The organism is Photobacterium arenosum (assembly GCF_014841115.1).
Lineage (GTDB): Bacteria > Pseudomonadota > Gammaproteobacteria > Enterobacterales > Vibrionaceae > Photobacterium > Photobacterium arenosum.
In genome coordinates this window covers 288,358-346,028 of the sequence record NZ_JACYTP010000003.1, presented here as the reverse complement: position 1 = coordinate 346,028, position 57,671 = coordinate 288,358, and the positions used below count along the sequence as shown (strand labels likewise).

Annotated in this window: 54 protein-coding genes (1 of these 54 running past the window's edge); 25 read left to right on the top strand and 29 right to left on the bottom strand. The window is 49.3% G+C overall.

Going from position 1 to position 57,671, the window contains the following annotated elements; genetic code table 11:
- From IFO68_RS07515 to IFO68_RS07500, 4 genes are all read left to right on the top strand, one after another.
- A protein-coding gene (locus IFO68_RS07515) for an HAD family hydrolase (protein ID WP_225445107.1) crosses the window boundary here: on the top strand, positions 1-439 show its 3' portion. It extends 278 nt beyond the left edge of the window; the window shows 439 of its 717 coding nt (coding positions 279-717); its start codon lies beyond the left edge, outside the window; its stop codon occupies positions 437-439.
- A gap of 344 nt (positions 440-783) precedes the next feature.
- Positions 784-3,051: a class 1a ribonucleoside-diphosphate reductase subunit alpha gene (nrdA, locus tag IFO68_RS07510; RefSeq protein WP_192015314.1), complete on the top strand. Its 2,268-nt coding sequence runs from the start codon at positions 784-786 to the stop codon at positions 3,049-3,051.
- A 53-nt stretch (positions 3,052-3,104) separates the two neighbouring features.
- A complete protein-coding gene (nrdB, locus tag IFO68_RS07505) occupies positions 3,105-4,238 on the top strand; it encodes a class Ia ribonucleoside-diphosphate reductase subunit beta (protein WP_027253377.1) in 1,134 nt (377 codons plus the stop codon).
- Positions 4,235-4,522, top strand: a complete 288-nt coding sequence (locus IFO68_RS07500; protein ID WP_192015313.1) for a 2Fe-2S iron-sulfur cluster-binding protein — start codon at positions 4,235-4,237, stop codon at positions 4,520-4,522. Before nrdB ends, IFO68_RS07500 begins: the two co-directional genes overlap by 4 nt.
- Positions 4,523-4,618: 96 nt before the next feature.
- On the opposite strand, the gene IFO68_RS07495 is transcribed toward IFO68_RS07500, so the two are convergent.
- Positions 4,619-5,851 (bottom strand): CinA family nicotinamide mononucleotide deamidase-related protein, encoded by a 1,233-nt coding sequence (locus IFO68_RS07495; protein ID WP_192015312.1) that lies wholly within the window; start codon positions 5,849-5,851, stop codon positions 4,619-4,621.
- A gap of 456 nt (positions 5,852-6,307) precedes the next feature.
- On the opposite strand from IFO68_RS07495, the gene tyrP reads away from it, so the two are divergent.
- On the top strand, positions 6,308-7,513 hold the full coding sequence (gene tyrP, locus IFO68_RS07490; RefSeq protein WP_192015311.1) for a tyrosine transporter TyrP: 1,206 nt from the start codon (positions 6,308-6,310) through the stop codon (positions 7,511-7,513).
- 314 nt (positions 7,514-7,827) lie between these two features.
- Positions 7,828-9,792: a putative bifunctional diguanylate cyclase/phosphodiesterase gene (locus IFO68_RS07485; RefSeq protein WP_192015310.1), complete on the top strand. Its 1,965-nt coding sequence runs from the start codon at positions 7,828-7,830 to the stop codon at positions 9,790-9,792.
- Between the two features lie 55 nt (positions 9,793-9,847).
- On the opposite strand, the gene IFO68_RS07480 is transcribed toward IFO68_RS07485, so the two are convergent.
- From IFO68_RS07480 to cysB, 3 genes are all read right to left on the bottom strand, one after another.
- On the bottom strand, positions 9,848-10,576 hold the full coding sequence (locus tag IFO68_RS07480; protein WP_192015309.1) for a sulfite exporter TauE/SafE family protein: 729 nt from the start codon (positions 10,574-10,576) through the stop codon (positions 9,848-9,850).
- On the bottom strand, positions 10,576-11,778 hold the full coding sequence (locus IFO68_RS07475) for a methyltransferase (protein ID WP_192015308.1): 1,203 nt from the start codon (positions 11,776-11,778) through the stop codon (positions 10,576-10,578). The genes IFO68_RS07480 and IFO68_RS07475 overlap by 1 nt, the downstream gene beginning before the upstream one ends.
- 134 nt (positions 11,779-11,912) lie before the next feature.
- Entirely contained in the window at positions 11,913-12,887 is a 975-nt protein-coding gene (gene cysB, locus IFO68_RS07470; protein ID WP_192015307.1) for an HTH-type transcriptional regulator CysB, read from the bottom strand.
- 313 nt (positions 12,888-13,200) lie between these two features.
- Here cysB and IFO68_RS07465 point away from each other — a divergent pair, with 313 nt between their 5' ends.
- Entirely contained in the window at positions 13,201-13,962 is a 762-nt protein-coding gene (locus tag IFO68_RS07465; RefSeq protein WP_027253385.1) for a hypothetical protein, read from the top strand.
- A 103-nt stretch (positions 13,963-14,065) separates the two neighbouring features.
- Here the strand turns inward: IFO68_RS07465 and IFO68_RS07460 are convergent, their stop codons facing one another.
- Genes IFO68_RS07460 through IFO68_RS07450 form a run of 3 tightly spaced genes read right to left on the bottom strand, consistent with a single transcriptional unit; the run spans position 14,066 to position 17,266 of the window.
- Positions 14,066-15,301, bottom strand: a complete 1,236-nt coding sequence (locus tag IFO68_RS07460) for a quaternary amine ABC transporter ATP-binding protein (protein ID WP_192015306.1) — start codon at positions 15,299-15,301, stop codon at positions 14,066-14,068.
- Positions 15,294-16,193 carry an ABC transporter permease gene (locus tag IFO68_RS07455; RefSeq protein ID WP_192015305.1) on the bottom strand — a complete coding sequence of 300 codons (900 nt, stop codon included), beginning with the start codon at positions 16,191-16,193 and terminating at the stop codon, positions 15,294-15,296. The genes IFO68_RS07460 and IFO68_RS07455 overlap by 8 nt, the downstream gene beginning before the upstream one ends.
- Positions 16,194-16,252: 59 nt before the next feature.
- Positions 16,253-17,266: an ABC transporter substrate-binding protein gene (locus IFO68_RS07450; RefSeq protein WP_192015304.1), complete on the bottom strand. Its 1,014-nt coding sequence runs from the start codon at positions 17,264-17,266 to the stop codon at positions 16,253-16,255.
- Positions 17,267-17,526: 260 nt separating this feature from the next.
- Between IFO68_RS07450 and miaE the strand changes: the two genes are divergently transcribed.
- A complete protein-coding gene (gene miaE / locus IFO68_RS07445) occupies positions 17,527-18,318 on the top strand; it encodes a tRNA isopentenyl-2-thiomethyl-A-37 hydroxylase MiaE (protein ID WP_192015303.1) in 792 nt (263 codons plus the stop codon).
- Here miaE and IFO68_RS07440 read toward each other — a convergent pair.
- A complete protein-coding gene (locus tag IFO68_RS07440; protein ID WP_192015302.1) occupies positions 18,305-20,035 on the bottom strand; it encodes an SgrR family transcriptional regulator in 1,731 nt (576 codons plus the stop codon). The two genes, miaE and IFO68_RS07440, sit on opposite strands and share 14 nt — an antisense overlap.
- A 92-nt stretch (positions 20,036-20,127) precedes the next feature.
- On the opposite strand from IFO68_RS07440, the gene IFO68_RS07435 reads away from it, so the two are divergent.
- A complete protein-coding gene (locus tag IFO68_RS07435; protein WP_192015381.1) occupies positions 20,128-21,339 on the top strand; it encodes an MFS transporter in 1,212 nt (403 codons plus the stop codon).
- Between the two features lie 344 nt (positions 21,340-21,683).
- Positions 21,684-22,688 (top strand): DMT family transporter, encoded by a 1,005-nt coding sequence (locus IFO68_RS07430; RefSeq protein WP_192015301.1) that lies wholly within the window; start codon positions 21,684-21,686, stop codon positions 22,686-22,688.
- A gap of 26 nt (positions 22,689-22,714) precedes the next feature.
- Here the strand turns inward: IFO68_RS07430 and topA are convergent, their stop codons facing one another.
- Both topA and sohB read right to left on the bottom strand, forming a co-directional pair.
- The gene (topA, locus tag IFO68_RS07425; protein WP_192015300.1) at positions 22,715-25,351 is read right to left on the bottom strand and encodes a type I DNA topoisomerase; all 2,637 of its coding nucleotides are present in this window, start codon (positions 25,349-25,351) and stop codon (positions 22,715-22,717) included.
- 512 nt (positions 25,352-25,863) lie between these two features.
- Positions 25,864-26,925, bottom strand: coding sequence for a protease SohB (sohB, locus tag IFO68_RS07420; RefSeq protein WP_192015299.1), 1,062 nt, complete (start codon positions 26,923-26,925; stop codon positions 25,864-25,866).
- A 273-nt stretch (positions 26,926-27,198) separates the two neighbouring features.
- Between sohB and IFO68_RS07415 the strand changes: the two genes are divergently transcribed.
- A complete protein-coding gene (locus tag IFO68_RS07415; protein ID WP_192015298.1) occupies positions 27,199-27,939 on the top strand; it encodes a YciK family oxidoreductase in 741 nt (246 codons plus the stop codon).
- 105 nt (positions 27,940-28,044) lie between these two features.
- On the opposite strand, the gene rluB is transcribed toward IFO68_RS07415, so the two are convergent.
- The 3 genes from rluB to rnm form a co-directional block, all read right to left on the bottom strand.
- The gene (gene rluB / locus IFO68_RS07410; RefSeq protein ID WP_192015297.1) at positions 28,045-29,049 is read right to left on the bottom strand and encodes a 23S rRNA pseudouridine(2605) synthase RluB; all 1,005 of its coding nucleotides are present in this window, start codon (positions 29,047-29,049) and stop codon (positions 28,045-28,047) included.
- A 243-nt stretch (positions 29,050-29,292) separates the two neighbouring features.
- Positions 29,293-29,913 carry an L-threonylcarbamoyladenylate synthase gene (locus IFO68_RS07405; RefSeq protein ID WP_192015296.1) on the bottom strand — a complete coding sequence of 207 codons (621 nt, stop codon included), beginning with the start codon at positions 29,911-29,913 and terminating at the stop codon, positions 29,293-29,295.
- Positions 29,914-29,959: 46 nt separating this feature from the next.
- Positions 29,960-30,796, bottom strand: a complete 837-nt coding sequence (rnm, locus tag IFO68_RS07400; RefSeq protein ID WP_192015295.1) for an RNase RNM — start codon at positions 30,794-30,796, stop codon at positions 29,960-29,962.
- Between the two features lie 265 nt (positions 30,797-31,061).
- Between rnm and IFO68_RS07395 the strand changes: the two genes are divergently transcribed.
- The 11 genes from IFO68_RS07395 to gspS2 all read left to right on the top strand — a co-directional run bounded on the left by IFO68_RS07395 (position 31,062) and on the right by gspS2 (position 41,674).
- Entirely contained in the window at positions 31,062-32,075 is a 1,014-nt protein-coding gene (locus tag IFO68_RS07395) for a bifunctional 3-deoxy-7-phosphoheptulonate synthase/chorismate mutase (protein WP_192015294.1), read from the top strand.
- Positions 32,072-33,640 carry an anthranilate synthase component 1 gene (locus IFO68_RS07390; protein ID WP_192015293.1) on the top strand — a complete coding sequence of 523 codons (1,569 nt, stop codon included), beginning with the start codon at positions 32,072-32,074 and terminating at the stop codon, positions 33,638-33,640. The genes IFO68_RS07395 and IFO68_RS07390 overlap by 4 nt, the downstream gene beginning before the upstream one ends.
- A gap of 10 nt (positions 33,641-33,650) precedes the next feature.
- Positions 33,651-34,262 carry an aminodeoxychorismate/anthranilate synthase component II gene (locus tag IFO68_RS07385; protein ID WP_225445105.1) on the top strand — a complete coding sequence of 204 codons (612 nt, stop codon included), beginning with the start codon at positions 33,651-33,653 and terminating at the stop codon, positions 34,260-34,262.
- 18 nt (positions 34,263-34,280) lie between these two features.
- A complete protein-coding gene (gene trpD, locus IFO68_RS07380; RefSeq protein WP_225445104.1) occupies positions 34,281-35,291 on the top strand; it encodes an anthranilate phosphoribosyltransferase in 1,011 nt (336 codons plus the stop codon).
- A 2-nt stretch (positions 35,292-35,293) separates the two neighbouring features.
- Positions 35,294-36,664, top strand: coding sequence for a bifunctional indole-3-glycerol-phosphate synthase TrpC/phosphoribosylanthranilate isomerase TrpF (gene trpCF, locus IFO68_RS07375; RefSeq protein WP_192015291.1), 1,371 nt, complete (start codon positions 35,294-35,296; stop codon positions 36,662-36,664).
- Between the two features lie 66 nt (positions 36,665-36,730).
- The gene (trpB, locus tag IFO68_RS07370) at positions 36,731-37,921 is read left to right on the top strand and encodes a tryptophan synthase subunit beta (protein WP_192015290.1); all 1,191 of its coding nucleotides are present in this window, start codon (positions 36,731-36,733) and stop codon (positions 37,919-37,921) included.
- Positions 37,921-38,727 (top strand): tryptophan synthase subunit alpha, encoded by an 807-nt coding sequence (gene trpA / locus IFO68_RS07365; RefSeq protein ID WP_192015289.1) that lies wholly within the window; start codon positions 37,921-37,923, stop codon positions 38,725-38,727. The genes trpB and trpA overlap by 1 nt, the downstream gene beginning before the upstream one ends.
- 289 nt (positions 38,728-39,016) lie before the next feature.
- Positions 39,017-40,285 carry a dicarboxylate/amino acid:cation symporter gene (locus IFO68_RS07360; RefSeq protein ID WP_303453707.1) on the top strand — a complete coding sequence of 423 codons (1,269 nt, stop codon included), beginning with the start codon at positions 39,017-39,019 and terminating at the stop codon, positions 40,283-40,285.
- A 184-nt stretch (positions 40,286-40,469) separates the two neighbouring features.
- On the top strand, positions 40,470-40,868 hold the full coding sequence (yciA, locus tag IFO68_RS07355) for an acyl-CoA thioester hydrolase YciA (RefSeq protein WP_192015378.1): 399 nt from the start codon (positions 40,470-40,472) through the stop codon (positions 40,866-40,868).
- 87 nt (positions 40,869-40,955) lie between these two features.
- Entirely contained in the window at positions 40,956-41,258 is a 303-nt protein-coding gene (locus IFO68_RS07350) for a YciI family protein (protein WP_027253406.1), read from the top strand.
- Positions 41,259-41,263: 5 nt separating this feature from the next.
- On the top strand, positions 41,264-41,674 hold the full coding sequence (gene gspS2 / locus IFO68_RS07345) for a type II secretion system pilot lipoprotein GspS-beta (protein ID WP_192015288.1): 411 nt from the start codon (positions 41,264-41,266) through the stop codon (positions 41,672-41,674).
- A gap of 80 nt (positions 41,675-41,754) precedes the next feature.
- Here gspS2 and IFO68_RS07340 read toward each other — a convergent pair whose 3' ends face one another.
- The 3 genes from IFO68_RS07340 to IFO68_RS07330 form a co-directional block, all read right to left on the bottom strand.
- On the bottom strand, positions 41,755-42,690 hold the full coding sequence (locus IFO68_RS07340; RefSeq protein ID WP_192015287.1) for a class I SAM-dependent methyltransferase: 936 nt from the start codon (positions 42,688-42,690) through the stop codon (positions 41,755-41,757).
- Positions 42,691-42,755: 65 nt separating this feature from the next.
- Positions 42,756-43,460 (bottom strand): TIGR01621 family pseudouridine synthase, encoded by a 705-nt coding sequence (locus IFO68_RS07335; protein WP_192015377.1) that lies wholly within the window; start codon positions 43,458-43,460, stop codon positions 42,756-42,758.
- Between the two features lie 78 nt (positions 43,461-43,538).
- A complete protein-coding gene (locus IFO68_RS07330) occupies positions 43,539-44,870 on the bottom strand; it encodes a sodium-dependent transporter (RefSeq protein WP_192015286.1) in 1,332 nt (443 codons plus the stop codon).
- 183 nt (positions 44,871-45,053) lie between these two features.
- On the opposite strand from IFO68_RS07330, the gene cls reads away from it, so the two are divergent.
- From cls to IFO68_RS07315, 3 genes are all read left to right on the top strand, one after another.
- A complete protein-coding gene (gene cls / locus IFO68_RS07325) occupies positions 45,054-46,511 on the top strand; it encodes a cardiolipin synthase (protein WP_192015285.1) in 1,458 nt (485 codons plus the stop codon).
- Between the two features lie 403 nt (positions 46,512-46,914).
- Positions 46,915-47,430 (top strand): putative pterin-binding protein, encoded by a 516-nt coding sequence (locus IFO68_RS07320; RefSeq protein WP_192015284.1) that lies wholly within the window; start codon positions 46,915-46,917, stop codon positions 47,428-47,430.
- Between the two features lie 52 nt (positions 47,431-47,482).
- Complete coding sequence (locus tag IFO68_RS07315; RefSeq protein WP_192015283.1) at positions 47,483-48,607, top strand: GGDEF domain-containing protein; 1,125 nt, start codon at positions 47,483-47,485, stop codon at positions 48,605-48,607.
- A gap of 7 nt (positions 48,608-48,614) precedes the next feature.
- Here the strand turns inward: IFO68_RS07315 and IFO68_RS07310 are convergent, their stop codons facing one another.
- The 13 genes from IFO68_RS07310 to IFO68_RS07250 form a co-directional block, all read right to left on the bottom strand.
- On the bottom strand, positions 48,615-49,070 hold the full coding sequence (locus IFO68_RS07310; protein ID WP_052729897.1) for an SRPBCC domain-containing protein: 456 nt from the start codon (positions 49,068-49,070) through the stop codon (positions 48,615-48,617).
- 145 nt (positions 49,071-49,215) lie between these two features.
- On the bottom strand, positions 49,216-49,722 hold the full coding sequence (locus IFO68_RS07305; protein WP_192015282.1) for a GNAT family N-acetyltransferase: 507 nt from the start codon (positions 49,720-49,722) through the stop codon (positions 49,216-49,218).
- Between the two features lie 259 nt (positions 49,723-49,981).
- A complete protein-coding gene (locus IFO68_RS07300; RefSeq protein ID WP_192015281.1) occupies positions 49,982-50,407 on the bottom strand; it encodes a GFA family protein in 426 nt (141 codons plus the stop codon).
- Positions 50,408-50,464: 57 nt separating this feature from the next.
- Complete coding sequence (locus tag IFO68_RS07295) at positions 50,465-50,866, bottom strand: GNAT family N-acetyltransferase (protein ID WP_225445124.1); 402 nt, start codon at positions 50,864-50,866, stop codon at positions 50,465-50,467.
- Positions 50,867-50,965: 99 nt separating this feature from the next.
- Complete coding sequence (locus tag IFO68_RS07290; protein WP_192015279.1) at positions 50,966-51,136, bottom strand: GNAT family N-acetyltransferase; 171 nt, start codon at positions 51,134-51,136, stop codon at positions 50,966-50,968.
- A gap of 276 nt (positions 51,137-51,412) precedes the next feature.
- Positions 51,413-51,754 carry a hypothetical protein gene (locus tag IFO68_RS07285; RefSeq protein ID WP_192015278.1) on the bottom strand — a complete coding sequence of 114 codons (342 nt, stop codon included), beginning with the start codon at positions 51,752-51,754 and terminating at the stop codon, positions 51,413-51,415.
- Positions 51,751-52,542, bottom strand: a complete 792-nt coding sequence (locus tag IFO68_RS07280; protein WP_192015277.1) for a hypothetical protein — start codon at positions 52,540-52,542, stop codon at positions 51,751-51,753. Before IFO68_RS07280 ends, IFO68_RS07285 begins: the two co-directional genes overlap by 4 nt.
- A 187-nt stretch (positions 52,543-52,729) precedes the next feature.
- Positions 52,730-53,521, bottom strand: coding sequence for a hypothetical protein (locus IFO68_RS07275; protein ID WP_192015276.1), 792 nt, complete (start codon positions 53,519-53,521; stop codon positions 52,730-52,732).
- Between the two features lie 19 nt (positions 53,522-53,540).
- Complete coding sequence (locus IFO68_RS07270; RefSeq protein ID WP_192015275.1) at positions 53,541-54,092, bottom strand: curlin subunit CsgB; 552 nt, start codon at positions 54,090-54,092, stop codon at positions 53,541-53,543.
- Between the two features lie 720 nt (positions 54,093-54,812).
- Positions 54,813-55,649 carry a CsgG/HfaB family protein gene (locus IFO68_RS07265; RefSeq protein ID WP_192015274.1) on the bottom strand — a complete coding sequence of 279 codons (837 nt, stop codon included), beginning with the start codon at positions 55,647-55,649 and terminating at the stop codon, positions 54,813-54,815.
- A gap of 13 nt (positions 55,650-55,662) precedes the next feature.
- The gene (locus IFO68_RS07260) at positions 55,663-56,064 is read right to left on the bottom strand and encodes a curli assembly protein CsgF (RefSeq protein ID WP_192015273.1); all 402 of its coding nucleotides are present in this window, start codon (positions 56,062-56,064) and stop codon (positions 55,663-55,665) included.
- A gap of 12 nt (positions 56,065-56,076) precedes the next feature.
- On the bottom strand, positions 56,077-56,592 hold the full coding sequence (locus IFO68_RS07255; RefSeq protein ID WP_225445103.1) for a curli production assembly/transport protein CsgE: 516 nt from the start codon (positions 56,590-56,592) through the stop codon (positions 56,077-56,079).
- A complete protein-coding gene (locus IFO68_RS07250; RefSeq protein ID WP_192015272.1) occupies positions 56,589-57,251 on the bottom strand; it encodes a LuxR C-terminal-related transcriptional regulator in 663 nt (220 codons plus the stop codon). The genes IFO68_RS07255 and IFO68_RS07250 overlap by 4 nt, the downstream gene beginning before the upstream one ends.
- Positions 57,252-57,671 lie beyond the last annotated feature (420 nt).

The following is a 57,671-nucleotide window of genomic DNA, read 5'->3' as shown; positions in this document are numbered from 1 at the left end:
TGGAATTGATACACTTTTATCCTATTTGAATAAAAATAAAGTACCATGGGGGATAATGACAAATAAACCTGAGTTTCTCACTCAGCGCCTGCTTCCCTACTTCCCTGTTTTGTCCGAAGCAGAAGTTGTCGTTTGTGGCGACACATTAGACAAAGCCAAGCCACACCCCGATCCGCTCTGGCATGCCTGCCAGCTCCTTAACATCCCACCTGAAAGTTGCCTGTATGTCGGTGACATTGAAAAGGACATGATTGCCGCGCGAGCCGCACGCATGCCAGGTGCTGTCGCAGGATGGGGATACATAGGTGATGAGCATCATCCCGACCTGTGGCAAGCTCAGGCGATCCTGCCTGAACCCGCCGCACTCATCCCCATACTGGAACAACATAATCGTAACGAAAGCGCCTTTTTTAACCAATCATGCTGCACGCAAAAATAGAGCGGAAAATCAGGAAAAATCAAGGGAAAAAAATTTTTTCCGGCGGAAAAAACAGGTGCTTTTTGTTTGCATTTTCCTATGACACTGGCAAGTCTGATGAAATAGGTGAGTACGCACTAACTATCCGTTTTACATCCCCATGTTATCCACAAGCGGTCAAAAAATACCAGCTTGCAAATTCGTATCCTCACCACTATCTTGTTTGCCACATGGCTTAACACCCCAACATATAGTGTTTTGGTCTATCATTTTAAGTGTAACGAAGATCACAATCTTCTTTTACTTTTTTAATAAAATTGCAAAAAAGCACTATAGATCAGGGAAAACTGGGAAAACGATTAAAAATGAATCAACAGCTAACTGTAACCAAGCGTGATGGACGCAAAGAACGCATCGATCTGGACAAGATCCACCGTGTCATTACCTGGGCCGCTGAAGGTCTGGAAAATGTGTCAGTGTCGCAGGTTGAGCTGAAATCTCATATCCAGTTCTACGATGGTATCAAAACAGAAGATATTCATGAGACCATCATTAAAGCAGCTGCTGACTTGATTTCGGAAGAGTCGCCAGATTACCAGTATCTGGCTGCCCGCCTTGCTATCTTCCATCTGCGTAAAAAAGCGTATGGTCAGTTCGAGCCACCTACACTGCTCGACCATGTCAGTAAAATGGTCGACAAGGGTAAGTACGACAAGCATCTGCTCGAAGATTATTCTGCCGAAGAAATGGCAGTGATGGATGACTATATCGATCACTGGCGCGACATGAACTTCTCGTATGCTGCAGTGAAGCAGTTAGAAGGTAAGTACCTTGTCCAGAATCGTGTCAGCGGTGAAATCTACGAAAGTGCCCAGTTCCTGTACATTATGATTGCAGCGTGTTTGTTCAGTAAGTATCCGAAAGATACGCGTCTGGACTACATCAAGCGCTTTTATGATGCTGTGTCCCTGTTTAAGGTTTCCCTGCCTACACCTATTATGTCTGGTGTGCGCACGCCAACCCGTCAGTTCAGCTCATGTGTACTGATTGAATGTGATGACAGCCTGGATTCTATCAATGCAACCGCCAGCGCGATTGTTCGCTACGTTTCCCAGCGTGCGGGCATCGGTATCAACGCAGGTCGTATTCGTGCCCTGGGCTCTGAAATCCGTGGCGGCGAAGCTTTCCATACCGGCTGTATTCCGTTCTACAAGTATTTCCAGACTGCGGTAAAATGCTGTTCTCAGGGCGGCGTTCGTGGTGGCGCTGCCACACTGTTCTACCCAATCTGGCACCGCGAAGTTGAATCTCTGCTGGTACTGAAAAACAACCGTGGTGTTGAAGAAAACCGTGTCCGCCACATGGATTACGGTGTTCAAATCAACAAACTGATGTATACCCGTCTGATCAAAGGCGAGACCATTTCTCTGTTCTCACCGTCGGATGTACCTGGGTTATATGATGCATTCTTTGCCGATCAGGAAGAGTTTGAACGCCTGTATGTGAAGTATGAGCAAGACAACAGCATCAAAAAGCAAACAGTAAAAGCCATCGATCTGTTCTCTCTGCTGATGCAAGAGCGTGCGTCTACTGGTCGTATTTATATCCAGAACGTTGACCACTGTAATACTCACAGCCCGTTTGACCCGGCTGTTGCGCCAATTCGCCAGTCTAACCTGTGCCTGGAAATCGCGCTGCCAACCAAACCGCTGAGCAACGTAGAAGATGAAAACGGTGAAATCGCGCTGTGTACTCTGTCTGCGTTCAACCTGGGTGCTATCGAGAATCTGGATGAGCTGGAGGAAATGGCTGAGCTGACTGTCCGCGCTTTGGATGCCCTGCTGGACTACCAGGATTATCCGCTGCCTGCAGCTCGTCGTGCGACCATGAACCGTCGTACTCTGGGTGTTGGTGTGATCAATTTTGCTTACTATCTGGCAAAACACGGTGTGCGTTATTCAGACGGCAGTGCGAACAACCTGACTCACCAGGCGTTTGAGGCCATTCAGTACTACCTGCTGAAAGCTTCTGTTGGCCTGGCCAAAGAGCGCGGCGCTTGCCCGGCGTTCAATGAAACCACCTATTCGAAAGGTATCCTGCCCATTGATACCTATAAGAAAGATTTGGACAAAATCTGTGGTCAGGAACTGCGTTATGACTGGGATGCGCTGCGTCAGGAAATCATGACTCACGGCCTGCGTAACTCGACGCTGTCTGCTCTTATGCCGTCTGAGACATCCTCTCAGATTTCTAACGCGACAAATGGTATTGAGCCACCTCGTGGTTTCGTCTCCATCAAAGCGTCTAAAGATGGCATCCTGAAGCAGGTGGTTCCTGAATACAATAAGTACAAAGACAACTATGAGTTGCTTTGGAACATTGGCAGCAATGATGGCTACCTGCAACTGGTCGGTATCATGCAGAAGTTCGTCGATCAGGCGATTTCCGCTAATACCAACTACGACCCGAGCATTCAGCCAGGTGGCAAAGTGCCAATGAAACTCTTGCTCAAAGACCTGCTGACAGCGTATAAACTCGGCGTTAAAACTCTGTATTATCACAACACCCGCGATGGTGCTTCTGATGCGCAGGGCGATGTCGCTGCAGACGACTGCACCAGCTGCAAGATTTAATAACTAACAAAAACAAATGGGAGCTTCGGCTCCCCTTTGATGCTGAGGACACAATGGCATACAGTACTTTCTGTAAAACTAACAACAACCCGCTGCATGAACCTATGTTCTTTGGTCAGCCGGTTAACGTTGCACGTTACGACCAGCAAAAGTTCGAGATTTTCGAAAAACTGATTGAAAAACAATTATCTTTCTTCTGGCGTCCGGAAGAAGTTGATGTATCCAGTGATCGCATTAACTTCAACAATCTGCCTGAGCATGAACGCCACATTTTCATCAGTAACCTGAAATACCAAACCCTGCTGGATTCCATTCAGGGACGCAGCCCAAACGTTGCCCTGCTGCCACTGGTTTCTATTCCTGAACTGGAAACCTGGATTGAAACCTGGTCATTCTCAGAGACCATCCATTCGCGTTCCTACACGCACATTATCCGCAATATCGTTAACGATCCTGCTGTGGTATTTAACGATATCGTTGAAAATGAGCACATTATTAAACGCGCGGCGGATATTTCCCGTTACTACGACGAACTGATCCAGGACACCAGCGATTATCACCGTATGGGTGAAGGCGAGCATGTGGTCAACGGGGAAACCGTTGTGGTCAGCCTGCACGAGTTAAAGAAAAAACTGTACCTGTGCATGATGTCGGTCAACGCGCTGGAAGCTATCCGTTTCTACGTCAGCTTTGCCTGCTCTTTCGCCTTCGCTGAACGTGAGCTGATGGAAGGCAACGCCAAAATCATCAAGCTGATCGCTCGTGATGAAGCCCTGCACCTGACAGGCACTCAGCATATCCTTAACCTGATGCGTACCGGTCAGGATGATCCTGAGATGGCTGACATTGCCCGTGAGTGTGAACAGCAGAGCTTCGACATCTTTAAAGATGCCGCTGAGCAGGAAAAAGAATGGGCGGAGTACCTGTTCAAAGATGGGTCTATGATCGGCCTGAACAAAGACATTCTTTGCCAGTACGTTGAATACATCACCAACCTGCGTATGACAGCAGTTGGCCTGAAACCCGCCTACCCTGGCGCCACTCAAAACCCAATTCCATGGATTAACGCCTGGCTGTCCTCTGACAACGTACAGGTTGCACCACAGGAAGCGGAAATCAGTTCTTATCTGGTTGGTCAGATTGATAACGACGTCAGTGCTGACGATCTGGGTGACTTTGAACTATGAGCCGATTGACCATTACGGTTAACGGACAGCAGGTTTATGGTAATAACGATGAACCCTTATTAGTCCAACTGGAACGTGCAGGTTTACAGCCTGAGTACCAGTGCCGCAATGGAATGTGTGGGGCCTGCCGGTGCAAACTGATAGCAGGCCAGGTGGATCAGCGCGAGGCGATGGCCTTTGTCGCACCGGGAGAAATACTTGCCTGCCGGTCAGTACCCACCTCAGATTTGAGTCTGGAGTTTGATTATCAGGTCCAACTCTCTCAATCTGCGGTTAACGAGTAACCCACCTCAGCGCTGAACACAGCTCATGCCTCTGTCATAAAAAGCCAGCCTGGATTGCCAGGCTGGCTTTTTAGTTTCTTGTGTCCCGTCCTGAGATCAGTTCGGCTCGGCCGGTAAAAACAACTCGCTCAGTCTCTCGAACGATTCATACTGGCCAATCACAGTCTGACCCGTTTGCCACCGGCGCAACATATCCAGCATCAAAGTCGCAACCATTTTACGATGAGGCTTATTGGCATACTGTCGCCTGGTACGCACGTGCTGCGCCCAATCGCCATTTGGTGTAGACAGGGCAATCGCAATACTGTTGTCATACAGCGGGCCACAAACCAGTGCCAGATCAGAGCCAGTTTGCTGCCGGGCGGCGGCGGCCATCGCTAAAGAGGCCCCCATAGGTTCTGCGTCGCTCAAAGAGGGATCGACCTGAGTTGTCAGCAACCATCCCTGACTTAATGCGGTCTGGGTTGCCGGATTATCCTGCAGCCAGTTAAGTACATCACCGCCGGTAAACTGCTCTGCCACCGTTAATGTAAGAGGGGCTTTGGAGAAATGCGTACCTATGGTATCCAGCAAGGTTTCACCGGCACCGACAATGTTCTCACCCAGACGCGTCTGAATTTGCGCTAACACAGCAGCGGCCTGAGTATCATCTTTAGGTGCAAACAACTTCACTTCAATAAAAGGCAAGTAAGAGCGGTAACCCAGCTGGAATAACGGCGGTAAGGACAGGGAAGCCAAAGTATCGTTGATGCCTGACTCTGATAATCCGAAACTGTACAGCCGGTGACACTCAAGACTTGCGACATCCGGGTGCAGCGATTTCAGCCTGGGCAGAATCTCGTCTTCTACCATGACTTTAAATTCGCTGGGTACACCCGGGGTGAAGAACAAATGCGCACGGTTCAGCTTCATCATGAAGCCGCATGCGGTGCCAACCGGGTTATCCAGTACGTCTGCTCCCTCTGGCAACATGGCTTGCTTCAGGTTTGCCTGCGGCATGTCCCGCCCCAGAGTCCGATACTTCTCGATCATTTGCTCAACCCAGAATTCCGACTGCTCTAAACCGGCTCCTGCTGCAATGGCTGCAGCCTGGGCTGTCAAATCATCGGTGGTCGGTCCCAGACCACCATTTACAATAACGATATCAGCCGTCAGGCTGCACTGTTCTATTTCCGATGCCAGACTTTCAAGCTGATCGCCGACCGTAGTGCGTCGCGACAACGCGAAGCCGTTCTGAAAAAACAAACGGGACAGCCATGCAGCATTGGTATCAACGATATCTCCATGCAGGACTTCTTCACCGGTACTTATCATGACAACTTGCAACATGTTGTTCCTCTTATTTATTCAGTTGGCACTTCACTGTAACACTTAGTCAACCACGAGAGAATCTTAAGCACTGATAATTGAAAACCCCCTCCGGTGCAATGCATTACACGCACTGCACAATCACTCATGTTGTAAACTTGAATTTACACAAAAATAAACAAAAGTTGACAGGTCATTTTTCTGCATTTAAAGTGACGGCAGTAAATTACGCCTGCCAATAAGTGCAATTTACAGACAAAAACACTAATTGTTGTACAAATGTTATGAGTAAGTTTGCCATGAAATTCTATTATCGTCGGCCGCAGTGGTCGAGCGTGTTGTAAAGAAACCTGAACATATCAATTCCTTCCAACCCAGTGCACCATTGTGGCTATATTTTTTCTTCGGAGAGAATCAGCCTTACCGCCCCCCTCTCCCATTAATTAAACCAATAAAAATACAGGGAGTTTTTACTCGATGAGCATGAACAAAACCTTCGGCAGTACTTTAATTATTGCCGGAACAACCATTGGCGCAGGGATGCTGGCTCTGCCGCTGGCATCGGCCGGATTGGGTTTTACAACCGCCACACTAACAATGGTCGGTATCTGGGCGCTGATGGTATACACAGCGCTGCTTATGCTGGAAGTCCATCAACATGCTGATCCTTCAGCCACTCTCCACTCGCTGGCAAAAGAGCTGCTGGGTACAAAAGGACAAGTTGTCGCCAACATTGCGATGATGTTTCTGTTTTACGCATTGTGCGCGGCTTATATTGCCGGTGGCGGTGCCCAGTTAAATGACAAGTTATCCGGCTGGTTTGGACTCGATGTCATGCCTCAGGCTGGCACAGTGTTGTTCACTTTACTGATTGCCACTGTGGTATCGGTCGGGACACACTCGGTAGATTTGGTAAACCGTATCCTGTTCACGCTGAAAATTATTGCGCTGGTTATTATGCTAAGCCTGTTATTGCCGCATATTCAGGGGCAACACCTGGTTGATATGCCAGTCGAAAAAGGTCTGCTCATCTCGGCACTACCAGTGGTGTTTACCTCATTTGGCTTCCACGGCAGCATTCCTTCTATCGTCCGCTATGTGGGCATAGACATGAAAGCGCTGCGCAAGGTGATGATAGTGGGTGCCTCTGTGCCTTTAGTCATTTATCTGCTGTGGCAAGTCGCCAGCCAGGGCATTCTCAGCCAGTCTGATCTGATCGCCAATTCCAGCCTGGGCAGCTTTATTGCCGCACTGAGCACGCTGCTAAAAAGCCCTATGGTCAGTAATTCCGTCTCTGTCTTTGCAGACCTTGCGCTGGCGACCTCTTTCCTCGGGGTAAGCCTGGGCTTGTTTGACTTCCTGTCTGATACCTTAAATCAGAAAAATTCAAAATCCGGCAGAGTACAAACGGCTCTGTTTACCTTCGTACCACCGCTGTGCTTTGCTCTGTTTTATCCTCAAGGCTTTATTATGGCGCTGGGTTATGCGGCGATTGCGCTCGTCATTCTGGCTATCTTTCTGCCAGTGGCCATGGTGCACGTTCAACGAGGACAACGACAGACAATCGGTGAGTACCAGGTCAGCGGCGGCAAACCTGCTCTCATAATGGCTACCGGAGCAGGTGTGCTGATCATCACAGCACAGTTCCTCCAGATGGCCGGACTTATTCCTGCCGTCGGGTAAAACACCATAAAAATGCACACTGAGTTTCATAATGAAAAGTGAGTGTGCATTTACTTGTAGAGTAAGAATAACTCTGGGCTTAGCTGTTTAGCTAAGCCCTTTCTCAGAAGTTAACTCATCACTTGTACAGTGCACTACCGAGCCAAAAGACCCACTCCTAGTTCACTATTTGTACTTATTTATCATTAATTTACATTTACGCAACACGCACTTCCTGAATCAAGATCACGCTTTACACCCTGTCGCATGTATGCCACAGGCAATTTAGGCTATCGTTGAGGCATTGCCCCTTTAAAGTCATTCCTTTATCTGGTATGAGCCAATTCTTTACGACCTTTGAATATCTGCAATCCCCGGTATGGGTTTTCGACATTGAAAACAAAGCCATTATCTGGGCGAATTCTGCTGCACTTCCCCTTTGGGAGGCAGAGAGCCTGAGCGAGCTTAGATCACGGGACCTGGGACAGGATATGTCCGACGCGGTAGAAGCAACCCTGAATGACTATTTACAAATGTTCAAACGCGGTGAGTCGCTAAAGCTTTGGTGGAGCTACAGCCCAAAGAGCAAAGTGAAAAATGCATTGTGTCATTTTTCTGGTATTCCGAGCGAAGATGGCAGAATCGCCATGCTGGTTCATGTTATTTCTGAGGAAGCCAGCCTGAGACGAGAACTGGCATTTTCTGATGGCTCAAATCTTGCCCTGCTTTTTTCTTCTGAAGGGCAGCTGCTGAGTGCCAATCGCGCCTTCATTCACGCTTTTGGTGAACAGCTGGACAGCCTCGCAACTTTTGTCGGCGACATCAAATTGGCAGAGAAATGGTTGCATGATGCCAGTGAAGGACAAGTGGTAAACCACAGAAAGCTGTGCTGGACAGGCCGAAACTACGACTGGTTTAGCATTGATGGCAAGTGGCTGGCTGACAAACAACAGCTCTTACTCAGTCTGGTCAATATCAGCCAGGAAAAAGAGCAGTTAAAACAAGCGAAATACCAATCAGAACACGACTACCTGACCGGCCTGCTGAACCGCAGGGGCATGATTACTGCTATCCACGCCTCTCAGCATTCGTCTCAGCCTTATACCTTGCTGTTTCTTGATGTGGACGGGTTTAAGCTCATCAATGACACCTATGGTCATGCCATCGGCGATAAGATGTTGCGGGCTATCGCTATTCGACTCAGCGAAATTGTAAAATTCAATGGCTTACTGGCCCGTTTTGGCGGAGATGAATTCATCATCCAGATTGACCACCGCCAGGTTGAAGATCCGGCCCAGTTTGCGCGAAAACTCATTACCAATCTCAATAAGCCTTTTCACCTGAAAGAGGTAGGTGAGTTATCCATTGGCTGCAGTATCGGGATGGCCAGCTTCCCCAATGACGCAAAGAAAATTGAAACCCTCATCACTCAGGCCGACATGGCAATGCACCGCGCCAAACTGAGGGGGCGTAATCGCTGCCATCATTTCTCTCCTGAGATGGCTGAAGATTTATACCGTAAAATGACATTGCGCCATCACCTGACGCTAGCCATGGATGCTGAAGCCTTTGAACTGTATTACCAGCCCATAGTCGATTTAAAAAACAATCGGTTAGGTGGATTCGAAGCATTAATTCGCTGGTATGATGAAGATCTCGGCCAGGTGGCACCGTCTGAATTTATTCCGCTTGCTGAAGAAACCGGCCAGATAGTGCCGCTAGGAAAATGGACGCTGAAACAAGCTTGTATGCAGCTTTCACACTGGAATAAAACCTATGGTAAGCGTTTTACTGTCAGTGTGAATCTGTCCCGGGCCCAGCTCCATGCCAGTCTCGCAACTTATATCGGAACATTACTCGAACACTACGACATTAACGCCAGCCAACTGGCATTAGAGCTCACTGAGTCTGCCATGTTGCAGGAGTATGATGACGCCAAGCAATGCCTCGTCGATTTGGCAGAACTGGGCATTGAACTTCACCTGGACGATTTTGGTACCGGTTATTCGTCACTCTCTCAGTTGCAGAACCTGCCCATCACTATGGTGAAATTAGATCAGAGCTTCGTGCAGGCCAATAACCAGAGCAGCCGGGCCATTGTGGAAGCGACCTGTGCAATCTGCGACAAGCTGAACCTGAAACTGGTCGCCGAGGGTGTTGAGACGCCTGAACAGCTGGAATATATCCAGCAATGCGAGTTTGACTATTGTCAGGGATACTATCTGGGCAAACCCATGCCCGCCCATGAGCTGGAACAGCGACAATTTAATCTGTTCAACATCATCCCCAAAGCCAGCTAACCACACCTACCCCATCCAACATCAGAGGCCGCTGCTCTCAGCGGCCTCTGTAATGTTACGTCCACATAGGGCTGAGTCCCTGCCACATGGCCGCCATGCCGGCAAAAGTACACAGCACCAGCAAGGCATATCTGACCCATTCAGTTTTGATTAAATGCTGAACCTTATATGCTAACAAGGTAGTCAATATCGGTGCGGGCAGCACAATCAATGCGTATTTCAGGTGCCACAGACTGAAGTGGCCCGTTGCCGAAAGGGCAACCAGCGATAAAACACAGCTGAAAACAAAATACACAGCCAGATTTGCCCTTAATTTTCCGGCTTCCGCATGCTGCAGCACTAAAGCCATAGGTGGGCCACCAATACTGGTTGTCGTCCCCATCAGGCCCGACGTAAAACCAGCCACAAACAAGGCTTTCGGGGTAGGTTTGAAACGAACCTTAGATAAACTGATCAGAACCGCCAGTAACACACCTACGCCCAGTATCAGAGCCAGATGCTCAGCACTGATGTATACCAAGATCCAGCCGGCAACTATGGTGCCAGGCACACGCCCCACAAACGCCGCGCTCATTCCGGTAAATGAAATCATTCGCCGGTACTGCCACATATTAATCAGCGCCAGTATCAGACCAACAAATGTCACCACACCCGGAACAAAACGTGGTTCATAAAAATACACAATCGGCGCCGCCACAATGGCCATGCCAAAGCCAACGGTACTTTGAACAAAACAACCAGCCGATAAAGCCAGCGCACAGAAAATCAGCGTGCTTGTCTCCATTATTTCTCCAATTGTGCGTGAATAAGAATATTTCTTGGTGTGATGGGTTTATCACAAAATGTGCCTACAGACACCTGATATCCGGCATCTTCCATAAACAGTGCCCTGTCAAAAACCAACCACATTTCAAGGGGTCGGCGAAAAGCCTGACGAACCAGTTCCATGCGCTCTACCTTCCGAAAGCAGGCTTCTCCCTTTTGCTGCCAGTGCGCATAATCAATGTCCTCCGGCAGTTGCAATCCTTTTTGCTGAGCGGCCCACAGACAAAAATCAGCAAAACCATTCTTTAAAAGGGCTTTCTGTACGTTGGGGACAGGCAAATAAGCGTCATTGTGGGTCAGATGTTTCTGCAAAGCATTAAAGCCCAGACGGTAACTGACTTCGACAAATCGCTGCTGTTTCACCCGTTGTCCGGCTGTGACGGTTTCCTGCAACGGCATTCTCAGATCGTGCTTTGACAATCTCAGCTCACTCTTTATTGCCGGTGCCGACAATGGTTGATACGCATCATGACGGATCAGGTGGTAGCAGCAAGGTGAGATACTGACTGCCGCTGTGCGCTTTGCAGCCACCCGCTCCAGCAAACTGACGTGCAGATCGCCGCAGGCATGTAAAGCCACCGCATGCTGATTTGGTCGTATCACACTGGCGCTTTCCGGTGCAAAAGCATCCGCCTGAACGAAGGTCATTGGCAACCCTAACTGGTTCGCTGCAGACTGACCGTCTTCAGTCAAACTGCGTTGCCATTCAAGGCTGGTGACCCGGGTGTTATGACATGCTGCAAGCACGCGCCCTAAATATCCTTTCCCGGCACACCATTCCAGCCAGGGAAGCTTGTGCGAAGGCAGTACTGCATTGAATGCCAGCACCTGCTGCCATTTCCGGCCCGGAATCCCGACATCTAATCCTCGGGGCAGACGCGGCGAAATCTCTGAGACTGGAGGCAGTACAGGAATATTGGCAAGTTGATGCATTTCAGGCAGAACTGGGAGAAAAACCGCTAATTCACCAATGAGCGCAGCAGTGTCTTCCAATAAGTTCGCCACATCCTGATCGGACAGAGAATCCAGCCAGTCCGACAGCGCAGGCATACTGTGCTGCCAAGGATATTCGTGGCAGGCGAAAGGCATAAACTGCCAGTATGCTCGTTCCTGAGTGAGCAAGGCATCCAACTGACAAAATGTGTCTGAATAGGCAGACATTGACGCCCCTGATACGCTAATTAACTAAAGGGCCGTATTTTATCTCATATCAGGTCGCAAAAGCAGTGAATAGTGAAGAGAGTACAAAAAAGCCGCAGAATGCGGCTTATTGATTACTGCAGGGCTTTAATAACTCAGCGCACCGGCAGTTTAATACTGGCAAACATGGCTTCTATTTCATCATTACTCTTGAGTGCTAATGCCTGATCAACCACGTTCCGGGTCAGATGCGGGGCGAAGCGCTCCATGAAATCGTACATATAGGTACGCAGGAAGGTGCCTTTCTTAAAGCCAATGGTCGTCGTACTGGCTTCAAAAATGTGGCTGGCATCAATGGCAACCAGATCATGATCCGTCTCAGGATCAATCGCCATGCTCGCCATCACACCGACGCCAATTCCCAGACGCACATAGGTCTTGATCACATCAGCATCTGTCGCCGTAAACACAATACGCGGTGTTAGCCCGGAGCGGTTAAACGCATTATCCAGTTCAGAACGCCCGGTAAAACCAAATACGTAAGTCACTAAGGGATAAGCCGCCAGATCGTGAATCGTAATATCTTTCTTCTGGGCCAAGGGATGATCCGAGCGCACCACAATTGAGCGATTCCAGTGATAGCACGGCAACATAATCATGTCCTGATATAAATGCAGTGCTTCCGTTGCTATGGCAAAGACAGTGGTGCCCTTGGAAACCGCATCCGCTATCTGGGAAGGTGTTCCCTGGTGCATGTGTAATGAAACTTTCGGGTAACGTTCAATAAAGCCCTGAATCACATTCGGTAACGCATAACGCGCCTGTGTGTGTGTCGTCGCGATATGCAGTGTGCCCATTTCCGGGTGCGTATACTCGCCGGCAACCGATTTAATGCTTTCTACTCGCGAAAGAATATCACGAGCAATACGGACAATGTTCTCACCCGCTGGCGTCACTTTGGTCAGGTGCTTACCGCTACGCTCGAAAATTTGAATGCCGAGCTCATCCTCAAGTAAACGTACCTGCTTGCTGATGCCCGGTTGAGAGGTATACAGATTTTCAGCCGTTGAGGACACATTGAGATTATGGTTTACCACCTCAACGATATAGCGTAATTGTTGTAGTTTCATTTTCCCGCCCCAAATATAGTCCGTTACATTCTAACAATGCGACTATCTATTTCACTATGTTATATACAGTATCATAGTGTCTAAAATGCACATGTACAGCAACACAAGGGTTCTGACCACCATAATTTGACAACAGGTGGAAATCTATACTGGCCCGGCGTTAGCGACAGGTCACCGGCGGCCTCTCCCAATGTAAAAATGTGCGCACTGCGAATGTGAGGCTATGAGCAAAATTCTACCCTATGCTATGACCTCATGATCAGATGGTGTATCTTATGGCTTCATTTGTCTGTGGATTATCTGATCGAGTTTTATGAGTATACCTTTAGTGGTCGGTCTTATCGGCCTGTTGTTAGTCCTGGTTGTGGGTTATAACGTTATCATTCAGTACCGGCAGCAGCTGGAGAGCCAGAAGCAGCAGGAATTGGCCAAGCACATTGCCATCATCGACTCCAGTGAAGATCTGATAGGTCATGCTCATCATTTGCCTTACAGCAAAGAACTACTGGTCTGTCTGAATCAACGCATTCTGTCAGCCCTGGAAAGCATGTTCGAGGTTGATCAAAAAGATCGCTCTATGCCCCAGCGTATTAACAACGTCCGGGAGCAGATTCATCAGCTGCAGCAAAATTACACTCCTAACGAAATGTCTGGCTTTAAAGTACCCACCACAGACCGTCAGGCTATTGCTATGCTGCAGTTGGTTAAACGCCTGAAACAGGTAGTTAAAAGCGAACACAGCAAAGGCCGTCTGGGCACCCAGGCATTCGTTGCTGAGAATGCGCGTCTGGAAGGGTTACAGCTGCGTATCAACATTGAAAACGTTGTTAAACGTGCCAACGATGCCCGCATGAAACGCCAGATTGGTACTGCCAAACAGCTGTTAAGAAAAGGGCTGGATGCGCTGGCGACCAAAAATCACAATTATGCTAACCAGGCCCGCGAAAAATTGCAGGCCATGCTGGATGAAATTGACAGCTCGCAGAATCAGAGCAATGCGAAACAGCGCCAGGAAATGCTGGAAAAAGAACAGGACGAACTGGATATCCTGTTCCAGCCGAAAAAGAAATGGTAAAGACAGCACATTGCTAATCCAATCAGGCCGCTTTTAAGCGGCCTGATTCGTTTGGGCTGTACCGAACAATTAATTAGCCGACATTGTGATTACGACGTGGTGATTACGACGTGGGATTTAGGACATGATGTTCACTGAGCACTTTGGCCAGTGTGGAACGTGATAGACGGCCGCACACTTCCCCCTGCTCTCCCAGCACAGGCAAAGCGACATCTGCCTCCAGGGTGACGGGCAACACCTGCTCTAGCAGCTGGTGACGCGAAATCGCAGGCACCGGCAGCAAGGCCGATTCTTCTAACTGTCCATCCGGATCGTCAGTCATGGCCTTTTCAATACTGTGACGGGTCAGCACGCCCAGATACCGCTGCTGCTCATTCAGTACATAAACTTCGTTCAGGCTATGCTGCTCCATGTAGCGGTTCGCCTCAGATACCGAACATAACCCAACACAGTGCGCGCCCGGCGACATGACAGCCTCGACTTTCAGCACTCTGGACCGATTCACATCTTTAACAAAGGCTTCGACATAATCGTCAATGGGGTGCAGCAAAATATCCACAGGCCGGCCCTGCTGAATCAGCTCACCGTCGCACAAAATCGCGATCCTGTCTCCCAGCCGCAGTGCTTCGTCCAGATCGTGTGTAATAAAGATGATGGTCTTACCGAGTTTGGACTGCAGGGCTATCAGCTGCTCCTGCATCTCGCTGCGAATCAGCGGGTCCAGTGCCGAAAAGGCCTCATCCATCAGCAGTATATCGGCATCGGTGCAAAGTGCCCTCGCCAGTCCAACCCGCTGCTGCTGCCCGCCGGACAAGCTCGATGGATAGTGTTCGCCATAGCCTGCCAGCCCCACAGTCTCCAGCCAGTAGCTGGCTTTTTCCCGCCACTCACTGTTATCAACGCCTTGTATTTGCAGGCCATAGCCAATGTTTTGCAACACAGTCCGGTGAGGCAGTAAGGCAAAACGCTGAAAGACCATTGCCATCCGCTGTCGCCGGAATGCCTGCAATGCAGAAGCACTCAAAGCAGTGACATCCACCCCGTCAATTTCCACCTGGCCGGCAGACGGCTCAATAAGACGATTAAAATGCCGGATCAAGGTCGACTTGCCTGAACCGGACAAACCCATCACGACAAATATCTCGCCCTGGCATATCGACAGGTTAATCTTGTTCAGGCCGACCGTATGCCCGGTTTCCGCCAGAATGGCAGATTTCGATTTTCCGGCATGCACCTGTTTCAGTACCCGCTCAGATTGGGGGCCGAACACCTTGTACAAATCGCGCACACGGATGAGCGGCGTGGTGCCTGTGTCTTGCGTGTGGATTGAATCAGTCATGTTTTCGCCCCGAAAGATGTTGCTGAGTGCGCCGGGCATAGCTTTGAGAGATACGATCAAAAATGATAGCCAGCGCCACTATGGCCAGCCCGTTGAGCAGACCCAGCGTAAAATACTGGTTGGTAATCGATTTAAGAACAGGCTGCCCCAAGCCTTTTACGCCAATCATGGACGCTATCACCACCATGGCCAGCGCCATCATAATGGTCTGATTAATCCCCGCCATGATAGTCGGCATCGCCAGCGGTAACTGCACACCAGTCAACCGTTGCCAGCCGCTCGCGCCATACGCTTCTGCCGCTTCGAGCACTTCTTTGTCCACCAGCCGGATACCCAGATTAGTCAGGCGGATCACAGGGGGGATCGCATAAATCACCACAGCAATCAGGCCCGGTATTTTGCCTATGCCCAACAGCATCACAACCGGGATCAGGTACACAAACGCCGGCATGGTTTGCATCACATCCAGCAGCGGGGTGATCACACTTTGTGCCCTGTCTGAACGGGCCATCAGAATCCCTATCGGTAAACCCAGTACTATCGCCAGCAGGGTGGAAGCAATAATGATGCTCATAGTACGCATAGTATCTTCCCACATACCGAAAAGACCAATGAACACAAAAGCAACCACCACACCGCATACCAGCTTCCAGGAACGGCTGGCATAAAAAGCCAGTCCGGCTAATATGGCAATCATCAGCCACCAGGGGGTGTTCAGCAGCAGCTTTTCAAAGCCAATCAGCATAGAGAGCAGCGGGTCAAAAAAAGATTCAATACTGTCGCCGTACTCACGTGAAAACGTACGATATGCGCCATCGAGGGTTTTACGAATCGCGAGCAGTTGATAACGGTCAAGTTGGGGGAAATCGGTAATCCAGGAGAGTTCAGACATATCGGGGTGCCGTAGATCGGTAAAATGAACAGACCCGGCAGCTACCGGGTCTGGCTGGTTCAGCGAGCCGCCAGGGCTTGCTTAATGCGCGGTAACGCTTCCGGCGTTACCCACTGGCTCCACAGTGACTCATTATCTGCGAGAAAGTGCTCTGCAGCGATTTCACCGTCGGCCTGGTTGTCTTCCATCCAGGCCAGCATGCGGTTCATTTGCGGATTGGTAAAGGCGCGCTTTGATAAATAGGCCAGCGCGTCAGGCGCTCGTGCCGCAAAACTCTCAGTCACCACAGTATCAACCGGTGACGGCGGATACATGGTCGGTTTGGGGTCCAGACAGTCAGCCTGAGTAATACAAGCCTTATAATGCTCGGCATCTACCCCTGTGCCGAAGTCTACTTTCACCATCTCGTACTTGCCCAGAACCGCGGTGGGCGCCCAGTAGTAACCAAACCAAGGCTCCTGCCGCTCATAGGCTTTTGCAATGGATGCCGCCAGACCAGCGCCTGAACCGGGATCCACCAGCTCAAAACCTGAATCGCCCAATTTGAGTGCGTCAAACAAATGCTCAGAAGTGATCTGGCAGGTCCAGCCAGCAGGACAGCCCATCATGGCGGATTTATCCGGGTCTTCAGGATGCTTAAACAAACCGGCATTGGCTTTCACCCCAGCCAGAGTTTTCAGGCTTGGCTCTTTGTCCACCATGTAGGCCGGCACCCAAAAGCCTTCTTCACCCCCGTCAGATAACGTCACACCGGCATAGCGCAACCGACCTTCCTTAACACCTTTATCCAGTGCTTCGCGCATGGTATTGCTCCACATTTCAGGGGCAATATCCGGCTCACTTTTTTCAATCATGGACGTTGTGGTAGGAATGCTGTCGCCGGGAACAAGCTCGGCGTCACAGCCGTATCCTTGCTGTAAAATAAACTGATCCAAATGGGCAATAAAGGTGGCGGAATTCCAGTTCATGTCGGCAATGGTGACATGCCCGCACGCTTGTTCAGCCTGCGCATTAACACTCAAAGGTAAAGTCACAGCGGCCAGTAACCAGGGGGCAATCCGGGGTAAGTGCATATAAAGTCCTTTTCTGATGTATCTGGATGTCAATAACCGGCAGACCTCCTTCACCAGCCATCGACACATACGTTTTCAGTATAAACACACCAAAATGGAATAACGATGATACAGCCCTATTTTTTAAAGCTAAGTGGTTCATTTTTTTCTTAGTTTCTTCCGGTGAGCCAATATCCGTCATTCTCTGGCCGCTCAGAAAGAGCTTTGTTATAATCCGCCGGTTCTCTTTCCCCTGTTCAACTCAGCAATAAGACCCATCCATGACAGACACTCAGAGCATGATCAACGAGCTACTTCTTCCCGTCCGCCGGTTTCTGCATTGCGAAACCCCAGAGAGCTGGCTTGAGGAGGCACGCAAACCGGAAAACCTCAATGCCTTGCTGGTTGATCACTGTAACTGTGAGCTGAAAGCCAGCCAGACCGCTATTTTCCTGATCCGCAAATACGCCGTGGATGAGAAAAGCGGCCAGGCACTGCTTGACTGGGCCAAACCGTACGAAGATTTCGTCTATGGCAGATCACGCCAAAAAGACGCCTTCCACGGCAGAAAGAATGGCCTGAGTGCTGAACTGACAGCAAGGGCGGATTGTCCTTACGGCCAGGATCTGATTGATAGGATGGTTCGCCTGATCAAAGAAGAATTCCACCACTTTGAACAGGTACTTGAAATCATGGACAAGCGCGGCATCGCTTACTCAAACCTGAGTGCCGGCAACTATGCCCGCGGGCTGATGAAAGCCGTGCGTACTCATGAACCCGCCACCTTGATCGATAAACTGATTGTTGGCGCTTACATTGAAGCTCGCTCCTGCGAGCGTTTCGCCAGACTGGCGCCGTTTCTTGATGATGAACTCAAGAAGTTTTACATCTCGTTACTGCGCTCTGAAGCCCGTCATTATCAGGATTACCTGAATCTGGCCGAGCAAATTGCCGGTAAGGATATCAGTGACCGAATTCTGCACATTGGCCAGCGCGAAGCCGGACTCATCAACACCCCGGATCAAGATTTCCGCTTCCACAGCGGCATTCCGGCCACCGCTATGGTGAGCTGAATACCACACGGCTGAAATCAATCCAGCCATTCGCCAGCAGTGATACCCCATTGAGATGACTTCGGACATTGAGCTGCTGGCGGTTTTGCCACAAGGGACGATAGATGCCGATGTCCACCAGCCATTGTTCGATCTCCTGAAATTTGTCCAGCCGCTCAGCCAGATTGTCAGACAGAAAGACGGTTTCTAATTCTCGCCGCAACCGTGTCTGCTGCTGAGGCTGCAGGCATACGGCCAGCGCAGTGCTCGCTTTGAGCCATTCCATCCAGCTCAGTTCCGCATCTTCGCCAAACACTTCACCGGAAATAATGAGATCCGCCTGAGCCAGCCGCTCTGTCCGGTTAAAATCCGGAAATGTTTCCACACAGCAAGTCGCTGGAATACCGGCGGCATTGAGTGCCGCTGCCAGTTGCTCAGCCAGGGCAATATGATCCCGCAACTGATAGGTCAGCACAGAGAGCGGAGCGTCAGGCACTGCCAGGTCTGAGAAATCCACAGCCACCCCGGTGTGGTGACAGGACAGATCAGATTGCAACATGCCTTTCGCAACACGGTAATCTGCCGGTACCATAGCAGCAGGCAGCGGCATCTGACGAACAAAAGCGGATAATCGCTGCCTGTGTGCCGACACCGCCATCCAGCCAGCACGATTTTCATTCAGCAGCGCATACTCACACCCTTTTTCCCAGCCTTCGAGCTGCGAAAACGGCGCTGTCTGTCCCGGCACCAGCCAGGGATGAACCACATCACTGCTGACCTCAAAATCCATGGCCTGATCACCAATGTTCCAGATCTCCACGGCATCGAGCCAGGGCCGATAACCATGGTATTGGTCAAATGCACTCAGCCGGGTCAGCCACTCAGTGTGCTCATCAAGACGAAAAGCACCGGCGCCAAGAATCCGCCCGTCGCGGGACACTTTCGAGATACCTGCCGCCTTTTGTGTTAACAGGGTCGGTATGAAGCCAGCGGTGGCATTCGTGGTCAGTTTCAGGCGCAGCGGCGCAAGCACCACAACCTCCTCAATACATTCGAACAGCCTGCGGTTACTGCTGTCAGACGCTTGCAAACGGGCAAAATGGGCTTGCACCGCTAAAGCATCCAGGGGCGAACCGTCATGAAACGTCAGTCCTTTTCTGAGTGTGATATGCCAGTCGCAGCCATCACGCTCCCAGTGTGCGGCTAAGTCGCCGTGAATCCGCCCTGAATCAGGATCCCGTTGCAGCAAACCGGCATAAAGGTAGCTGCCGAGATGCACTTCGGTCCGCCGGGAGAGCTGCACGGCATCCAGATCATGAATCCCTCGATAAAACGGGATACGCAGCACATCGCTTTGTTCCTGCTGCGGTATCGCACGGTTACCCGAACGGTTATCCGAACGACGGCAACCTGCCAGATACTCTGCCAGCAACCCCTGCCTTTGTGGCTCGGGCACTAAGGCTGTGGCACGCTCCACCTGATGCTGAGCCAGCAGCGACAATGCTTCCTGCTTAAGAACCGAATCAACCGGTTTTTTCAGACAAATTGTCGGTAAGTTACCGCGACCGACACCCGGCTGCCAGCTTATCCAGCCTTCCTCAACCAGCTTCTTAATCACAATCTGAGCATTGCGCCGGGTACAGGCGAGTCTCTGCGCCAAAGTGTCGAGTGAGATTGACCGGGCTTGTCCGACCGCCAGTTCTTCCCTGAAATACATTAATGCTCGCCAATAGCGCATAAAAGGTGAAATCCCTTGTTATTGTTTACACTTTTTCTTCCACTTTTATCACGGATAATCGTAAATCTCTATGATGTGAAAAGGAATTTATGATGACAACCGTCACCCAACCCCAAACGGGCATTTGGCAAGAGCCGAAGTTTCTCATTCTGCTCTCCAGTGCCTTTTTTGCTGCCTTCGGCGCCAAAATTTACAGTCTGGCGCTGCCACTGCTCGTGTATGAGCTGACAGCATCGTCCGAATGGATGGGCTGGATGCGCGCTGTAGAGTATTTACCGAATCTGTTGCTGGCACTGTTCATCGGGGTTTGGGTCGACCGTGTGAACCGCAAGCACTGGTCACAGGCCATGCTGATTGGCCAGTGTCTTTGCTTGCTCATTGCTTATACCGCCGTAGAATGGCTGGCAGAGCCACTCTGGGCACTCTTTCCGGCCGCTTTCATGATGATGGCTTTCGATTACGGCTACCACAATGCGCGGCTTGGCATGATGAAAACAGCGCTGCCGCAAGCATTGCAAAATACGGCAACCGCACGTTTCAGCACCATGTACAGCTTTCTTGAGACCGTCGGGCCGGTACTGTCCGGTGTGCTACTACTGATGGCGGCAATCCATCAGGTGTTCCTGCTGCTCATCGTTCTCTACCTGATTGCATTTGTGCAACTTCACCGAATGCCATTTACACCAGCAGCCCCTGTGACTCATCCGCCTGTCCTCACTGCACTCAAAGAAGGCTGGCAGGCGCTGAGTGCAGATAAGACCATGTGCCTGATCACCGTCGCCGTTGTGGTCATTAACACCACAGGGGCTGTGTTTCATGTCCAGGCGATATACTTTGCCAAAGCCACGCTCATGATGACCAACCTGGAAGTCAGTTATCTGATTGCTGCATCGGGGATCGGCGGTATTCTGGGCGGATTAGTCGCCGATAAGATCAGAAAACGTATCGGTCTGGGATTGCTGCTGATTCTTTCCATCGCCTTTGAATCCGTGGGATTTGCCCTGCCGGCCCTGCTGCCCAGTGCGCCGGTGTTAGCCCTGTCCTTCTTTTTGATCAGCAGTATAGGTTTGATGAGTTCTATCTGTATCTGGAGTTACCGGCAGGAAGCCTTCAGCGACACACTGCTCGGACGCGTCGCTGGAATCACCGGCTCACTGTTCAAACTCGGCATGCCTTTTGGTCTGGCGGCATCCGGTTATCTGGTGGTGACACTGGGAACAGAAAGCCTGTTCTTGCTGTGCGGTATCATTCAGTTCATCACTGCGCTGCTGCTTTGCCTGACCCGTGTCCGTCACACTCTATAAATACTCAATTAACTAATACTCAAATACTGGTACTCAAATACTGGCTGGCTTCGGGGCAAACCCGGAGCAGCCGTAGTGCTGATTCACCACAGATTCTCAGCCGTGAACATCAACAACTGGCATATTCATCTGATCTTTCCCGATCGCTTGTGTGGCTATGCAAACTTCGGTAGCTTAAATACTCACTGATACCTAGGTACCCATCATGAATATCATTTTGCTGCTGCGCTGGCTTCTCACCCGGATACCCCTCAGTCGGTAGCAATTCCCCTGCCCGGCTGTGAGTCATGCAGCCAGCCTCCATGCCTCACAGCCTGTTCTCAAACACAAAAAGGAAGTGAGTAATGGAACAAGACCTGGCACCAGGCTCCACCCTGTCGGTTGATAAACAAGGTATTATCTACGCACTTATCGGGACAGTCTTTTTCTCATTAAAACCTGTGCTGATCAAAATTGCCTATCAGCTCGGCGGTGATGCTGTCACCATCATGAGCCTCAGAGCAGCCAGTTCTCTGCCTTTTTATCTGTTGATACTTTGCTGGCTGCTTCGCGGTTCCGGGCAGCGACAAAAAACCCTGCGCTATGGCTGGCAGGCTATGCTGATTGGGATACTGGGCTATTACTTTGCTTCACTGTTCGACATTCTGGCGCTGGAGAGCATTTCTGCGCAGCTTGAGCGGTTACTGCTATTTATGTATCCGTCGTTCGTGGTTCTGATCAGCATGCTGGTTTTAAAAGAAACGCCCAAAGCGGGGACTTTCCTTTCCATCCTGCTGGGGTATCTGGGTATTGCGCTGATTGTCGCGCATGATATTCAGCATCTGGGTGATGATATCTGGCTCGGCAGCCTGTACGCGCTTCTGTCAGCCATGATTTTTGCCACTTACCTGGTGCTGAGCAAACGGGTGATCAGTCAGCTTGGCAGCCAGTTATTTACCAGTCTCGGCATGACCAGTGCCGGGATTGTCATTCTGCTGCATTTTCAGTGGTCAGGGGCGCAGCTAAGCACTATCTCACTGGATTTGGCCTTGCTGGGCATTGCACTGGGATTTTTCTGCACTGTCTTGCCGTCCTATCTGATTGCAGCCGCGATGGCGCGCCTGACCCCTTCGGCAGTCAGCCTGACCAGCAATATCGGCCCGGCCATGACAGCAGTCTTCGCGATCACCATACTTGATGAGTCATTTACAATCTATCACCTGCTCGGGATAACGCTGGTCGTGTTCGCTGTGATTCAGGTCAACCGCAAGCCTAAGGCTGATCGAACACAGCTGACATCATCAGCCGAAGAGAACCTGAGCGGGCAGGACAAAGCCACCTCACCAGCCAAAACCAAAACGGAAGCATAAAAAAACCGCCTTGCGGCGGTTTTTCATTATTTCTCTTTTTTGGCGTTTTTGCGCTTATCGGTAATGAGCCATTTTCCGGCATCGTAGAGTGCGGTATAACCGGTTGGTTTACCGTCTACTTCTGAGCGGACATAGTTCTCTTTAGTCTTGCGGCTAAAACGAACCACTGTCTTCAGGCCATCCGGATCTTCGGTCGGCGCCTCAGTCAGATACTGAAACTTAGGTGACAATCTGTCTTTAAAGCGAACCAGTTCTTCCACCAGAGGTGCACGGGTCTCACGGGATTTAGGGAAGGTGCTGGCCGCCAGGAACAGACCTGATGCACCATCACGCAACACAAAATACGCATCCGGATCCTGAGTACAAGGCAGCTCAGGCAAAAGAACCGGATCTTCTTTTGGTGGCGCTACCTCACCGTTTTTCAGAATTTTCCGCGTGTTCTTACAGGCTTCATTGGTACAGCCCATATATTTGCCGAAACGACCATTTTTCAGTTCCATGTCTGAGCCGCATTTATCGCACTCAACCACAGGACCTTCATAGCCTTTGAGTTTGAATTCACCTTTTTCAACCTCAAAGCCATCACAGCCCGGGTTATTACCACAGACATGCAGTTTACGGCTTTGGTCGATGAGATAGGCATCCATCGCTGTACCACACTTAGAACAACGTTTCTTAGCCCGTAAAGCAGCGGTTTCCACGTCCTCTTCCAGCACGTTCACCACGCCTTCTTCATCACCCAGGTTAATGGTGGTCTTACAGCGCTCCTTCGGAGGCAGAGCATAACCCGAGCAACCCAGGAAAACCCCGGTAGAGGCGGTACGGATCCCCATAGGACGGGAGCAGGTCGGACACTCAATATCGGTCAGAACGATTTTGTTCGGCTTCATTCCGCCTTCATCTTCATCCTGCTCGGCTTTGACCAGTTCATCGGTAAAATCACTGAAGAATTTGTCGAGCACCGATTTCCAGTTTGCCTGTCCTTCTGCAATCTTATCCAGATTGCCTTCCATGCGGGCGGTGAAATCGTAGTCCATCAGATCTGAAAAACTGTCTTCCAAACGATCGGAAACTATTTCACCCATTTTTTCCGCATAGAATCGACGCTGATCCACTTTGACATAGCCACGATCCTGAATAGTAGAAATGATCGATGCATAAGTCGAAGGACGGCCAATACCGCGCTTTTCCAACTCTTTAACCAGTGCCGCTTCTGTGAAGCGCGCAGGCGGTTTAGTGAAGTGCTGCTTAGGTTCTAAACTGTCCAGCGTCAGAACATCACCCACCTGAACGGTCGGCAGAGTCGTATCTTCATTCTTGCCAGACGGACGCTGCACTTTGGTCCAACCGGCAAAACGTAATGTCCGGCCTTTGGCTTTCAGTGTGAAGTTATCGGCCTGCACGGTAATGGTGCTGGAGTCATACTGAGCCGCTGTCATCTGACAAGCCACAAACTGGCGCCAGATCAGGTCATACAGTTTGACGGCATCCTGATCCATACCTTCCAGATCAGCTGGCTGGATATCGACACTTGATGGACGAATCGCCTCGTGCGCTTCTTGTGCATTGCCCTTGCTGCCGTACACCACAGGGTTGGCAGGCAGGTAATTTTCACCATATTCAGAGGCAATATAGCCACGCACAGCCTCGACCGCTTCTTTGGACAAGTTAGTCGAGTCAGTACGCATATAGGTGATATAACCCGCTTCGTACAAACGCTGAGCCAGACCCATAGTGCGTTTTACACCATACCCTAAACGGGTACTGGCCGCTTGTTGCAGCGTTGATGTGATGTAAGGTGCAGAAGGTTTACTGCTGGTCGGTTTATCTTCCCGCTCAGCCACTTTATAGGCGGCTTTTTCCAGCAAAGAAACTGCCGCATCTGTGTCCGCTTTGTTGACCGGTCGAAATGCCTTGCCCGCCTGCTGGGCTACCATCAGACGCAATGCATCTTTGCCACCGGTTACTGTATTGGCGTGAACATCCCAGAACTCTTCCGGAACAAATGCTTTGATCTCACGCTCTCGCTCAACAATCAGCTTTACTGCTACCGACTGAACTCGGCCGGCAGACAGACCCCGGGCGACTTTTTTCCACAACAGAGGGGAAACCATGAAGCCAACAACACGATCAAGGAAACGGCGTGCCTGCTGCGCATTCACACCATCAATATTCAGTTCACCCGGATGTTCGAAAGCCTGCTGAATCGCATTTTTGGTAATTTCATTAAAAACAACACGTTTATAGCGTTCTTCATCACCACCGATGAGCTCACGAAGGTGCCACGCAATAGCTTCTCCCTCGCGATCCAAATCGGTTGCCAGATAGACATAATCTGCATTCTCAGCCAGCTTTTGCAATTCCTGGACGACTTTCTCTTTTCCGGGCAGCACAGCATAATGCGCTTCCCAATCTTTATATGGGTTAACACCCATTTTATTGATCAGCGCTGTATGCTCTTTTTCTTTTTTGATCTGTGCTTTCTCTTCAGCGCTCAGACCTTTCGTAGACGGTGCAGTCGCTTTTTTACCCGTACTGCTACCACCAGTAGACAGGTCTCGAACATGACCAACGCTGGACTTTACGATGAAATCCTTACCAAGGTACTTATTAATCGTTTTTGCCTTGGCCGGGGACTCCACAATAACAAGAGATTTACCCATATGACTCTATTACGTCCTCGTGCTCGCGAAATTTTCAAATAAAAACATATAGTTGCACGCTAAAAGTGACAGTGTACGCACGGCAACGCTATTACAATATTGGGCTACTATACAAGAAGGTCAACCTGTTTTTAAGAAATTCAGGCTAATTGCTCGACCCTTCTGCATATGTAAACACTGTGTTAAGTGTCGCTGTATTATCCGATCAGCCCCCATTTTTCATCTCTCTGAGCCAGTATTCAGACAGGGCGCAGATCATTACCACCTCGACGGAACTTTGACTATTTTCAGCCCTGTTTATTTGTGTCAGCTCACAGAAATATCCGTTTTCTTACTACAAAACGACCCGTTGTGATTATTTTACAACCAATAAAACGATTCAAAGGCGTAATATTCACTCACATTATTTAATACAACGGACAACATGCCAAAAATATAAAAACATTAATCTGTTGTTATTACTTCAGCCAGAAAGATATAACCCGCCTGCTGGCGGGTTATATCTTTACTATTTACATAATCGGCCGCTGTCCCCGGCTAATCCATTTCAGCAGCAAACTGTCGGCGGCTTCACTGCCCGCTCCGGCCAGACGCTCAGCCAGTTTCTTACGCTGAACATAATGCACCTGCAAGACTTCACGGTCTTTACACGCCTTCATAATAAAGTCGTCACTGGTCCCAATACTGTCGACCAGACCCAGCGTAATCGCTTGCTTACCGAACCAGTGCTCTCCGGTAGCCACCGTTTCCAGATCCAGAGACGGACGATGTTCTGCAATAAAATCCTTAAACAAACCATGGGTCGCTTCAATTTCGCTTTGAAACTTCTCACGTGCCTTATCTGTGTTTTCACCAAACATAGTCAGGGTACGTTTAAACTCACCAGCTGTGATTTGTTCGAACTCAATATCATTCTTTTTCAATACCTTGCTGAAATTAGGCAACTGGGCAATAACACCAATTGACCCCACTACAGCAAACGGCGCAGAGATAATCTGATCAGCAACACAGGCCATCATATAACCGCCACTGGCAGCGACTTTATCTACTGCGATGGTCAGCTTAATACCCGCCTGTTTAAGGCGATCAAGCTGCGAAGATGCCAGACCATAGCCATGCACCATACCGCCGCCGGTTTCCAGCCGCAGGAGAACTTCATCGCCGTCAGCAGCCACGGCCAGAATAGCCGAAATTTCTTCGCGTAATCCGGCCACTTCTTTGGCATCAATACTGCCGTGAAAGTCCAGCACAAACAGTCGTGGTTCACGGGTCGCTGACAACTCGCCCGATTTTGCCGCTGCTTTAATTTCACTTTGGCGGGCTTTACCTTTTTCTTTCTCGGCTTTCTTTTCCGCCTTCTCCCTGGCTTTGAGCAAAGGCTTATCGAACAGGTGAGACTCTAAATGATGAACGGTTTCTTTATAGCGTTCAGACAAATCGGTAATTTCCAACGACCCTTTTCGCGTCCCCTGGCGACCACCTACGCTTTTCACAATGACCAAAATACTGACGACAGCAACCACGACTGTGATTATCTTGGCCAGAAAAAGTCCGTAATCAAACAAAAAATCCAAGAGTATTTCCTCATGTTCTGGTTTTACCTGATTGTAATACCAATCCAATCAAGCCTCTAGGCTTGTTAACGTTTCAGGTTTACATTTTGCGCTTTCCAGAGTGATTAATTGCCTGACAGGCACCCGGCACTCGAAAAACACACCATACTGGCAGTTAACCGTCTTAGCAACCTGCTGTTTTTCATTACCGATCTATCCTGCTGGCTTGTCACCCTGAGCGTGAAGCGCCTACAATAGCGGCACAAAGAAATGCCTTACCAAGAAGGAAAGCAAGTGAATTATCAAACTGCCGCTGACTCACTCAAAGACCGTGTCATTCTGGTGACAGGTGCCGGTGACGGTATTGGCCGCCAGGCTGCAATCAGCTACGCTGCACACGGCGCGACAGTCATTCTGCTGGGCCGTACGGTTGCCAAGCTGGAAGCCGTATACGATGAAATAGAGACGTTGGGTTACCCGCAGCCGGCAATCATCCCGCTGGACATGAAAGGCGCTTCAAAACAGAACTATCTGGATATGACAGACACCATTAACGATCAGTTTGGTCGCCTTGACGGTGTGCTGCATAACGCAAGCCTGCTTGGTGTGCTCAGCCCTTTTGACCAACTGGGTGAAGACACATTTGACGAAGTGATGCAGGTCAATGTCAAAGCACAATTCCTGCTCACTCAGGCGATTATGCCTTTGATTAAGAAATCCGAAGACGGCCGTATCATTTTCACTTCCTCCACAGTGGGCCACGATGGCCGGGCTTTTTGGGGTGCGTATGCGATTTCGAAATTTGCTACTGAAGGCATGATGCAAGTGGTGGCTGACGAGCTGAGCGACACCCGCGTTCGGGTGAATGCGATTAACCCGGGCGGTACGCGCACAGGCATGCGTGCTAAGGCCTATCCGGGAGAAAATCCTAAAACGCTGAAAACACCGACAGACATCATGCCGCTGTACCTTTACCTGATGGGGCCTGAGAGCAAGGATGTCAACGGACAGTGCATTGATGCTCAGCCTAAATAAGCGCAGGAACGGCTCTGCCATTAACTGACAGGCACAAAAAAGCCGACCACCAGTTACGGGTCGGCTTTTTTACTGTGCGTCACAGCATTCTTGCGAGAACGACGCTTACTTGCGAGTACGCGGCTTCGCAGGTTTGTTCTTCAACGGGTTCCTGCGGTTGGCAGCGTTGCCGGCAGGCTTACGCTTATTGCCAGCAGAGCGCGCCGTCTCTTCAGCAGGCTGGTTTTGAGGTGCCGGGCGACGATTGTCGCGACGACGACCGCGTGAGTCATCGCTGACACGTTCTTCATGACGACGAACGGCACGACGGATCTTACGCACCCCTTTCTTACGCTTCAGACCTTCGACGGTCAGATGCGAACGCGTTTCTTCAGGCAGCTCAACGATTTCACGCAGATAGTTCACTTCCTGCAGCTCAAGCTCCAGCCAGCCACCTCGCGGTAAATCTTTGGTCAGGAAGATGTCGCCATAACGTACACGCTTGAGTCGGCTCACCGTCACACCCTGAGAATCCCACAGGCGACGAACTTCACGGTTACGGCCTTCGGTAATTACCACATAGAAAGTGTGGTTCATCCCTTCGCCACCAGCGTAAACGACATCTTCAAAACGGGCCATGCCGTCTTCAAGCTGTACACCGTGAACCAGGTTTTTCACCATCTGCTCAGTCACTTCACCGAAGACACGCACCATGTACTCACGTTCTACGCTACGGCTGGGATGCATCAGGCGATTAGCCAGTTCACCATCGGTAGTAAACAGCAGCAGGCCGGATGTATTGGCATCCAAACGACCGACAGATACCCAACGGCCTTCGCTCAGTCGTGGCAGGCGGTCAAATACCGTTCTGCGTCCTTCCGGATCGTGTCGGGTACACAACTCACCTTCAGGTTTGTTATAAGCAAGCACACGGCACACTTCTTCAGAAGGCTTGACCAGGTCTACTTTGTGACCATCAATACGCACAAGTACGTCCAGGTTATCCAGACGATCACCCAAGTGGGCAACTTTGCCATCAATACTGACACGCCCTTCCTGGATCATCAGTTCCACTTCACGTCGTGAACCCTGACCGGAACGCGCAAGTACCTTCTGTAATTTTTCACTCATCAGACAAACCTTTGTCGCCTTCACAGGCGTCGAAACATTCTAAAAATCATCGTTCTGTTACTGACGTTTTGTCCGCCAGTAACACAAGATACCCGCCGTTTGCAGTCTTAAGCCGAAACGGCGTCCACCCTATTCAAAGCAGCCGTGAATTATGCCAAATACTGCCGCCTGATACCATATAAAAAGAAGGGAAATGCGCTATTCTTTCTCCGCGCGGCCCCTGTCCGCACAGGCGAACGGCCTTTATTCGAACGGAGTGGTATCACCGGCGCCGTAACGCACAATGTCGATGCTGTCGTTACTGAAATCCACCACTGTCGTTGGTTCTTCCCCTATCACCCCGCCATGGATGATCAAGTCGACGGCGTGATCGAGCGCATTGTGAATGTCCTCAGGATCCGATTCAGCTGTGTCTTTGCCCGGCAGAATTAAACTGGTGGACATCATAGGCTCACCCAGCGCATCCAGCAATGCCAGTGCGATCTCGTTGTTTGGTACCCGGATCCCAATCGTTTTACGCTTCGGATTCATCAGGCGGCGAGGCACTTCTTTTGTCCCTTTGAAAATGAAGGTATACGCACCCGGCGTGTTGTTACGCAACAATCTGAACGCATCATTTTCGACGCGGGCATATAGCGACAATTCAGACAAATCACGGCACAACAGGGTGAAATTATGCTTTTCGTCAAGCTTACGGATCCGACAGATACGTTCCAGCGCCTGCTTATTGGCCAGCTGACAGCCCAGCGCATAGCCTGAGTCGGTTGGATAAACGATAACGCCACCGTTGCGAACAATAGCCACGGCCTGACTGATCAGCCTTGCCTGCGGGTTTTCCGGGTGAACATAAAAAATTTGACTCATCACTCCTCCAGACCTGCGCTTACTCAGGGCACAGGTTTACAACATTTTATTCCATGCCCCAGTCCTGCCAGACAGGCACTGAAGCTTTGGGTAACCAAAGATTGCGTCCCAACTCTGTCCAGGGTGACGGATAGTGAAAATCCGACCCCTGAGATGACAAAAGACCAAATTGTTCAGCGTACTCCGCCAGTGTGCGGCGCTCATTCTGTGCCTGCTGCGGCTGAGCCACTTCAATGGCATCTCCGGTGGCGGCCACAAAATCGCAGAGCAAACGCTTCAGCCATTTCGCCGTCATATCATACCGGCCCGGGTGGGCCAGAACTGCCTGCCCGCCAGCGGCATGAATAGCCTGAACCGCCTCGGCAATACTGCACCAGTTTGGCGGAACGTAACCTGTATTTCCCCGGGTCAGAAATTTCTTGAACACTGCCTGCATTGTTTTGGCATGCCCTTGTTCTACCAGCCAGCGGGCAAAATGAGCCCGGGTTAAGGTAGCGTCGCCGGCAAGGGCTCTCGCACCTTCATAAGCGCCCTCTATCTGGCTTTTGGCCAAACGCTCCCCCATTAACACAGCACGGGCAGTTCGTCGCTCTGCCTGCTGGGCGATTAAAGACGCTATGTCGGCATGCGCCGGGTCAATGTTCAGGCCAACAATGTGAATATCAAAATTATTCCAAACTGTCGATATTTCAATGCCTTTGACCAGCTTTAAAGCCAGATTTTGTGCATCTATCGCCTGCTGGGCAAATTCAAGGCCCGCGACAGTATCGTGATCGGTGATCGCGAGAACATCCACACGGAAATCGGTCGCCCGTTTCACCAGCTCTGCAGGCGTAAGCCGACCGTCCGAGGCCGTGGTGTGACTGTGAAGATCAAACAACATAAAAATAAAGTCTTGACATAATATCCATGAACTAGTTTACTAGTACGAAGTTACTCGATGAACATTTAATTACTCAGGTTCTGTTTATGTTACAGCAAAAACATCATCCGCTTCGCGCTTTCTTCACTTGGTGGCAGCACAACCTTTAGCGGGTCGTGAGATTTGCTGTGCCGACTGCACAGAATCCAGAACCCGCCTTTCGCGGGTTTTTTTATAGCTGAACAATCTAAAACCAATTCCACATCTGGCTAGCAAGGACAACAACATGATTATCGTACTGAAACCAACAGCCACCGAGAGCCAAGCGCAAGACATCCTGAAACGTATCGAAGATGCCGGCCTCAAACCCCTTTATATGCCAGGTGTGGAGCGCATTGTGCTGGGTGCATTGGGCGACGAGCGGGTGCTGCAGAAACTGAATCTGGATGCCAATCCTTGCGTGGAAAACATCAAGCCGATCCTGACCAAATACAAAATGGTCAGCCGTGAAGTGCAGGCACACGATACTGTCGTTCGCTTTGGCAATGCGTCGGTGGGCGGCAATCAATTTGCCGTGATTGCCGGCCCTTGCTCGGTGGAATCCGAACAGCAGCTGCTGTCTGTGGCCGAAGTGGTCAAACAGCATGGCGCGGTGGCACTGCGGGGCGGCGCTTACAAACCGCGTACCAGCCCTTATGACTTTCAGGGCATGGGCGTTGAAGGACTGAAACTGCTCAAGCAAGCCAGCGAGATGCTGAACATGCCCACTGTGTCTGAAGTGATGGAAGTGAGCCAGATGGAGACCATGTGTGAATACATCGACTGTCTGCAAATCGGCGCCCGTAACATGCAAAACTATGCTTTGCTTAAAGCAGTGGGTGAGAGCAAAAAGCCTGTTCTGCTAAAGCGCGGCCTGTCTGCCACTATCGAAGAATTGCTGCTGGCGGCGGAATATATCTATGATGCCGGCAATCCGAACATCATACTGTGCGAGCGTGGTATCCGCACATTCGAAACCGCTACCCGCAATACACTGGATCTCAATGCCGTTGCTTTCCTGAAGCAGAAAACCCATCTGCCCGTTGTTGTTGATCCGAGCCATGGCACGGGTGTCCGTGAGCTGGTGATTCCCTTATCCCGCGCGGCGGCCGCAGTAGGTGCCGACGGCATCATCGTTGAATCTCACCTCAATCCTGGCGAAGCACTGTCTGACGGCCATCAGGCGCTGACCGGCCCCATGTTCCAGCAACTGATGCAGGAACTGAAACCCTTTGTAGAAGCTGCAGGTAAAACACTATGAAAACAACGCCTTTAGCTGTCGGAGAACTGGACGTTCTGAATCTGGACGTTCCTTATGTCTCAGAGCCCACGGAACTGTATTATTCAATCTGTGGCGACCGTCCCCACAATCTGTTACTTGAATCGGCAGAAATCGATTCCAAGGAAGATCTGAAAAGTCTGATGCTGATTGATGCCGCCGTTCGCATTGTCTGCCGCGGCCGCGAAGTACGCCTGGAAGCCTTAACCAGCAATGGTCAGAACGTGCTGCAGGCCGTGAAAAATCAGATCCCGGCCGATGTTGACCTGGCCGTGGACAACAACACCCTGATACTGACATTTAAGGAAAGTGGCCGTGCGCTGGATGAAGACAGCCGGCTGCGCCAGTCATCACCTTTTGATGCACTGCGCCTGATTCAGCACATTTTTCACCAGCCTGCTCAGTCTCGCGAAGCACTGTTTCTGGGCGGTCTGTTTGCCTACGATCTGGTCGCCAGCTTCGAGCCGCTGCCTGACGCAGAGCAGGGCAACCGCTGTCCGGATTACCTGTTTTACGTGGCAGAAACCCTGCTGGTTATCGACCACCAGCGCCGTAAAGGCAAGCTTCAGGCGACCTTGTTCGGCGGCGACAACTATACGGCGAGCTATTTCGAACTGAGCCGCCGGCTGCAACAGATAAAAGAAATATGCCTGAAACCGGTTGCCCTGCCACCGCCCGAGTTATTGGACACGTGCGAGCCCAGCGTCAGCATCAGTGATGCCGACTTCTGCGCCACCGTCGAGCAGTTAAAGCAATTTGTGGTACGGGGTGATGTTTTTCAGGTGGTGCCGTCCCGTCAGTTCACTCTGCCCTGCCCGTCACCGCTGAACGCCTACAAAGCACTGAAGATAGGTAACCCAAGCCCATACATGTTCTACCTGAAAGATGCCGACTTCACTTTGTTTGGCGCTTCTCCGGAGAGCGCACTGAAATATTGCACCGACAGCAATCAGGTCGAAATCTACCCCATTGCCGGGACCCGTCCACGCGGTAAAAAACCGGACGGCGGCATAGATCTGGATCTGGATGGCCGTATCGAACTGGAACTGCGCTGCGATAAAAAAGAAAACGCCGAGCACATGATGCTGGTCGACCTGGCCCGAAATGATGTGGCCCGAATCAGCCAGCCAGGTACGCGTTACGTGGCCGATCTGCTGCAGGTTGACCGCTACAGCCATGTGATGCATTTGGTTTCCCGTGTGGTTGGCCAGTTGCGCGATGATCTTGACGCCCTGCACGCCTATCAGGCCTGCATGAACATGGGCACCCTGACAGGGGCACCGAAAATCCGGGCCATGCAGCTCATCCGCGATGTCGAACAGCAACGTCGCGGCAGCTATGGCGGTGCAGTCGGTTACCTGACCGGGCAGGGTGATATGGATACCTGTATCGTCATTCGTTCGGCCTATGTCGAAGACGGTGTTGCAACCGTGCAGGCCGGTGCCGGTGTGGTGTATGACTCCGTACCGCAGGCAGAAGCGGACGAAACCCGTAGCAAAGCACAGGCTGTGATCACCGCCATTCGTCACGCACACAATGTGCAATAAGGAGCCGCTCATGAACAAACATATCGACATCGTTCTGCTGGATAACTTCGACTCCTTTACCTACAACCTGGTCGACCAGTTTCGCTCCATGGGTTATCCGGTCACCATTTTTCGCAACAGCCTGAGCGCAGAACAGGTGGAGCAGGCTCTGGCAGAGAAACAAAATCCGGTACTGGTTTTGTCACCGGGTCCGGGTGCGCCTGCCGAGGCTGGCTGTATGCCGGCACTGATCAAACGGGTAGCCGGCAAGATCCCCATGATAGGTATCTGTCTTGGCCATCAGGCCATTGTTGAAGCCTATGGCGGCAAAGTAGAGGGAGCGGGTGACATAGTCCATGGTAAAGCCGCGCAGATGACCCATAACCAGCATGCCGTTTTTGGTCAGTTATCAAGCCCGCTGACCATCGCCCGTTACCACTCGCTGGTAGCCATCCAGGTGCCGGACTCGCTCAGGGTAGTGGCTGAGGTCGATGGCCTGGTGATGGCGGTCACCCACGAGAAGGACAAAGTCTGCGGATTTCAGTTTCATCCTGAGTCCATTCTGACTGCGCAAGGCGCGCAACTGCTGGCAAATACCCTCGACTGGGTCTCGGGCCAATCCGCCACTGTGACTGAATTTTAAAGCTAAGGGAGAGCCCAGATGAACAGCGCTATTTATCCGATTACCGACAAGTTATACGATCAGCAAACGCTGACAAAAGACGAAAGCCGCACATTATTCGATGCCATTATCAAAGGTGACGTGGAGCCCGCTCTGCTGGCTGCCATTCTGACCGCGCTGAAAATCAAAGGCGAAACACCCGATGAGATTGCCGGCGCCGCCACTGCCTTACTGGAAAATGCAGCGCCCTTCCCTCGTCCTGACTACGACTTTGCCGATATTGTCGGCACAGGCGGTGACGGTGCGAACACCATTAATATTTCCACCACCGCGGCCTTTGTCGCCGCCGCCTGCGGCGTAAAAATTGCCAAGCACGGTAACCGTGGCGTCTCCAGTAAATCAGGCTCTTCAGACCTGCTGGACAAATTTGGCATTAATCTGGCGATGTCGGCACAAGACGCCCGCGCCGCGCTCGATGAGCAAGGTGTCTGTTTCCTGTTTGCGCCTCAGTACCACAGCGGTGTGCGTCATGCGATGCCCGCCCGTCAGGCCATGAAAACCCGCACTATCTTTAACCTGCTCGGTCCGCTGATTAACCCTGCCCGTCCGAGCATTGAGCTGATGGGCGTGTACGATGCCGCTCTGGTTCGCCCGATTGCAGAAACCATGATAGCGCTGGGGATGAAACGCGCCGCCGTGGTGCATGGCAGCGGTCTGGATGAAGTGGCCATTCACGGCCCGACTCTGGTTGCTGAAATCATCAATGGCGATATTCGCGAATATACAGTGACACCGGAAGATTTTGGCTTGCAAACCCATGCATTAGATGCGATTAAAGGGGGCGAACCGGAAGAAAACCGTGCCATTATCACCAACATACTGACGGGCAAAGGCACGGAAGCACAGCAAAGCGCTGTGGCCGTCAATGTCGCTCTGCTGCTTCGTCTGTTTGGTCAGGAAGATTTGAAAGCCAATGCTCAGCAAGCGATGGAAGTCATGCAATCCGGCAAAGCCTACCAACTGGTAGAACAACTGGCCGCACGAGGTTAACCATGGAAACTGTACTCGCCAAAATCGTCGCTGATAAGAAAGTCTGGGTTGAAGCCCGTAAGGCAGTCCAACCACTGGACAGCTTCATTGCCGATGTCATCCCCAGCGACCGGGACTTTTATCAGGCTCTGCACAGCGAAAGCGCGGTATTCATTCTTGAATGCAAAAAGGCGTCGCCGTCTAAAGGGCTGATCAGGGAAGATTTCGATCTGGATCATATTGCTCAGGTCTACAGCCGTTATGCCAATGCGATTTCCGTACTGACAGATGAAAAATATTTCCAGGGAAACTTTGATTTTCTGCCGCAAGTCCGCCAGCACGTGACCCAGCCCGTATTGTGCAAGGATTTCATGATAGACCCGTATCAGGTCTATCTGGCCCGCTATTATCAGGCCGATGCCATTTTACTGATGCTGTCTGTCCTGAACGACGATCAGTACCGCGAACTGGCAGCCCTGGCCGACACGCTGAATCTGGGGGTGCTGACCGAAGTCAGTAACGAAGAAGAACTGGAACGTGCTATTGCACTGCAAGCCAAAGTGGTAGGGATTAACAACCGTAACCTGCGCGATCTCAGCATTGACCTGAACCGGACCAAAGTGCTGGCTCCGCGTCTGCCTGCAGGTACGCTGGTAATTTCAGAATCCGGTATTTACACCAACCAGCAAATTCGTGATTTATCAGACTACGCCAGTGGCTTTCTGATTGGCAGCTCACTGATGAGTGAAGATAATCTGGAAATGGCTGTACGCACTGTACTGCTGGGCGAACATAAAGTCTGCGGACTGACGCACCCTGATGATGCCTGTGCGGCGTACCAGAGCGGTGCAGTTTATGGCGGGCTGATTTTCGTCGAAGGGTCACCAAGAGCCGTCGACGGTGAGCTGGCCCGACTGGTGATGAGTGGTGCTCCGCTGAAGTACGTCGGCGTATTTCGCAATGCAGATGTCAATGCTGTCGCCGAACTCGCTAAAACTCTGAAACTGGCGGCCGTTCAGTTGCACGGCAACGAGTCATCTGATTATATTTCAGCGCTGAAAACGCTATTACCCGCAGACTGTGAAGTCTGGAAAGCCCATGGTGTCAGTGATGCCCTGCCCGAGCTGGCTGACTGGCCGGCTGACCGACACCTGCTGGATACTCAGGTCGGTAATCAGAGCGGTGGTACAGGTCAGCAATTTGACTGGTCGCTGCTGGATAACTGCGAAGAGAAAAGCCGCATTATGCTGGCTGGCGGTTTGAACCCGGGTAATGCTAAAGACGCCGCCAGCAAAGGCTGTCGTGGCCTTGATTTTAACTCAGGCGTGGAAAGCGAGCCCGGCAAAAAAGACAGACAGAAATTACTCTCGGTATTCAAGGCAGTGAAGCCTTAATCAGGTAAGCGAACAGCTTGCGGGCTTCCGCACTGACACAGATGATAAGAATAGGACAGCAGACACATGAGTAAACTCGACCCGTATTTTGGTGAATTTGGTGGCCAGTTTGTGCCCCAGATTCTGGTTCCGGCCCTGGACCAGCTGGAAGACGCATTTATTGATGCGCAGAAAGACCCGGCTTTTGAAAAAGAATTTATCGGCTTACTGAAAGACTATGCCGGTCGCCCAACGGCACTGACCTTGTGCCAGAATTTAACCAAGGGCACCAAAACCAAACTGTACCTCAAACGCGAAGATCTGCTCCATGGCGGCGCACACAAAACCAATCAGGTTCTGGGCCAGGCCCTGCTGGCCAAACGCATGGGTAAAAGTGAAATCATCGCCGAAACCGGCGCGGGTCAGCATGGCGTTGCCACTGCACTGGCCTGTGCCCTGTTGGGCCTGAAATGCCGTATTTACATGGGTGCCAAAGACGTTGAGCGCCAGAGTCCGAATGTTTTTCGTATGAAACTGATGGGTGCAGAAGTCATTCCGGTTCATTCCGGCTCAGCGACCTTGAAAGATGCCTGTAATGAAGCCATGCGTGACTGGTCAGCCACTTACGACAAGGCTCATTATCTGCTGGGGACCGCAGCAGGCCCGCACCCTTTCCCAACGATAGTCCGTGAATTCCAGCGCATTATCGGAGAAGAAACCAAAGCGCAGATTCTTGATAAAGAAGGCCGCTTGCCGGATGCGGTTATCGCTTGTGTCGGCGGCGGTTCCAACGCTATCGGCATGTTTGCCGATTTTATCGAAGACACCAGCGTGAAACTGATTGGTGTGGAGCCTGCCGGCCTGGGGCTGGATACCCACATGCACGGCGCACCGCTGAAACATGGCAAGCTGGGGATTTTCTTTGGTATGAAAGCCCCGTTAATGCAGGATGAACATGGTCAGGTGGAGGAATCTTACTCTATCTCGGCCGGTTTAGACTTCCCGTCTGTGGGCCCTCAGCATGCTCATCTGAATGCCACCGGCCGCGCGGAATACGGTTCAGTGACCGACGACGAAGCACTGGATGCTTTCCAGGCACTGGCCCGTAATGAAGGCATTATTCCGGCGCTGGAATCGGCACACGCCCTCGCGTATGCACTCAAGCTGATTAAAGATGAACCAGAAAAGGAACAACTCCTGGTGGTTAACTTATCTGGCCGTGGTGACAAAGATATCTTTACCGTACATAAGATTCTGGATGAAAAGGGAGCGCTGTAATGAACCGTTATCAAGCTTTATTCAGCCGTTTAGCGGCCAAACAGGAAGGCGCGTTTGTTCCTTTTGTCACCTTAGGGGATCCGAGTCCGGCCCTCTCTTTGCAAATCATTGATACCCTGGTTGAATCCGGCGCCGATGCCCTTGAGCTGGGTATTCCGTTTTCAGACCCGCTCGCCGACGGGCCAACCATTCAGGGGGCAACTATCCGTGCTCTGGATGCCGGAACCACGCCTGACACCTGTTTTGAGCTGTTAAAACAGGTGCGGGAAAAGTACCCCGAGTTGCCTATTGGCCTGCTGATGTACGCCAACCTGGTGTTTGCAGGCGGCATTGAGCATTTTTACCGTCGTTGCCAGGAAGCGGGTGTTGACTCGGTTCTGGTCGCAGACGTGCCTGTTAATGAATCCGCAGAGTTCCGGCAAGCGGCGGAAAAATACGGAATTCACCCGATTTTCATCGCCCCGCCGAATGCCACAGCAAGTACGCTGAAAACCGTGGCCGAATTGGGTGGTGGTTATACTTACCTGCTGTCACGCGCCGGTGTCACCGGGGCGGAAACCAAAGCAGGTATGCCCATTGACCATCTGCTGGCCTCTCTGGCCGAATATAAAGCGCCCCCCGCACTGCTGGGGTTTGGTATCTCAGAGCCGGCACAAGTGGCTGACGCCATCAAAGCCGGTGCAGCCGGAGCGATATCCGGCTCTGCTGTAGTGAAAATCATCGAGCAGCACAAAGATAATCCGGACGCTTTGCTCCACGCATTAGGACAGTTCATCCACAGCATGAAGCAAGCCACCAGAGGCTGATGGATTCCTCCGCCCTAAAACAGAGCCCTGGCTTCATTAAGCCGGGGCTTATTTTTTAACATTGCTGTTACACCCTTCCTTTTCGGGCATAAAAAACGTAATGCATAAGCCCGCCAGCCTAGTAGAATAAATCGCCCCTAAATCGTAACAGAAGTAGAAAGTAACGAATTTCAACATTGATTATCGCATTATTCTGCTGTAAAACCTTAACCCGCAAAATATTGACTCAAATTAAGCAACATTTGCGAAACATAAGTCTTTCATCAATTAACAAACTTCCACAATAAAGGTGTTCAAGGTGCTAAAACAACAAGGACTACTTGGCAACATTGGAGTACAGGTTGTCATTGCCATGTGCTTGGGTGCACTGGCCGGTGCAATGATGGGGCACTCGGCGAGTATGTTTGCTCCGCTGGGCAGCATTTTCATCCACCTGATTAAAATGCTGGTGATCCCTCTGGTTGCTGTGGCTATCATCTCTGGCGCAGCCGGTCTGGGTAGCAGCCAGTCAGCGGGTAAGATCGGCCTGATTACTCTGGGGTTCTTTGGCCTGACATCAGCAGTTGCCGTTGCACTGGCGCTGTTTATGGGTGAAGTGTTCCAGCCAGGTATGGGTGTCGACCTGACCGGCGTACAGGGCATGTTCGCAAATACCTATGCTGACAAAGGTGACCTGCCTTCGTTCTGGGCAACTATTTTGGGTATGATCCCAACCAACATTTTCCAATCCCTGAATGAAGCAAACATCCTGCAAATTCTGGTGTTCTGCCTGTTCTTCGGTCTCGCCGTTTCTAAACTGGAAAAAGAACGCCGTGACCCGCTGATCAACGGTGTTAATTCCATCGTTGACGCTATGGTCTGGATGATCAACGTAGTCATGAAGATCGCCCCTCTTGGCGTATTCGGCCTGATGGCTGATGCCGTGGGTACGTTTGGCTTTGACGCCCTGATGGTGGTGTTCAAACTGTTCGTTGTCTACATCGCTGCCATTCTGGTATACGGCTTCGTGTTCTACCCGCTGATGATCAAATGCTTCAGCAAGACATCGCCAATCAAGTTCCTGGCTGCAATGAAGAAGCCTCAGGCAGTTGCACTGTCTACCGCCTCTTCCATGGCAACACTGCCTGTCACCATGGAAACCTGCGAAGAAGAGCTGAAAGTGAAAAACAGCACGGCGGCTTTCGTATTGCCGCTTGGTGCGACCATCAATATGAGCGGTAACGCTATCTATTATGGCCTGGTTGCTATCTTCTTTGCCCAGCTGTTCAATGTCGACCTGTCTATGAGCGCGTATGTCGCCATCATAGTGACTTCGACACTGGGCGCCGTGGGTCAGGCCGGTGTACCGGGTCCTTCATTCCTGGTGGTGGCTGTACTGCTGTCAGCAGGTATTCCTATCGAAGGTCTGCCTCTGTTGTTCGCGCTGGACCGTATCTTCGACATGATCCGTACCGCACTCAATATTACAGGTGACGCTGCCTGTGCTGTGATTGTAGACAGCCTGATCACTGACGAGCAAAAAGAAGACGTACGCATGGCAACACAAAACGAAGCCTAATCTAAACTGCGGCTTCTGTAATCTCATAAGGCTGTCAACTGACAGCCTTATTATTTTCTGCCGCTATGAATCCGATTTTCGTTCAAAGTTCCATCAGGCCTGGGTCAGACCAGGTGCTTTCTGCTTGCAAGCCAGCGTAATATTGATGACCATATGAATACATCTTCCCAACACATGATTTATGATGAATTCAGAAAATAATGTCCCACGAGGCCAGTTATTACTTCGCACTTTAGCCATGCCTGCTGACACCAACGCAAATGGCGACATTTTTGGTGGCTGGATAATGTCACAGCTCGATCTGGCCGGTGCGATTCTGGCTAAGGAAATATCTCGCGGTAAAGTGGTTACCGTCTCAGTCGACAACATAGTGTTTAAAGCCCCCGTCGGTGTAGGCGATGTTGTGTGCTGTTATGGCGAATGTAACCGTATTGGTAATACATCGCTCTCTGTCGCCATGGAAGTGTGGGTGAAACCCGTTGGCAATGACGGTATTGGTGAGCGCTACAAAGTCAGTGAAGCCACCTTCAATTATGTCGCCATTGATGCCGATGGCCGCCCTCGTCCGATTAAGAAAGCCTGATTTATCTGCCCTGATCGCTGGTTGGGGCTTTTTCATTCCGCTATGATAACGGCTGCATTCCACCACAAGTACAGGGAGACAGAACGCATGTGGTACGTCATTTTTTCTCAAGATGTTGAAAACAGTCTGGAGCGCCGTCTGAGCGTTCGCGAAAATCACCTGGCTCGCCTCAAAGCCCTGCAGGATGAAGGCCGCCTGCTGGTTGCCGGACCTATGCCCGCCATTGACAGCGATAACCCGGGTGAAGCCGGTTTTACAGGCTCTACCGTCATCGCCGAGTTTGGCTCTCTTGAAGAAGCAAAAGCCTGGGCAGATGCCGATCCTTACATTGATGCCGGTGTCTATGACAAAGTCATTGTGAAGCCATTCAAAAAAGTACTTCCGGCCTGATGGTTATGAATCGAGCATCCATAAAGGCCCTGTTTACCGCCATGATGGCTGCAGTTATTCTCACTGGCTGTGCTAAATCGCAGGATGACCTGACCAACGAGCTTGCGGAGCGCCGGGCAGCTGTCATTAACTCCAAAGCACCTTATCCCAAGATTGATCAGTACCAGATCATGAAAGCGAAGGCGCAGCAGAATATTGTTGAAATTACCATTCTCTACGGTGGTGGCGGTAAAGTTCCTCCCACTCAGGCGGCTCAGGCAGCGGCAGCGAACTTCTGCAGTAATCCTGAACTGACGCCTATGGTCAGCGAAGGTCTGGGCTATCTGATTCAGATCCTGGATATGCGGGGAAGACCCGTGGTGCAGCAGCCGATCAATGCACAATTCTGTGCCCAGATTGTTGCTCCCGGCTCCTGATCTGTTGCCAGACAGAAAACCAGGCAGGCAGGAAGCTAACCCGTTATAAAAATGCCGGAGATATCCTCCGGCATTTTTATTTATCGGGCAAAAATCATGGCCTTCAGCGCACTGTCGTGCTCCAGATCCGCAAACTCAGGCGGATTATCAAGGCGCTCAATAAACCTCAGTTCAGGTGCTTCCTCAGCCATGCCATCGATCAAAAACTGTGGTGACACAGCAGGCGAGTTGACACAGGCCAGCACCTTGCCTTCGGCTGTCAGCATATCCGGCAAACGGCGCAGAATTTTGGCGTAATCTTTCGTGAGTGCAAAACTGCCTTTCTGAAAGGACGGCGGGTCAATGATAATCAGATCATAAGGGCCATACTTTTTCAGTTTGCCCCAGGATTTAAAGATATCGTGCCCTAAAAAACTCACCTTGCTCAGATCGTGCCCGTTCAGCCGGTGATTATCCCGGCCACGCCCCAGAGCCGCTTTGGCCATATCCAGATTAACCACATGCTCTGCGCCGCCCGCAATGGCGGCAACAGAAAATCCACACGTATAGGCAAACAAATTGAGCACTTTGCTGTCTTTCGCCGCGTCTCTTACCCACTGGCGGCCATAACGCATGTCCAGAAACAGACCATTATTTTGCTTCTGACCCAAATCCAGCTGAAACTTAAGGCCATTTTCCGTCACTTGCTGCCAGGTTTGCAGCTCCCCCCAGATCACTTCCATCGGTGAGCCCACCCGGTCACGATGCTGCACCAAAAGCGACACCGCGCCCGAGCGCTGCCAGGCTTGCGTTTGCGTTACGTCTTGAAGTAAAGCCGTCAAAGCAGCCAGAAAGTCAGCATCCTGCTCTTTAAACAGCGATATCAACACCTGGCCGTCAAGCCAGTCGGCCGTCAGTTGCTCCAGTCCGGCCCAGCGCCGGCCCCGGCCATGGAATAGCCGGCGCATTTCATGAGGAGGAGAAGCCAGTTGCGACAGCAAATGTTGATAAAAAAGAGGTAAAGCAGAAGCGTCCATGAATCACCAGTATGGAATAAATAATAAATGAATCTAACCGGATTGCCGCTCTGGCGGCAACGGCATTAATCAATGCGCGGTTTAACCAGCCCTGAAGGTAGCGAAGGCCATGAAATGTCCCAGGGCGCAGACCACTCGGACAACGCAACCTGCACTTCCGCCACTTGCCATAGCGAGCCTTGTTCAGGCAAACAGACAAAGCGGCTGACTTGTCCCTGAAAGGTAAACTGCAGGGCAAATGCGTGTAAATATCCGCGGTCTGCCTCTTCCTGACCATAAATATCATCACCTGTGATGCCGGCCCCCACACTTTTCAACGCCACCCGGATCTGATGGGTTTTCCCTGTGCAGGGTTTGCACAGGAACAGCCGGCGGCCACCACCGGCGGCCGTTGAAATAAACTGGGTAATAGCCGGATTCTCTCGCGTTGCATCCAGCTTCCAGCTGCGACGACGTGAACGGCTCATATCGCCAATCACTGTGCCCTGCTTCTTTTTGGGTTTCTTGCTGCTGATAGCGAGATAAAACTTCTGCACTTCACGACGGGCAAAACCGCCCGACAACTCGGCGGCGGCTTTCGCGTGACGGCCCAGCAGCAAAATGCCCGATGTCATCTTATCCAGACGGTGGATCAGATACAGCTGTTTATCTCCGGTTGCCGCAGCAACCTCCGCAAGCAGTGGCTGATCATTGTCATCTTTATGCACACTCACGCCAGCATGTTTGCAAATAACGAGGAAGTCCGGGGTTTGATGCAGAAGTGTAAACATGGTTCGCAGTTCGATTAACTCAGGAAAGCGGCAGTATACCCGCTCTGCCGCATGACGCCAGCCTTGTGATGTCATCCGTTACTGGAGGAAAAAGACCAGCAGCATGAGAACCGGACAGACAATACGCACATACCAGGGCCAGATCCGCCAGAACAGGCTCGACGCAACGGCCGGATAACCTTTGCGGATTTCTTGCAATACTTTATTTCTGTGCCAGATCCATCCCACCAGCAGCGCGAAAATCATGCCGATGATCGGCTGTGCGTAGGCTGTGGTCGTGGTCACTACCCGGCCGAACAAGGCGTCAAAATTAAACACAATGATCGCCGAGATGACGCAGATTAACCCGCCTATCCACCAGACGGCGGTACTGCGGCGCTGGTTCAGTTCTTCAATGGCGCAAGAGACGGGCACCTCCAGCATAGAAATGGAAGAGGTAAGCGCCGCAATGATCATCAGCACGAAAAACAAGATGCCGACTATCATGCCCACCGGCCCCATGGTGTCGAACATGGTCGGCAGCACACTAAATACCAGCGTATCGGACGCCAGTAATGCCCCGCTCTCGTCGTAAATCACCACGCCGTTATGCTGGGCCACAAACATAGCAGGCAGAATCAGCAGCCCGGCGATAAAAGCAACGGCAGTATCGAGCAGTGCAACCTGCGCTGCTGTTTTCGGTAGATTCGCCGACTTACTCAGATACGAGCCGTACACCATCATAGTGCACACCCCAAGAGAAAGAGAAAAAAACGCCTGCCCCATCGCGCTGACAATCAGCTTGGGAGACAAATGGCTGAAATCCGGGATCAGGTACAGCTTCAACCCGTTCCAGGCGCCGTCCTGCGTCAATATATACACCACCATAACAACGAACAGCAGCAGCAGAACAGGCATCAGACGGGTGGACCATTTTTCGATCCCATCAGCAACCCCGTTCCTTACTACCATTACGGTCAGCCACATAAAGACCAGCATGAGTATCAGGTTACGGCCGCTGCCAAACGCTTCCAGCCAGTGAGCCAGTGAAACCAACCCCACCGCCTCACAAATCGGTGCCAGCAAATACCCCAATAGCCAACCGGCAACAATCGCGTAGAAACTCAATATCAGCGATACAGCTATCATACCCGCCAGCCCGACCAGCCCCATCAGGGCTTTCTGCCGTGGCCAGACTTTACGCAACGAGGTGATGGGATCGGCACTGCCGTAGCGGCCAATGGTCAGCTCAGCCACCAGCAAGGGATAAGCCAGCGCAAACACCATCAGCAAATAAACCATCAGAAATACCGCGCCGCCATTGCTGGCCGCCTGAGTCGGAAAACCCCAGATATTGCCCAGACCGACCGCGGAGCCGGCTGCCGCCAGAATGAAACCAATGCGGGAGCTGAATTGCGCTCTGTTCGCCATACACGATACTCAAATAACAAGGGGCTCTTACAAGATAAGACATTTCTCAGCGTATAACGCCTTCACTATTGATACATACGGCATTATAAAATGTGTCAAGTTTTCGCTTAACCCTATGTTTTACAGCGATTCGGGTGCAAAATAGAGCGCAGGTATGCATATAGAAAGAGACAAGCCGCTTTTATGGATCACGTTTATCAAGTCTTAGCCTGGCTCAGCCTGTTTATCTATTGGGTGGCCATTGCGGCTGTCACTATGCGGGTGGTATTCAAACGTCGTGTTGTGGGCGTGTCGCTGGCATGGCTGATGATTATCTACATCATTCCTATTGGTGGCATCATTGCCTATCTCTTGTTTGGTGAACTCAATCTTGGCAAAAAGCGGGCATTACGTGCCGAAGAAATGTTTGAGCCCTTCGCCAGCTGGTTTAAGCAACTGTATAACTGCCCGGGACACCAGCCTCAGCTGATGAACCTGCATACCAAACCCATTCACGATCTGTGTCAGAACCGCCTCGGCATTCCGGCGTTGGTGGGTAACAGCATGACATTGCAGGACACCCCGCAAACCATTCTGCGCTCGCTGATTTCAGACATACAGCAGGCCCATCGCGCAATTCATTTGGAATTTTATATCTGGCATCCGGGCGGCCTGGCCGACGAAGTGGCAACAGCATTAATTCTTGCCGCTAAACGTGGTGTTAAAGTCAGATTATTGCTGGATTCTGCTGGCAGTATGCGTTTTTTCCGTTCCCACTGGCCGCGTTTAATGAAGCATGCCGGTATCGAATTGACAGAAGCGCTGGCTGTCAGCCCGTTACGTATGTTCCTGCGAAGACTGGATATCCGGCAGCACCGTAAAATTGTTGTCATTGATGCGCAAATTGCCTATACCGGCTCCATGAATCTGGTCGATCCGGCTTTTTTTAAAACAGATGCCGGTGTAGGGCAATGGATTGATGTGATGGTGCGAGTCACCGGTCCGGCCGTGTCGGTGCTCAATTGTATTCAGGCCTGGGATTGGGAAGTCGAAACCGGGCAACGTTATTTGCCCCCCGTTCCTGAATGCGACGCAACCCCGCCTGCTGGCAACATCGATATGATCCAGGTGATTCCGTCCGGGCCGGGTATGCCGGATGAAATCATCCATCAGGTTCTGCTGATCAGTATTTACCAGGCCAGGGAGCGCGTGGTCATCACTACCCCCTATTTTGTACCCAGCGAACACTTGTTACATGCGCTGATCAGTGCCGCGGAACGAGGGACAGAAGTTCACATTGTCATTCCCGCCAAAAACGACTCTGTCATGGTGGAATGGGCCAGCCGCTCGTTTTTTGCCGAACTTCTCAATGCCGGTGTGTTTATTCACCGGTTTAACGGCGGTCTGCTCCATACTAAATCGGTTGTCGTTGATGATACCCACTGCCTGATTGGTACAGTCAACCTGGATATGCGAAGTCTGTGGCTGAATTTTGAAGTGACGTTAGCGGTAGATAATCCGGTTTTTACAGCGCAATTAGCACAATTGCAGCAACAGTATATAAAACAATCCAGCCGGATTGATCCGGCAAAATGGCGTGAACGTTCTTTAGGCCATAAATTTCTTGAACAGTGCTTTTATATGTTCAGCCCGTTACTTTAATTTGCCTGTCATGCCGGCGTGATCAACAGCGCCAATGACTTCAGCAGAGGCACTTTAACTAGGGTTCGCCGGTAATAGCATCAGATGTCTAAAAAAAGACACTTTGGCATCTGATTTCCTTGCGTGACAATAAACTTAAGTTGGAACTTCATATATGCAATCGCCTCCCATGCGCCACTTTTGGAACAAAAGTCACGCAACAAGGCTGTGTGTTTATACCGAAAAGTCCAATAATTGTGAAACATAAAACCACATAAACTGTCATTTCAGACATAACGCCCACATTCAATTCAAATTTGAAATAATCCCTTCACACTCATTCATACGAGAAAAGTATTGCTTTGCGCTTTTATATAGCTATCTTTGTATTTACGCACTAATCGCACACGAAGCTGAGGGATATGTGATTCTCAGGAAGTATATCTCACCACTTTCCAATACCCTCTTGTCAGGCCTGCTATTTGCAGGAGTTATTTTCGTTTTTCCTGTTTTTGCTCTCACACCACCTCCATTGATACTTAAAGGGCAGTCGGCGGAAAATGCGCCCATAGAAATACGCCTGACACGAGACGATATCGCCAGCCTCCCGCAGGAATCCATCACCACCTCTATGCCTTGGATCAATGGCAAAGCAACATTTTCCGGTGTTAATCTGCAAGCCTTGTTAGACCACTATCAGCTAAAACCCGGCACCATACATTTTACGGCCCTGAATAAATTTACCGCCGAGTTAAACTGGCAAGATATGGAAACATATCAACCTGTACTGGCGGTACGTCACAATGATGAATGGATGAGAGTACGTGATTACGGCCCCTTCTGGCTTATTTTTTCACTGGATACGTACCCAAACCTCATTGATAAGGGTTTCCTAGAAAAAATGGTCTGGCAAATAAACGAAATTAATGTGGTGCCATGACGTGTTATCTTTGAAATCATTAAAAGTTTTTCACTTAGCCGGGATGCCCTTAATGAAAAAGCTGCTTTTTTTTGCGGCTCCCCTGCTTATTGTGTTTACTTTCGTGTCTGTCAGCTCTTTAGAATCCAATGCTGAGTCTGTCAGTAAAGACCAGAATCTGGCCAGCTGGTTCATGATGCAACTGAGCGATGAATACAGTGAGTTCATATACCAGCTTCAGAGCTATGAAGCCGGGCGGGCTGATAATAACGACGTACTACTCCAGTATGAGATACTGTTAAGCCGCTTTAATTCCATTCAAGTCAACAGCCAGGTGAACCGCCTTCACAGCACCTTTGGTTCATTGCAATCTTTCAATCATCACTATCAAATCGTTAAAGGCTACGAAGCTTCGCTGCAACAGCTCACCAAACAGAACGTGACTGAACTGACCCTGGCGGTCAAAAATAATTACGATCAATTGATGAGTTATGCGTTAAAAACATTTCTTTTCTCCAACAATGTATTGCGCTCAAAACTGGACAGATTTATTTCTCTGCGCTGGTTAATCCATGCCTCCCTGTTTTCCACCTTGCTGATCGGCATCATGATGATTTACTTACTGATGAAAGAGTCGAAAACACACCATCAGCTGGCGATGTATGACTCATTAACCGGCATCCATAACCGACTTTGGCTCAACAGAAAATTAAAAGATCTTGAGAAATCCGGTAACGAGTTTGCGTTTTTCCTGATTGACCTGAACGGGTTCAAAGAAGTGAATGATACACTGGGGCATGGTGCCGGGGATCAGTTGCTAAAAACAATAGCGCGTCGACTTGATAACCTGACACACGATGGCATGTATGTTGCCAGGATGGGAGGTGATGAATTTGCTGTGATCCAGGTTTTCCCTCAGTCGGTCAATCAGGCGTATGTGTCGAACTTTCTGATGAACACGCTGGACCACGTACTCAAAATCCCCATTCAGCTCCTCCATCGCGAATTATCGCTCTCGGCCAGTATCGGCCTGAGCGTTTATACTCCGGGCAGCAAAAGCCTGTCAGAACTGCTGCAGGAGGCAGATTTTGCTATGTATGAAATGAAACAGCAATTTAAAGCAGAGCATCCATACCCAATCACCAACCTGGAACACCCTGCTTCTGATGCCGCACCAGGTTTTACCAAACGTCAGTAACCTGTTACTAATTGGCCGACCAGATATCGCTGGCCATTACATGACCCGTTTCCAGCAAGGTTTTTAAATTACTGATCACCGCGGGCCAGCCTTCACTGACATCCTGATAACTCAGCGAACCCGACTGCAAGTCACTGTGGATAACCGTTATCCGGGTGTCTTCACCAAGGTTTTCCAGCGCAACACTCACCTGAGATGAATGCATCACACCATGGTGCCCTCCGGTTTCCTGCCAGCTCAGCACTAAATGGTGAGGTGGATGAATAAGCAACACTTTTCCCGTCACATCTTCAATTTCAGAGCCGTCAGCCCGAATATGCGCCCACCGGCTGCCCACTTTCCAGTCAGATTCATTCACATGCCCCCAGTATTGCTGGGTCATTTTCGGATCCAGCAAAGCATTCCAGACATCAGTATCTTTTGCCGCGATATAGCTGACATATTTGAATTGTTCCAAGCTCATGGGCATACCTCATCATAGGGGCGGCAAATCTGGCCGGATAGCCAGAATACAGCTCAAGATACCTTGGTATCACTACCAAAGAGGAGAATTCAGTCATTCTTTATTGAGAGTAGCACTGAGTGTCTCTGCAAGCCGAACCGGATAGTTACAATAACTTCTTCATTTGCAGTAAAGTCCAGGGTTCACCATTAAAAACGCGAGTCGCCCGATCAGCCTGATACGTTTCAAACCCCATACCACGATAGCAATTTACTGCACGAAAATTGTGCTCAAACACGGCTAATGATACCACCTCGGCACCGAACTCAGACTCTGCTTTCTCCACCGCCATATCCAGCAGCATCCGGCCATAGCCCTTACCACGGTCCGATTCATTCGCCACTAGTACACGACAAAGCCGGCACTGTTTGGGTGCTGATTGGTATAACTCGACATAGCCTTTTGTCTGGCCTTCGACCTGAAATAAATAGGGATGGACTTCGGGACGGGCAATATGTTTCTCAATCTGTTCTATGGTCAGAGGAAACTGATACACAGGTCCTCCCCAAAGTAAATTAAACTCCTCATCCGTTACCCAATCCATGAGTAATGAATAGTCCTGCGCGGTAAACGGTTTTAGTTGATACCGGGAGCCTGGCCGTTTGATAAGCATGATCTTCCTTGGACAAATTTATACGGTGTTTAAACAGTTGCAACAGTTCGCAGAAATGGAACCTGATAACGCTCGGAGCCATGACAAAGCTCGAATGCTGGCTTCATTTCTCAATCACAGGATCATCAACACACAAATGCAGTGAGCGTAGTTGCACAAAGCTTTGTAGCATTACTTTAGTAGAGAACCAGATCAAGGATCTAAGCCTGATTGATTGCGCTAACTCTCACTTTTTACAGAAGAAATACAGAAGAGAGGCTTATCCGCGCCCTTTTGGGTATTTTTTATGCTCATCACAAACCGCTAACCAAACGAGCTTATCATTGATATAAATATGTTTTTGCTTGCTGGGAGTAAAAGGCGTATCCAGCAAAGGAAGTGAAAATGTCACCCACTCATGACTGTATTTACCGCTGTCCAGCCACTGGACGCTGGCTCCGCAGTGCTTACAAAACCGACGAATAACGCCGGGGGAGGATGAAAACGCAGTGAGATGCTCTTCACCTTTCAGGCTAAAGTTATCCTTCAAGGTCGCCGCATAAGTGGCATACACAGCACTATGGCTTTTTCTGCACATAGAGCAATGGCAATGTGTAATGGCTTTAATTTCACCAAAGATAGAAAAGGTCACGGCCCCGCATTGACAGGAGCCGTGGTATTGATTCGACATCAGATGGGTCGTCATGGGGCATTAATTTTGCTTCTACTGACATCTGTCCTCCATGACATGTCAAACGTCCTGCTAACCGTCCAGCGAATTCAGGTCAAGCTCCATGAAAATACTGAGCGGGTGCGCTTGGTACTGACCATAAGGCTCACAAACCCGATAACCCATGGTTTGATATAGGCCAATTGATTCAGGTTGATTCACGCCGGTTTCCAGGCGGGCAATGCCGATACCGTTATGCTTAAGGTACTGGTGCAAAGCCTCCATAATTTGCCGGGATATACCCAGGCCGCGATAGTTATCCAGCACAAACATACGCTTGATTTCACCGTACTGCCCGTCATCATCCATCATTTTCACTGCGCCAATACCGGCTAATGCACCGCGTACAAAGGCACCGACCAGATGAACATTGTCCTTCATGAGGGTTTCCTCACTTTCCAGATTGTTCGTCTCGGGTGGGTACAGACTATACATATAATCATCGGATGCGCTGAGGATCACTCGAACGTCATCACGATTGGGCATAACTCTCTGAATATACATAGTATTAACCAAGCATTAATGTTGTTACTGCTACACAGTCAAATAATAGTGATAATAATTTTCATCGCGCTGAAAACCCAACGACTCATAAAGAGCCTGGACGGTCAGGTTTCTGTGCGATGTCTCTAACGCGATCCCTCTGGCGCCGTTACGACGGGCAAACAGGATAGCTTTTTGCATTAGCTGACAGCCAATACTCATGCCTCCATACCCTCATCACCAATAAAACCGACCAGCACTCAGGCGCTATAATCGGAATCAGCCTCACATAATAGCAATTTTGAAATCGGAATGAGAGCTTAAAGCGTAAAGTGATAACATTCTGTGCACTCACGCACATAGCCATACACCAAAGCAAACTCAGCCATTGTGCATCCCGATGTTTAGGACAAACGGTTCTGAATTTGCATCAATCTGCGATTCTGGGGGCGCACAGTACTACAAGGCAATCTAAGATGCCATGAGTATTGAGACACCTCAGGAATGAGGTGTCTGGGTGGTAATTTGGCAATCGTCAGTGACGATCAGCTGAGACGTTTCGCCAGTGGCATCAACCGTGATACTGACAGGGAATTGTGCACGACCCATCACCATCCGTGATTGGCCCGAACCACTGACAGAGGAACGCATTCTGTTACCACCTGTAGATTCCACCAAAAGATTGACCTGTTTAGATGAAGTAATAGCCAATGAAACAGACTGCTCACCAGACTGACAATCCAATGTCACTGGCAAATCGGGCTGCAGACCGGCAATTGCAGGAGATGAGAGAAAAGCGGCAAGAAGCACCGCTTTTCTTATCAGAGATTGTATATTCATAATTGTGTGGTAATAAAAGTGTTACCAGATGAGTTCACAATGGTATCTGTCGCAACATCGTTATCTGTCTGTGTGATAATCACGGTGTTGTTGTCTGCTGCCCCCCCCGCCCCCGTAATGCTGACAAAGGCCTGGGAGGTGTTACCCCACTGAGTAATGCCCACGGTATTATTATCCGCCTCGCCCGTCAGCATAACATTAGCAAGATTACCATCTCCCTGCTGCCAAACATTCACAATGTTATTATCCGGGTTGTCAAATGGCGCCCCGGCAATATCAATCATGGCCATATTACTGCTGCCAATCTGAGTCGCACTCAGTATGTTGTCATCACCCGCGGTAACAAAAATTTCTGCTGTATTCAGAGAACCATCCTGAGTCACAGAAGCCTCGTTATTGTCTGCATTATTCAGCATTGAAATATAGGAGCTGTTTGTCGACCCAGCCTGATTGACATCAACCACATTCCAGTCGGAACCAAAATCAGCGATCACTATTGAGGTGTTCGTTGAACCAGCCTGCGCAATAGAAATTGTATTGTTACTTGAACCATTGTCTATATATATATCTGAAAACTGTAATTCACCAACCTGATGAATCGTCGAGGTGTTTGAATCAGAGTTATTATCATGAAAAACACTGGACTCATGTCCCGGACCACCCGAGAATTGATAAACATTAACATAGTTGTCATCACTGCCATTCAGTGATGTATTTGAGGACGTGTTGGTTGCAATTGCACTACCTGACGCTAAAAGTGCAGAAATTGCAAGAGCGAGCTTTTTCATGGTGCTATCCTTTTTCATCGGTTGATTGAGTGCTCATGCCATTACTGCCCGGGTTATTGAATATTTCACCCAAATAACACGAGGTAACTTATCATCTGTTTTTCAGCCACTACATTCATGCTGCCTTTACTCTTATCCTAAATAAGAATAAAAGCGGCGATACTCGCCGCTTTTATTCTTTCACACATCAGAATTGAACTGTTGTAAAACTATTATCTGATGAGTTCACGATAGTATCGACCGCAACATCCAGGTTTGTCTGGGTAATGCTAACGAAGTTATCATCAGCCTCGCCGCCAGCACCAATAATACTGACAACTGCTAGTGATAAATCACCAAGCTGATTCACAAGCACAGTATTGTCATCTGCTTCACCGAGCAAACTCACCACTGAAAGGTTTGTATCACCTTGTTGAAGTACATTGACTAAGTTGTTATCCGGATTATCAAATGGCGCACCTGCAGCTAATACAATGGAGGTGTTCGTTGTGCCGATCTGAGTGGTGTTCAGGATGTTATCATCCCCGGCGACTACAGTAGTAATTGCCGTATTCAAATCGCCAATCTGTGTATGTGATGCAAAGTTGCCATCTGCATTAAGGTTCATTTGAATATCGGAGCTGTTCAGACCACCAGTTTGTGTGACCACTGCACCATTCTGATCAGAATCATTATCAACAACCACATCAGATTCGTTTGAATCACCCTGCTGATTAACAATTGTCCAGTTGTTATTTGAACCATTGTCATAGATGACTTCTGAGTCATGTGTCAAACCAATCTGAGAAACGGTAGTGTTGTTATCATCAGAATTATTATCGTGAAATACAGATGAAACATGACCAGCCGCTGGAGAAAACTGGAATACACTTACCACGTTTCCATCACTACCATTCAGTGCTGTATTGGTTGAAGTATTTGTAGCATAAACACTACCAGATGCTAACAGTACAGAGATTGCTAAAGCTAACTTTTTCATAGTACTTTCCTTCATTGTGTTAATAAAATAAAATATTTCTACTCATGCCATTTAAAATTAATACGGATTCATTACCATTCTGGTTAATATCAAATCCTGAAAAAATAACATGAGGTTTATTTACTACGACCGCTATGTTTTCATCACCACGCTGAGTGATACTATCGCTATGACCTATTCCATTTTGACTTAGGATAGCAATGTTTCCATTTCCATATTGTTCTATACTCCCATCATTTCCAAACCCATGTTGAGAGACAGCAGCATAATTATTATCGCCATCCTGCTCAATATATGAACGGTTATAATGTCCCTCTTGATGAGAGTAAGAAAAATTACCTCGACCGCTCATTTTTATCTTACTTTGATTTCCTCCCCATCCCCCTGATGATTTCTGAACAATGATTGCCGTACTATCAGTGGCACCATATGCTTCAATTGAAGATATATTGCCATCTGACCCCCAAGCATGGTTTAACTCGTTTTCTGCTAATTCCCCCGCATTCGCTCCGCTAACACTGAATACAGAAAAAGTAATTAAAGTCATATTGAATATATTTAAAAATTTCATTTTCTTGTCCAGAAGAAAATATGCTTGTAAAAATATTATGGCAGCTTAATGTTTTTACACCATAAACTTAATAGTGAAATTATCAATTATGATAATTAAGAAAACGAACATAGAAATTGACTTGTAATCCTGTATTAATCAAATGGTTAGCCCATATAAGAAAGACAATCTCAATATAAACCATAGGATTATTTTGTTAATTAATACTAGATGTAATGATTATTGCTATAAATTTTTCAAACAAATCCAATGTTCTAATTCTTGCCGCATACACAAGCGACTTGTGGATGCAGGTAGCGAAAAATGAGTGGATCCCCAGTCACATAACTTAACTATATGATTAGGCCAGGCTGGTGTTTCATTTAGTAAACGCAATCAACACCGCTACAAAGCTTCAAATAGGACAGGTAGAAGAATGACTTTATGAATGGAGTCGAATTTCAGGAGAAATCACTCTCACCGCTCTCACACCAGAATCATACTGTTCCGTACCGCGACGATGTATACGTTACATTTAAGCTGGTAGTACCTGCCCCCAGTTTGTAAAAAATTTCTTCGATAATGTGCGATTCATGTACAGAACCCGAGTTCCTTAATCTAGTGGCATAACGAATTTCGCCACCTAAATAAAAACAGTACCACCCAACACTATGCCCGACACATAGCAAAAAGCCATCACAATGTGATGGCCCATAGCAATAGCTGATTAATGCCAGATAACTAGATGAGAGGCTGTTCTGTAAACATGTATTTTTGAATCACTGGATTTCCTATATCTGAACGATTGGCCAGCTTCCAAAGATTGGTATTGATACCATCGACAATCAATTGAATTACTGCTGCGTCTATAGCAGACATAACAGCTATATTGACAGGCTCATTAGTGGTAATTCCCAGTTCAGCCTCCAGTAAATCTTTGTAGTCGATGAACTTAAAAACGCCGGTTTGAAGCTCTTGCGAGAGTATCGTCTTACTTGTTGTTACACTCAGCAGCACCCGTCCCGTTCGCACATCTATTGCCCTGAGATTCACGGTGACCTGGTCAGTTCTGTACTTAGAAGAGATGCCAATCCCCAGATACCGAGCACCGGAACCTCCGGTTTGAATATTGGTGTCATAGGCAACAATCCCACCTTCAATCACAATATTGGATGACATGAGTGAAGGCAAATGAGAACCGTGGTTGACTGGTATCTCGTGTTTCTGCTGGGCTGCACGGATGATTTTCCGCTCCGTCAACAGATTCTGCAAACCTTCCCGTTCCAATGGGACAAACCACCTTGAATTCAATAACGATGTGGTAAGTAAGGCAGCCCCTCCCTGCGGCACAGCAGTTGAAAAGTTACTGTTCGGCTGCGGTTTATATTGTCCTGTTTGATCTCTGAAATCATAAACAGAGACAAAAATCTGACCTTGAGGCAATGGGAGAGAGACTAAATCTTCATAAATTGCTCCTCTTGGCATCAAAGTAGGCTCTCTATCTGCATCAGGTATTCTCATTGAATTGGAACACGCATTAATTAACAACACAGAGCACAAAATGACGATGTTTTTCATGACAAACTCCCTGTTAGTCAGGCATCAACCCATTAACTTGAATGGTTGATGATTCTCCCGTTTGCTTATCCGTAATTTGAATCAATAAAACCCCATTATCATCGACAATATTTAAGAGGAAATCATCTGTTGATAACTGACCTGTATTACCATTCCCCACATCAGCAAGTAACTGGCTAATCAATCTTGATTCCAGGTTTGCTGTCAATCTTTCCAGATCAGACTGCTGTTCAAATGGATCACTGGAAGTCGGATCTTTATGATCATTAATCGCATTAGCTACGCCTAAGAGAAAATTGCCATTTAATGGATTACCGCCAAAATTTGGATTTACTGGTGTGTAAATTAACTCTGTTGCTTGGGCGCTCCAACCAATGACACCCATTAACAGCAAAGAATAGGTCTTTCCCTTCATGGTGCTTACTCCTTAAATTTCGTCGTAGTCAATATCGAAGGTATCTTTTAAATACCTTTCTATCCGCCATCTCAATACATAATTTCCCACTGCTGAAACAGCTTTATCTGTTTTTTCTTCAACATTCTGTCGCCCTGGGGACAATGCTGTTCTGTATATAATGTTTTGTCGATGATATATCGTAATAATACTTCCAGATAAAGCGGTCGGTCTTTCTTTTACAAGCAGGTTTTCTTTTAACTCATCAACTTGATCTTCTAACTTTTGTGCAAATAATGAGTAAAAGTCTGCCCCTAATCGAGTCATCGTCCTGTCTATAACAGCACCGCTAATTTCACGAAGACTATCCAGACTTTCTAACCTTCCTTTAGCTTCTAAAGGTTCATCACCCTCTAAACTTTTACCATTTTCAAGTTTCTTACCATTCTCTAGAGGTTGATTTTTCTCTCCCGAATTCTCACTCGCTATGCTTGCCTGCTGTGTTAACATACAAAGAACAAAGACAGAAATAAGATTTAACTTTTTCATGATAATAAACTATTAAATGAATGATTCTTAGCCCACATAAACGCCTGCAGGCGATTCTTGACTTTGATTTTTTTAAACACATTATGAAGATGTGTTTTGACTGTATTTTCACTGACAAATAAAGAGTCAGCGATTTGAGAATTAGATGCACCGGAAACTAAAAGTTGCATAATTTCTTTTTCTCGACTCGTCAACTCCACATTTAATTTTGGTATAGTGATTTCAGTACTCCGGTACTCAGAAATCAGTTCCTGGCATAACTTACGGCTAAACCACAACTCACCACTTTGTATCTTCAGCAACCCTTCAGATAACAGGTCAAGTGAATCGCTGGTATAGAAAACCCCCACCAAATTCGGCCATCTCTTAAGCTCATCGACCTTAATGTCAGTGCAAACATTAATCAGAACTTCAGAAGGTATTACCTCTTTATCTGCCATGGTACTCAGATACTTTTCACTCGATTTCTGCGTGATACTGGCAGAATCTAAAATGAACAATGTCTCTTCTATCTGCTTAGCTGATAACTTGCTGATTTCATCCAGCTTTATACAGTTTATGGAAAATGTAAGCTTCTTTAGCAAGTACTCTTTCAGAATAGAAGACTGAATACTCTCGTCCGACACTAATGCCAATCTAGTGTATGATTTTCTAGACATTCCTACTCGTCCTTTCATTATTATATTAGCGTTTTAATAAAGTTAACTTTAGTTCACGTAAAAAAAATGACAAATAATAAAGTTATCGTGAAGTCATTTAAAGTTAATCATTTAAAAACATAGAGTTACATTTGGTCTTACATTTTAACCTTAATACTTATTTGTCTTATGAAGCTCAATAAAATTATATAAAAAATCACCTTTTTATTTTTAGCACTGGAAGTTTAGTTTGGTAGTAAACTTAAGTATTAAATTTCAATTATTCAGTTAAATTAGATAGTTGATGAAGGCTTTCTACACATAAACATTGTTACCATAAAATCATGTGTCAATATTTTTTACGTTTGTCTTTCTAGGCAGGTTTATTCTGAGATAATTCGGTTCAATATTCATCAGAGAGTATATGGCTGCAGAGTTAAG

Coding starts and splice junctions, on each gene's coding strand:
- IFO68_RS07485 (WP_192015310.1), top strand. CDS start 7,828: ATGAGCCAATTCTTTACGACCTTTGAATATCTGCAATCCCCGGTATGG.
- IFO68_RS07260 (WP_192015273.1), bottom strand. CDS start 56,064: ATGAAGGGAAAGACCTATTCTTTGCTGTTAATGGGTGTCATTGGTTGG.
- IFO68_RS07295 (WP_225445124.1), bottom strand. CDS start 50,866: ATGTATAGTCTGTACCCACCCGAGACGAACAATCTGGAAAGTGAGGAA.
- IFO68_RS07440 (WP_192015302.1), bottom strand. CDS start 20,035: ATGCGCTATTGGCGAGCATTAATGTATTTCAGGGAAGAACTGGCGGTC.
- miaE (WP_192015303.1), top strand. CDS start 17,527: ATGACAGACACTCAGAGCATGATCAACGAGCTACTTCTTCCCGTCCGC.
- trpA (WP_192015289.1), top strand. CDS start 37,921: ATGAACCGTTATCAAGCTTTATTCAGCCGTTTAGCGGCCAAACAGGAA.
- trpD (WP_225445104.1), top strand. CDS start 34,281: ATGAACAGCGCTATTTATCCGATTACCGACAAGTTATACGATCAGCAA.
- IFO68_RS07465 (WP_027253385.1), top strand. CDS start 13,201: ATGAGTATACCTTTAGTGGTCGGTCTTATCGGCCTGTTGTTAGTCCTG.
- nrdB (WP_027253377.1), top strand. CDS start 3,105: ATGGCATACAGTACTTTCTGTAAAACTAACAACAACCCGCTGCATGAA.
- yciA (WP_192015378.1), top strand. CDS start 40,470: ATGAATTCAGAAAATAATGTCCCACGAGGCCAGTTATTACTTCGCACT.
- tyrP (WP_192015311.1), top strand. CDS start 6,308: ATGAGCATGAACAAAACCTTCGGCAGTACTTTAATTATTGCCGGAACA.
- IFO68_RS07495 (WP_192015312.1), bottom strand. CDS start 5,851: ATGTTGCAAGTTGTCATGATAAGTACCGGTGAAGAAGTCCTGCATGGA.
- IFO68_RS07310 (WP_052729897.1), bottom strand. CDS start 49,070: ATGAGCTTGGAACAATTCAAATATGTCAGCTATATCGCGGCAAAAGAT.
- IFO68_RS07305 (WP_192015282.1), bottom strand. CDS start 49,722: ATGCTTATCAAACGGCCAGGCTCCCGGTATCAACTAAAACCGTTTACC.
- IFO68_RS07290 (WP_192015279.1), bottom strand. CDS start 51,136: ATGAGTATTGGCTGTCAGCTAATGCAAAAAGCTATCCTGTTTGCCCGT.
- IFO68_RS07405 (WP_192015296.1), bottom strand. CDS start 29,913: ATGAGTCAAATTTTTTATGTTCACCCGGAAAACCCGCAGGCAAGGCTG.
- IFO68_RS07275 (WP_192015276.1), bottom strand. CDS start 53,521: ATGAAAAAGTTAGCTTTAGCAATCTCTGTACTGTTAGCATCTGGTAGT.
- topA (WP_192015300.1), bottom strand. CDS start 25,351: ATGGGTAAATCTCTTGTTATTGTGGAGTCCCCGGCCAAGGCAAAAACG.
- IFO68_RS07480 (WP_192015309.1), bottom strand. CDS start 10,576: ATGGAGACAAGCACGCTGATTTTCTGTGCGCTGGCTTTATCGGCTGGT.
- cls (WP_192015285.1), top strand. CDS start 45,054: ATGGATCACGTTTATCAAGTCTTAGCCTGGCTCAGCCTGTTTATCTAT.
- rluB (WP_192015297.1), bottom strand. CDS start 29,049: ATGAGTGAAAAATTACAGAAGGTACTTGCGCGTTCCGGTCAGGGTTCA.
- IFO68_RS07435 (WP_192015381.1), top strand. CDS start 20,128: ATGACAACCGTCACCCAACCCCAAACGGGCATTTGGCAAGAGCCGAAG.
- IFO68_RS07330 (WP_192015286.1), bottom strand. CDS start 44,870: ATGGCGAACAGAGCGCAATTCAGCTCCCGCATTGGTTTCATTCTGGCG.
- IFO68_RS07250 (WP_192015272.1), bottom strand. CDS start 57,251: ATGTCTAGAAAATCATACACTAGATTGGCATTAGTGTCGGACGAGAGT.
- IFO68_RS07265 (WP_192015274.1), bottom strand. CDS start 55,649: ATGAAAAACATCGTCATTTTGTGCTCTGTGTTGTTAATTAATGCGTGT.
- nrdA (WP_192015314.1), top strand. CDS start 784: ATGAATCAACAGCTAACTGTAACCAAGCGTGATGGACGCAAAGAACGC.
- gspS2 (WP_192015288.1), top strand. CDS start 41,264: ATGAATCGAGCATCCATAAAGGCCCTGTTTACCGCCATGATGGCTGCA.
- IFO68_RS07460 (WP_192015306.1), bottom strand. CDS start 15,301: ATGACTGATTCAATCCACACGCAAGACACAGGCACCACGCCGCTCATC.
- IFO68_RS07315 (WP_192015283.1), top strand. CDS start 47,483: ATGAAAAAGCTGCTTTTTTTTGCGGCTCCCCTGCTTATTGTGTTTACT.
- IFO68_RS07350 (WP_027253406.1), top strand. CDS start 40,956: ATGTGGTACGTCATTTTTTCTCAAGATGTTGAAAACAGTCTGGAGCGC.
- cysB (WP_192015307.1), bottom strand. CDS start 12,887: ATGAAACTACAACAATTACGCTATATCGTTGAGGTGGTAAACCATAAT.
- IFO68_RS07455 (WP_192015305.1), bottom strand. CDS start 16,193: ATGTCTGAACTCTCCTGGATTACCGATTTCCCCCAACTTGACCGTTAT.
- IFO68_RS07500 (WP_192015313.1), top strand. CDS start 4,235: ATGAGCCGATTGACCATTACGGTTAACGGACAGCAGGTTTATGGTAAT.
- IFO68_RS07340 (WP_192015287.1), bottom strand. CDS start 42,690: ATGGACGCTTCTGCTTTACCTCTTTTTTATCAACATTTGCTGTCGCAA.
- IFO68_RS07475 (WP_192015308.1), bottom strand. CDS start 11,778: ATGTCTGCCTATTCAGACACATTTTGTCAGTTGGATGCCTTGCTCACT.
- IFO68_RS07300 (WP_192015281.1), bottom strand. CDS start 50,407: ATGACGACCCATCTGATGTCGAATCAATACCACGGCTCCTGTCAATGC.
- rnm (WP_192015295.1), bottom strand. CDS start 30,796: ATGTTGTTTGATCTTCACAGTCACACCACGGCCTCGGACGGTCGGCTT.
- IFO68_RS07285 (WP_192015278.1), bottom strand. CDS start 51,754: ATGAATATACAATCTCTGATAAGAAAAGCGGTGCTTCTTGCCGCTTTT.
- IFO68_RS07395 (WP_192015294.1), top strand. CDS start 31,062: ATGATTATCGTACTGAAACCAACAGCCACCGAGAGCCAAGCGCAAGAC.
- IFO68_RS07335 (WP_192015377.1), bottom strand. CDS start 43,460: ATGTTTACACTTCTGCATCAAACCCCGGACTTCCTCGTTATTTGCAAA.
- IFO68_RS07270 (WP_192015275.1), bottom strand. CDS start 54,092: ATGAAATTTTTAAATATATTCAATATGACTTTAATTACTTTTTCTGTA.
- IFO68_RS07390 (WP_192015293.1), top strand. CDS start 32,072: ATGAAAACAACGCCTTTAGCTGTCGGAGAACTGGACGTTCTGAATCTG.
- IFO68_RS07280 (WP_192015277.1), bottom strand. CDS start 52,542: ATGAAAAAGCTCGCTCTTGCAATTTCTGCACTTTTAGCGTCAGGTAGT.
- IFO68_RS07430 (WP_192015301.1), top strand. CDS start 21,684: ATGGAACAAGACCTGGCACCAGGCTCCACCCTGTCGGTTGATAAACAA.
- IFO68_RS07385 (WP_225445105.1), top strand. CDS start 33,651: ATGAACAAACATATCGACATCGTTCTGCTGGATAACTTCGACTCCTTT.
- trpCF (WP_192015291.1), top strand. CDS start 35,294: ATGGAAACTGTACTCGCCAAAATCGTCGCTGATAAGAAAGTCTGGGTT.
- trpB (WP_192015290.1), top strand. CDS start 36,731: ATGAGTAAACTCGACCCGTATTTTGGTGAATTTGGTGGCCAGTTTGTG.
- IFO68_RS07255 (WP_225445103.1), bottom strand. CDS start 56,592: ATGAAAAAGTTAAATCTTATTTCTGTCTTTGTTCTTTGTATGTTAACA.
- IFO68_RS07450 (WP_192015304.1), bottom strand. CDS start 17,266: ATGCACTTACCCCGGATTGCCCCCTGGTTACTGGCCGCTGTGACTTTA.